51 protein-coding genes (2 of these 51 only partly in view) are annotated in these 57,671 nt (G+C 67.3%); 20 read left to right on the top strand and 31 right to left on the bottom strand.

Translation table 11 applies throughout. The annotated features are described in order from the left end of the window. Nucleotides 1-526 carry the beginning of an 8-amino-7-oxononanoate synthase gene (locus AU185_RS03185; RefSeq protein ID WP_059100052.1) on the bottom strand. Its footprint begins 623 nt before the window's first position, so 526 of the gene's 1,149 nt are visible here — the first part of the coding sequence; its start codon is at nt 524-526; its stop codon lies off the left edge, out of view. 167 nt (nt 527-693) lie between these two features. Further along, nucleotides 694-1,989 (bottom strand): adenosylmethionine--8-amino-7-oxononanoate transaminase, encoded by a 1,296-nt coding sequence (locus tag AU185_RS03180; RefSeq protein WP_172800205.1) that lies wholly within the window; start codon nt 1,987-1,989, stop codon nt 694-696. Between the two features lie 32 nt (nt 1,990-2,021). Between AU185_RS03180 and sucT the strand changes: the two genes are divergently transcribed. Genes sucT through treZ form a run of 4 tightly spaced genes read left to right on the top strand, consistent with a single transcriptional unit; the run spans nt 2,022 to nt 10,480 of the window. Next, nucleotides 2,022-4,199 carry an acetyltransferase SucT gene (sucT, locus tag AU185_RS03175; protein WP_059100050.1) on the top strand — a complete coding sequence of 726 codons (2,178 nt, stop codon included), beginning with the start codon at nt 2,022-2,024 and terminating at the stop codon, nt 4,197-4,199. Then, nucleotides 4,199-6,376: a glycogen debranching protein GlgX gene (glgX, locus tag AU185_RS03170; RefSeq protein ID WP_059100182.1), complete on the top strand. Its 2,178-nt coding sequence runs from the start codon at nt 4,199-4,201 to the stop codon at nt 6,374-6,376. Before sucT ends, glgX begins: the two co-directional genes overlap by 1 nt. Before the next feature lie 11 nt (nt 6,377-6,387). Then, complete coding sequence (gene treY / locus AU185_RS03165; RefSeq protein ID WP_059100049.1) at nt 6,388-8,709, top strand: malto-oligosyltrehalose synthase; 2,322 nt, start codon at nt 6,388-6,390, stop codon at nt 8,707-8,709. Then, nucleotides 8,702-10,480: a malto-oligosyltrehalose trehalohydrolase gene (gene treZ, locus AU185_RS03160; protein WP_059100048.1), complete on the top strand. Its 1,779-nt coding sequence runs from the start codon at nt 8,702-8,704 to the stop codon at nt 10,478-10,480. The genes treY and treZ overlap by 8 nt, the downstream gene beginning before the upstream one ends. Here treZ and ilvA read toward each other — a convergent pair. Beyond that, a complete protein-coding gene (gene ilvA, locus AU185_RS03155) occupies nt 10,468-11,748 on the bottom strand; it encodes a threonine ammonia-lyase IlvA (protein WP_059100047.1) in 1,281 nt (426 codons plus the stop codon). The genes treZ and ilvA overlap by 13 nt on opposite strands. A gap of 29 nt (nt 11,749-11,777) precedes the next feature. Beyond that, a complete protein-coding gene (locus tag AU185_RS03150) occupies nt 11,778-12,215 on the bottom strand; it encodes a nitroreductase family deazaflavin-dependent oxidoreductase (RefSeq protein WP_059100046.1) in 438 nt (145 codons plus the stop codon). Nucleotides 12,216-12,302: 87 nt separating this feature from the next. Between AU185_RS03150 and AU185_RS03145 the strand changes: the two genes are divergently transcribed. Beyond that, entirely contained in the window at nt 12,303-12,533 is a 231-nt protein-coding gene (locus tag AU185_RS03145) for a hypothetical protein (protein ID WP_059100045.1), read from the top strand. On the opposite strand, the gene AU185_RS03140 is transcribed toward AU185_RS03145, so the two are convergent. After that, nucleotides 12,530-12,943, bottom strand: coding sequence for an SRPBCC family protein (locus tag AU185_RS03140; protein WP_059100044.1), 414 nt, complete (start codon nt 12,941-12,943; stop codon nt 12,530-12,532). The genes AU185_RS03145 and AU185_RS03140 overlap by 4 nt on opposite strands. 590 nt (nt 12,944-13,533) lie before the next feature. Then, nucleotides 13,534-15,867 (bottom strand): SulP family inorganic anion transporter, encoded by a 2,334-nt coding sequence (locus AU185_RS03130; RefSeq protein ID WP_059100042.1) that lies wholly within the window; start codon nt 15,865-15,867, stop codon nt 13,534-13,536. A gap of 301 nt (nt 15,868-16,168) precedes the next feature. Between AU185_RS03130 and AU185_RS03125 the strand changes: the two genes are divergently transcribed. Genes AU185_RS03125 through AU185_RS03115 form a run of 3 tightly spaced genes read left to right on the top strand, consistent with a single transcriptional unit; the run spans nt 16,169 to nt 19,189 of the window. Further along, nucleotides 16,169-16,942 (top strand): response regulator transcription factor, encoded by a 774-nt coding sequence (locus tag AU185_RS03125; RefSeq protein ID WP_502687750.1) that lies wholly within the window; start codon nt 16,169-16,171, stop codon nt 16,940-16,942. Continuing rightward, nucleotides 16,939-18,477 carry a sensor histidine kinase gene (locus AU185_RS03120; RefSeq protein ID WP_059100040.1) on the top strand — a complete coding sequence of 513 codons (1,539 nt, stop codon included), beginning with the start codon at nt 16,939-16,941 and terminating at the stop codon, nt 18,475-18,477. The genes AU185_RS03125 and AU185_RS03120 overlap by 4 nt, the downstream gene beginning before the upstream one ends. 28 nt (nt 18,478-18,505) lie before the next feature. Then, nucleotides 18,506-19,189 (top strand): hypothetical protein, encoded by a 684-nt coding sequence (locus tag AU185_RS03115; RefSeq protein WP_231740331.1) that lies wholly within the window; start codon nt 18,506-18,508, stop codon nt 19,187-19,189. A gap of 3 nt (nt 19,190-19,192) precedes the next feature. Here the strand turns inward: AU185_RS03115 and dnaE are convergent, their stop codons facing one another. The 6 genes from dnaE to lspA all read right to left on the bottom strand — a co-directional run bounded on the left by dnaE (nt 19,193) and on the right by lspA (nt 26,242). Next, complete coding sequence (gene dnaE, locus AU185_RS03110; RefSeq protein WP_059100038.1) at nt 19,193-22,738, bottom strand: DNA polymerase III subunit alpha; 3,546 nt, start codon at nt 22,736-22,738, stop codon at nt 19,193-19,195. Between the two features lie 75 nt (nt 22,739-22,813). Continuing rightward, nucleotides 22,814-23,020: a hypothetical protein gene (locus AU185_RS03105; RefSeq protein ID WP_059100037.1), complete on the bottom strand. Its 207-nt coding sequence runs from the start codon at nt 23,018-23,020 to the stop codon at nt 22,814-22,816. A gap of 47 nt (nt 23,021-23,067) precedes the next feature. Continuing rightward, on the bottom strand, nt 23,068-23,700 hold the full coding sequence (locus tag AU185_RS03100) for a TetR/AcrR family transcriptional regulator (RefSeq protein ID WP_231740330.1): 633 nt from the start codon (nt 23,698-23,700) through the stop codon (nt 23,068-23,070). A 119-nt stretch (nt 23,701-23,819) separates the two neighbouring features. After that, nucleotides 23,820-24,725, bottom strand: coding sequence for an EamA family transporter RarD (gene rarD / locus AU185_RS03095; protein ID WP_059100036.1), 906 nt, complete (start codon nt 24,723-24,725; stop codon nt 23,820-23,822). After that, nucleotides 24,722-25,651 (bottom strand): RluA family pseudouridine synthase, encoded by a 930-nt coding sequence (locus AU185_RS03090; protein ID WP_059100035.1) that lies wholly within the window; start codon nt 25,649-25,651, stop codon nt 24,722-24,724. Before AU185_RS03090 ends, rarD begins: the two co-directional genes overlap by 4 nt. Further along, on the bottom strand, nt 25,652-26,242 hold the full coding sequence (lspA, locus tag AU185_RS03085) for a signal peptidase II (protein WP_059100180.1): 591 nt from the start codon (nt 26,240-26,242) through the stop codon (nt 25,652-25,654). Between the two features lie 42 nt (nt 26,243-26,284). Here lspA and AU185_RS03080 point away from each other — a divergent pair, with 42 nt between their 5' ends. Both AU185_RS03080 and AU185_RS03075 read left to right on the top strand, forming a co-directional pair. Beyond that, on the top strand, nt 26,285-27,214 hold the full coding sequence (locus AU185_RS03080; RefSeq protein WP_059100034.1) for an asparaginase: 930 nt from the start codon (nt 26,285-26,287) through the stop codon (nt 27,212-27,214). 21 nt (nt 27,215-27,235) lie between these two features. Continuing rightward, nucleotides 27,236-27,718: a hypothetical protein gene (locus AU185_RS03075; RefSeq protein ID WP_502687746.1), complete on the top strand. Its 483-nt coding sequence runs from the start codon at nt 27,236-27,238 to the stop codon at nt 27,716-27,718. On the opposite strand, the gene AU185_RS03070 is transcribed toward AU185_RS03075, so the two are convergent. After that, on the bottom strand, nt 27,700-29,067 hold the full coding sequence (locus tag AU185_RS03070) for a DNA polymerase IV (protein ID WP_082683716.1): 1,368 nt from the start codon (nt 29,065-29,067) through the stop codon (nt 27,700-27,702). The two genes, AU185_RS03075 and AU185_RS03070, sit on opposite strands and share 19 nt — an antisense overlap. A 33-nt stretch (nt 29,068-29,100) precedes the next feature. Between AU185_RS03070 and AU185_RS03065 the strand changes: the two genes are divergently transcribed. Then, entirely contained in the window at nt 29,101-29,331 is a 231-nt protein-coding gene (locus AU185_RS03065; protein WP_059100033.1) for an RNA-binding S4 domain-containing protein, read from the top strand. 33 nt (nt 29,332-29,364) lie between these two features. Here the strand turns inward: AU185_RS03065 and ileS are convergent, their stop codons facing one another. Beyond that, nucleotides 29,365-32,511: an isoleucine--tRNA ligase gene (gene ileS, locus AU185_RS03060; protein WP_059100032.1), complete on the bottom strand. Its 3,147-nt coding sequence runs from the start codon at nt 32,509-32,511 to the stop codon at nt 29,365-29,367. A gap of 298 nt (nt 32,512-32,809) precedes the next feature. Continuing rightward, nucleotides 32,810-33,451 (bottom strand): hypothetical protein, encoded by a 642-nt coding sequence (locus AU185_RS03055; protein ID WP_059100031.1) that lies wholly within the window; start codon nt 33,449-33,451, stop codon nt 32,810-32,812. 135 nt (nt 33,452-33,586) lie between these two features. On the opposite strand from AU185_RS03055, the gene AU185_RS03050 reads away from it, so the two are divergent. Together AU185_RS03050 and AU185_RS03045 are read left to right on the top strand one after the other, a co-directional pair. Then, on the top strand, nt 33,587-33,955 hold the full coding sequence (locus tag AU185_RS03050) for a hypothetical protein (protein ID WP_059100030.1): 369 nt from the start codon (nt 33,587-33,589) through the stop codon (nt 33,953-33,955). 44 nt (nt 33,956-33,999) lie between these two features. Next, nucleotides 34,000-34,746: a hypothetical protein gene (locus AU185_RS03045; protein ID WP_059100029.1), complete on the top strand. Its 747-nt coding sequence runs from the start codon at nt 34,000-34,002 to the stop codon at nt 34,744-34,746. Here AU185_RS03045 and lipL read toward each other — a convergent pair. From lipL to mutA, 4 genes are read right to left on the bottom strand one after another with little or no spacing between them, the layout of a single operon-like run. Next, nucleotides 34,743-36,017 carry an esterase/beta-lactamase LipL gene (gene lipL / locus AU185_RS03040; RefSeq protein ID WP_059100028.1) on the bottom strand — a complete coding sequence of 425 codons (1,275 nt, stop codon included), beginning with the start codon at nt 36,015-36,017 and terminating at the stop codon, nt 34,743-34,745. The two genes, AU185_RS03045 and lipL, sit on opposite strands and share 4 nt — an antisense overlap. Before the next feature lie 47 nt (nt 36,018-36,064). Further along, nucleotides 36,065-37,057, bottom strand: a complete 993-nt coding sequence (meaB, locus tag AU185_RS03035; protein WP_059100027.1) for a methylmalonyl Co-A mutase-associated GTPase MeaB — start codon at nt 37,055-37,057, stop codon at nt 36,065-36,067. Further along, nucleotides 37,058-39,325: a methylmalonyl-CoA mutase gene (scpA, locus tag AU185_RS03030; protein ID WP_059100026.1), complete on the bottom strand. Its 2,268-nt coding sequence runs from the start codon at nt 39,323-39,325 to the stop codon at nt 37,058-37,060. 1 nt (nt 39,326) lies between these two features. Then, a complete protein-coding gene (gene mutA, locus AU185_RS03025; protein WP_059100025.1) occupies nt 39,327-41,147 on the bottom strand; it encodes a methylmalonyl-CoA mutase small subunit in 1,821 nt (606 codons plus the stop codon). A 99-nt stretch (nt 41,148-41,246) separates the two neighbouring features. Between mutA and AU185_RS03020 the strand changes: the two genes are divergently transcribed. From AU185_RS03020 to AU185_RS03000, 5 genes are all read left to right on the top strand, one after another. Further along, entirely contained in the window at nt 41,247-41,987 is a 741-nt protein-coding gene (locus tag AU185_RS03020) for a TVP38/TMEM64 family protein (RefSeq protein ID WP_059100024.1), read from the top strand. A 61-nt stretch (nt 41,988-42,048) separates the two neighbouring features. Next, entirely contained in the window at nt 42,049-42,681 is a 633-nt protein-coding gene (locus AU185_RS03015) for a TetR/AcrR family transcriptional regulator (RefSeq protein WP_059100023.1), read from the top strand. A 19-nt stretch (nt 42,682-42,700) separates the two neighbouring features. Then, a complete protein-coding gene (locus AU185_RS03010) occupies nt 42,701-43,189 on the top strand; it encodes a nitroreductase family deazaflavin-dependent oxidoreductase (RefSeq protein WP_059100022.1) in 489 nt (162 codons plus the stop codon). After that, entirely contained in the window at nt 43,186-43,725 is a 540-nt protein-coding gene (locus AU185_RS03005; RefSeq protein ID WP_059100021.1) for a hypothetical protein, read from the top strand. Before AU185_RS03010 ends, AU185_RS03005 begins: the two co-directional genes overlap by 4 nt. Next, nucleotides 43,722-44,879 (top strand): FAD-dependent monooxygenase, encoded by a 1,158-nt coding sequence (locus tag AU185_RS03000; RefSeq protein WP_059100020.1) that lies wholly within the window; start codon nt 43,722-43,724, stop codon nt 44,877-44,879. The genes AU185_RS03005 and AU185_RS03000 overlap by 4 nt, the downstream gene beginning before the upstream one ends. A gap of 5 nt (nt 44,880-44,884) precedes the next feature. On the opposite strand, the gene AU185_RS02995 is transcribed toward AU185_RS03000, so the two are convergent. Together AU185_RS02995 and AU185_RS02990 are read right to left on the bottom strand one after the other, a co-directional pair. Next, nucleotides 44,885-46,066 (bottom strand): SPFH domain-containing protein, encoded by a 1,182-nt coding sequence (locus tag AU185_RS02995; protein ID WP_059100019.1) that lies wholly within the window; start codon nt 46,064-46,066, stop codon nt 44,885-44,887. A 41-nt stretch (nt 46,067-46,107) separates the two neighbouring features. Beyond that, the gene (locus tag AU185_RS02990; protein ID WP_059100018.1) at nt 46,108-46,539 is read right to left on the bottom strand and encodes an NfeD family protein; all 432 of its coding nucleotides are present in this window, start codon (nt 46,537-46,539) and stop codon (nt 46,108-46,110) included. 59 nt (nt 46,540-46,598) lie between these two features. On the opposite strand from AU185_RS02990, the gene AU185_RS02985 reads away from it, so the two are divergent. After that, nucleotides 46,599-47,450, top strand: a complete 852-nt coding sequence (locus tag AU185_RS02985) for an Rv1486c family protein (RefSeq protein WP_059100017.1) — start codon at nt 46,599-46,601, stop codon at nt 47,448-47,450. Here the strand turns inward: AU185_RS02985 and AU185_RS02980 are convergent. From AU185_RS02980 to AU185_RS02935, 10 genes are all read right to left on the bottom strand, one after another. Further along, complete coding sequence (locus tag AU185_RS02980; RefSeq protein ID WP_059100016.1) at nt 47,447-48,463, bottom strand: ferrochelatase; 1,017 nt, start codon at nt 48,461-48,463, stop codon at nt 47,447-47,449. The genes AU185_RS02985 and AU185_RS02980 overlap by 4 nt on opposite strands. A gap of 3 nt (nt 48,464-48,466) precedes the next feature. Beyond that, nucleotides 48,467-49,276 carry an NADH-dependent enoyl-ACP reductase InhA gene (inhA, locus tag AU185_RS02975; protein ID WP_059100015.1) on the bottom strand — a complete coding sequence of 270 codons (810 nt, stop codon included), beginning with the start codon at nt 49,274-49,276 and terminating at the stop codon, nt 48,467-48,469. A gap of 30 nt (nt 49,277-49,306) precedes the next feature. After that, the gene (gene fabG1, locus AU185_RS02970; RefSeq protein WP_059100014.1) at nt 49,307-50,074 is read right to left on the bottom strand and encodes a 3-oxoacyl-ACP reductase FabG1; all 768 of its coding nucleotides are present in this window, start codon (nt 50,072-50,074) and stop codon (nt 49,307-49,309) included. Nucleotides 50,075-50,131: 57 nt separating this feature from the next. Then, nucleotides 50,132-51,142 (bottom strand): VWA domain-containing protein, encoded by a 1,011-nt coding sequence (locus AU185_RS02965; RefSeq protein WP_059100013.1) that lies wholly within the window; start codon nt 51,140-51,142, stop codon nt 50,132-50,134. A 23-nt stretch (nt 51,143-51,165) separates the two neighbouring features. Then, complete coding sequence (locus AU185_RS02960) at nt 51,166-52,173, bottom strand: VWA domain-containing protein (RefSeq protein ID WP_059100012.1); 1,008 nt, start codon at nt 52,171-52,173, stop codon at nt 51,166-51,168. Nucleotides 52,174-52,203: 30 nt separating this feature from the next. Continuing rightward, the gene (locus tag AU185_RS02955; RefSeq protein ID WP_059100011.1) at nt 52,204-53,151 is read right to left on the bottom strand and encodes a DUF58 domain-containing protein; all 948 of its coding nucleotides are present in this window, start codon (nt 53,149-53,151) and stop codon (nt 52,204-52,206) included. Continuing rightward, nucleotides 53,148-54,299 carry a chaperone MoxR1 gene (gene moxR1 / locus AU185_RS02950; protein ID WP_059100177.1) on the bottom strand — a complete coding sequence of 384 codons (1,152 nt, stop codon included), beginning with the start codon at nt 54,297-54,299 and terminating at the stop codon, nt 53,148-53,150. Before moxR1 ends, AU185_RS02955 begins: the two co-directional genes overlap by 4 nt. Before the next feature lie 180 nt (nt 54,300-54,479). After that, on the bottom strand, nt 54,480-55,187 hold the full coding sequence (gene ripB, locus AU185_RS02945) for an NlpC/P60 family peptidoglycan endopeptidase RipB (protein WP_082683715.1): 708 nt from the start codon (nt 55,185-55,187) through the stop codon (nt 54,480-54,482). Between the two features lie 54 nt (nt 55,188-55,241). After that, on the bottom strand, nt 55,242-56,657 hold the full coding sequence (gene ripA / locus AU185_RS02940; RefSeq protein WP_059100010.1) for an NlpC/P60 family peptidoglycan endopeptidase RipA: 1,416 nt from the start codon (nt 56,655-56,657) through the stop codon (nt 55,242-55,244). A 246-nt stretch (nt 56,658-56,903) separates the two neighbouring features. After that, the gene (locus AU185_RS02935) at nt 56,904-57,467 is read right to left on the bottom strand and encodes an Rv1476 family membrane protein (RefSeq protein ID WP_059100175.1); all 564 of its coding nucleotides are present in this window, start codon (nt 57,465-57,467) and stop codon (nt 56,904-56,906) included. Between the two features lie 160 nt (nt 57,468-57,627). Here AU185_RS02935 and acnA point away from each other — a divergent pair, with 160 nt between their 5' ends. Continuing rightward, nucleotides 57,628-57,671, top strand: the 5' portion of a protein-coding gene (gene acnA / locus AU185_RS02930) for an aconitate hydratase AcnA (protein WP_172800206.1). It continues 2,791 nt past the right edge of the window; only the first 44 of its 2,835 coding nucleotides appear in the window; its start codon is at nt 57,628-57,630; its stop codon lies off the right edge, out of view.

The following is a 57,671-nucleotide window of genomic DNA, read 5'->3' as shown; positions in this document are numbered from 1 at the left end:
CGGAGAACACCGAATCCGTCAGCACGACGGCGCGCTCCTCATCCCGGCCGGCCAGCGCCGCCTCCACCGCCGCGACGTCGCGGTGCGGGGTGACCGCGACGCGGCTCCGCGACAGCCGGCACGCGTCGACCAGTGAGGCGTGGGTGAGCGCGTCCGACACCAGCAGCGAGCCGGGGCCCGACAGCGCCACCACCGCGCCCAGGTTCGCGGTGTAGCCCGACGAGAACACCAGCGCCGACTCGGCGCCGACGAAGTCCGCCAACGCCAGCTCGAACCCCTCGTGAAGTTCGGTGTTGCCGGTGACCAGCCGACTTCCCGTCGACCCTGCACCCCAGGTGCGCAGTGCGTCGACACCGCCGGAAATGACTGCGGGGTGTTGCGACAGGCCCAGGTAGTCGTTGGACGCTAGGTCGAGTTCTGCGCCGACGGGTGGGCGGGCACGCAGGAACCGGCGCAGACCCGCCGTACGCCGCTGCTGTTCGACGTCGTCGAGCCACGCCAACGGCGAAAGACCTGCGCGCGTCACACCCGCCCTCCTCTTGACTTGAACGGTGTTCAGGTTAAGGGACCGACGCGTGACGGCACAATTTCGCGGCTCGTCTGTGCGTCATAGACCCGCGAGCGCTCAATCTCGTACGGTTTTCGGCCCAGAATCCGTACCAGAATGAGCCCTCGCGCACGTCCGCCATGCGATCAACCCGTCAAGGCCCGAGCGACCGCGACCATGCCTGAGCTGATCTGGCCGATCTCGTCGGGTGTGCAGATATACGGCGGCATCGCGTAGACGAGATTGCGGAACGGCCGCAGCCAGATGCCGTGCTCGAGCGCCGCGGGCGTGGCCACCGCCAGGTCCACCGGCCGCTCCATCTCGATCACCCCGATCGCGCCGAGCACCCGCACGTCGGCCACACCCGGCAGCGTCGCGGCGGCCGACAGCCCATCATGCAGACCTTGCGAGATGCCCCGCACCGACGACCGCCAGTCCTGCCCGAGCAGCACCTCGACCGAGGCCACACCGACCGCGCACGCCAGCGCGTTGGCCATGAACGTCGGCCCGTGCATCAGCGCGCCGGGCTCGTGGGTGCTGATGGTGTTCGCGATCTCGCGCGAGCACAGGGTCGCGGCCAGCGTGATATAGCCGCCGGTGAGCGCCTTGCCGACACACATGATGTCCGGGCTGACGGCTGCGTGGTCGGCGGCGAAGAGTTCGCCCGTGCGGCCGAAACCGGTCGCGATCTCGTCGAAGATCAGCAGCACCTCGTGGCGGGAGCAGATGTCCCGCAGATCGGCGAGATACCGCGGGTCGTGGAACCGCATCCCGCCCGCGCCCTGCACCACCGGCTCGACGATCACCGCGGCCAGTTCGTCGGCGTGATCGGCCAGCTGGCTCTCGAACACCGAAACGTAGGCGGCGTCGTAGTCGCGCGGCACCGGCGGCGCGAACACCTGGCGGGCCAGCACTGAGTTTTCGCCGGCCCACAGCTCGTGCATCCCGCCGTCCGGGTCGCACACGCTCATCGGGGTGAACGTGTCGCCGTGGTAGCCGCCGCGCCACGTCATCAGCCGGTGCTTGGCGCCCCGGCCCAGGCTGCGCCAGTACTGCAGCGCCATCTTGACGGCCACTTCCACCGAGACCGAGCCCGAATCGCTGAAGAACACGGTGTCCAGCCCCTCGGGGGTGATCTCGACGAGCAACTGCGCGAGCCGCGCGGCCGGTTCGTGCGTCAACCCGCCGAACATGACGTGATTCATGGTTTCGACTTGACTCGTGATCGCCGCGTCGAGCACCGGATGACCGTGCCCGTGTATAGCGGTCCACCACGACGCCATCGCGTCGAGAACCTGCAGCTCGCGACCGTCGTGGTGCAGTGTCAGCCATGCCCCGCGAGCACCCACCGCGACCACCGGAGCCAGCGCTCCGGCGCCGATCGTGCTGTAGGGATGCCAGACGTGGGCGGCGTCGACCGCGCTGATCTCGGCGGGCGTCATGGCTGGCACCTTCGGTAGATTATCCGTCGACCATGATGACCCTCGCCCCTCCCCGGCCGGCGCCCGTCGCTTACCCGGGCCCCTCGTCGCGTGCCGGGAAAACTTCGAGCGGTGCCCGCGCATCGTCGTCATACCGGCACGATCTCGACGGGCTGCGCGGCATCGCGATCGCGCTCGTCGCGGTCTTCCATGTGTGGTTCGGTCGCGTTTCCGGCGGGGTCGATGTGTTCCTTGCGCTGTCGGGCTTCTTCTTCGGGGGGCGACTGCTGCGCACCGCGATGACGCCGGGCGCCTCGCTGTGGCCCGTTCCGGAGGTGACCCGGCTGGTCCGCCGGCTGTTGCCCGCGCTGGTGGTGGTGCTGGCGGCTTCGGCGGTGCTGACCATCCTGATCCAGCCGCAGACCCGCTGGGAGACGTTCGCAGATCAGAGCCTGGCCAGCCTCGGCTACTTCCAGAACTGGGAGCTGGCGAACTCCGCATCGAATTACCTGCGAGCAGGTGAGGCGGTCAGCCCGCTGCAACACATCTGGTCGATGTCGGTGCAGGGCCAGTTCTACATCGCATTCCTCGCGGTGATCTTCTTGTCCGCCTTGCTGTTTCGGCGGGTCTTTCGTCGGCACATGCGGCCGGCATTCCTGACGTTGCTCGGCGTGCTGACCGTGGCGTCGTTCGTCTACGCGATCTTCGCGCACAACGCCGACCAGGCCACCGCGTACTACAACAGCTTCGCCAGAGCCTGGGAGCTACTGCTCGGCGCCCTGGTCGGCGCGCTCGTATCGCACCTGCGCTGGCCGATGTGGCTACGGACGACGGCCGCGGTCATCGCGCTGGCGGCGATCCTGGCGTGCGGCGCATTGATCGACGGCGTCAAGGAGTTCCCCGGCCCGTGGACGCTGGTTCCGGTCGGCGCCACCATGCTGTTCATCCTGTCCGCAGCGAACCGGGTGGCCGACCCGCACACCGCGGGGCGGATGCCGCTGCCCAACCGCCTGCTGGCGACGGCGCCGTTCGTGTCGCTGGGCGCGATGGCGTACTCGCTATACCTCTGGCACTGGCCGCTGCTGATCTTCTGGCTGTCCTACAGCGGACACAGCCGCGCGACCTTCGTCGAGGGCGCGGTGGTGCTGCTGGTTTCCGGAGCGTTGGCGTGGCTCACCACCAAGTACGTCGAGAACCCGCTGCGATACCGGTCCACGGGGGCTTCATCCGCTGTCGCGCAATCGAGGAGTCGGCGCCGCAGGCCGACGGTGGTGCTGGGCTCCGTGGTCGCGTTGTTGGGTGTGGCGCTGACCGTGACGTCGTTCGGCTGGCGCGAGCATGTACTCATCCAGCGCACGAATGGCGAAGAGCTCCTTGGCCTTTCATCGCAGGATTATCCGGGCGCCGCGGCGTTACTGGCGAAGGCGAAGGTGCCGAAACTGCCGATGCGCCCGACGGTGCTCGAGGCCAAGAACGACCTGCCGCAGACTACCGAAGACGGGTGCATCAGCGACTTCGACAACGTCGACGTGATCAACTGCGCATACGGCGATAAGAACGCCAGGCGCACCATCGCACTGGCGGGCGGTTCGCACGCCGAGCACTGGATCACCGCGCTGGACCTCCTGGGCAAGAGACACCACTTCAAGGTGGTCACCTACCTGAAGATGGGGTGCCCGCTGACGACGGAGAAGGTTCCGCTGGTGATGGGCGACAACCGCCCGTACCCGAAGTGCCATGAGTGGAACGAGCGCGTGATGGCCAAGCTGGTCGCCGACCGGCCGGACTACGTCTTCACCACCTCGACACGGCCGTGGAACATCAGAGCCGGCGATGTGATGCCCGGCACGTATATCGGCATCTGGCAGGAGTTGTCCGACAACAACATTCCGATCCTCGCCATGCGCGACACGCCATGGCTGGTTCGCAACGGGGAGCCGTTCTTCGCCGCCGACTGTCTTGCCGACGGCGGCGACGCCATCTCCTGCGGAACGAAACGTTCCGACGTACTGTCGGAATACAATCCCACACTCGATTTCGTCGAACGGTTCCCGTTGCTCAAGCCACTCGACATGAGTAACGCGGTGTGCCGCAAGGACATCTGCCGGGCGGTGGAGGGAAACGTGTTGCTATACCACGACGCTCACCACATCTCGAAGACGTATATGCGCACGATGGCCCCGGAGCTGGGCCGCCAGATCGCCGCCATCACCGGTTGGTGGGCCGGCTGATGACCTCCGGCGAGCCGGCGTCGCGCCGGCGAGGAAGACGAGGGGGCTCGGTGCCTACCGTCTGGCCGGGAACCTCCTATCCCCTCGGCGCCACCTACGACGGCGCGGGCACCAATTTCTCGCTGTTCTCCGAGGTCGCCGACCGGGTGGAGCTGTGCCTCATCGGTAAGGACGGCCGTGAGGAGCGGGTCAACCTCGAGGAGGTCGACGGCTACGTCTGGCACTGCTATCTGCCGACGGTCACGCCGGGCCAGCGCTACGGCTTTCGCGTGCACGGCCCGTGGCACCCGGCGGCCGGACACCGGTGCGATTCGAGCAAGCTGCTGCTCGACCCGTACGGCAAGTCATTCCACGGCGACTTCGATTTCTCCCAGGCGTTGTTCTCCTACGACCTGACCGCCGACGATCTCGCCACGGGCGGCACGCCGCCACGCATCGATTCGCTGGGCCACACCATGACCAGCGTCGTCATCAATCCGTACTTCGACTGGGCGTCCGACCGCCCGCCGCGTACGCCGTACCACGAGACGGTCATCTACGAGGCCCACGTCAAGGGAATGACACAGCGGCACCCGGGCATTCCCGAGGAGCTGCGGGGCACCTACGCGGGGCTCGGTCACCCGGCGATCATCGACCACCTCAAGTCGTTGAACGTGACGGCGATCGAGTTGATGCCCGTGCACCAGTTTCTGCACGATCACCGGCTGGTCGACCTCGGACTGCGAAACTACTGGGGCTACAACACTTTCGGCTTCTTCGCGCCGCACTACGAATACGCGGCCACCAAGAACGCGGGCGGCGCGGTCGCCGAGTTCAAGACCATGGTCAGGTCATTCCACGAGGCCGGCATCGAGGTCATCCTCGACGTGGTCTACAACCACACCGCCGAGGGCAACCACCTCGGCCCGACGCTGAATTTCCGCGGCATCGACAACGCCGCCTACTACCGACTGCTGGACGGCGACCTTCGCCTGTACAAGGACTTCACCGGCACCGGCAACAGCCTCAACGCCCGCCACCCGCACACCCTGCAACTCATCATGGACTCGCTGCGCTACTGGGTGACCGAGATGCACGTCGACGGGTTCCGCTTCGACCTGGCCGCCACGCTGGCCCGCGAGTTCTACGACGTCGACCGCTTGAGCGCGTTCTTCGACCTGGTGCAACAGGATCCGGTCGTCAGCCAGGTGAAGCTGATCGCCGAACCGTGGGACGTCGGCGAAGGCGGTTACCAGGTCGGCAACTTCCCAGGTTTGTGGACGGAGTGGAACGGGAAGTACCGCGACACTGTGCGTGACTACTGGCGGGGAGAGCCCGCAACCCTGGGCGAGTTCGCATCGCGGCTGACCGGTTCCTCCGACCTCTACGAAGCGACGGGTCGCCGGCCATCGGCGAGCATCAACTTCGTCACCTGCCACGACGGCTTCACGTTGAACGACCTGGTGTCCTACAACGAGAAGCACAACGAGGCCAACGGCGAGGACAACCGCGACGGCGAGAGCCACAACCGGTCGTGGAACTGCGGTGTCGAAGGGCCCACCGACGATCCGGACATCCTGGCGCTGCGCGGCACGCAGATGCGCAACATCATGGGCACCCTGATGGTGTCGCAAGGCACGCCGATGATCTCGCACGGCGACGAGATCGGCCGCACCCAGCGGGGGAACAACAACGTCTACTGCCAGGACTCCGAGATCTCCTGGGTGGACTGGTCGTTGTGTGAGACGAACGCCGACCTGCTCGAGTTCACCCGCAAGGTCACCAAGCTGCGCAGGGAACATCCGGTGTTCCGCAGGCGACGGTTCTTCGAGGGCAAACCGATCCGCAGCGGCGACCAGGTCCGCGACATTGCCTGGCTGACACCGGCCGGCGAGGAGATGACGCTCGAGGACTGGGGCACCGGTCTGGGCAAGTGCGTGGCGGTGTTCTTGAACGGCGACGCCATCTCGGCCCCGAACGAACGCGGTGAACGGGTCGTCGACGACTCGTTCCTGTTGTGCTTCAACGCCCACGACCAGCCGCAGGACTTCGTCACCCCGACGAGCAGCTACGCCAACGAGTGGACCGCGGCGCTGGACACCGCCGACGCCACCGGATTCACCGACTTGGTCGCGAAGGCCGGCGAGAAGATCGCGCTGCCTGCGCGCTCGCTGCTGGTGATGCGTAAGACGGCTTGAGTTTCTCGATCATGCCGGTTACGTCGACATACCGCCTCCAGATGCGCGGTGACGCCTTCACTTTCGCCGACGCCGAGAACTTGCTCGATTACTTTTCGGCGCTGGGAGTGTCGCACCTGTATCTATCGCCGATCCTCACCGCCGCGACCGGCTCCACGCACGGCTACGACGTCACCGACCCCACCACGGTGTCGGCCGAACTCGGGGGCGCCGAGGGGTTTTCGCGGTTGTCGCGAGCGGCTCGCAAACGGAACATTGGCTTGATTGTTGACATCGTGCCCAACCACGTGGGGGTGGAGAAACCGCGACAGAACCCGTGGTGGTGGGACGTGCTCAAGCACGGCCGGGATTCGTCGTTCTCCTCCTTTTTTGATATCGACTGGGATCTCGACGGTGGGCGCGTCGTGCTGCCGGTGCTGGGCTCCGACGACGACGCAAGCGATCTCGTGGTCGACGACAGCGGGGACGAACCGGTGCTGCGCCTCGGTGAACTCGTCTACCCGATCGCCCCGGGCACCGGTGACGGCACCGGCCCGCAGGTGCACGACCGCCAGCACTACCACCTGATCGGCTGGCGCGCCGGTGCGAGCGAAGCGACGGGGAGATTATCCGGGATCTGCGGCTACCGCCGGTTCTTCTCGATCACATCGCTGGCCGGCCTGCGCCAGGAGGACCGTGCCGTCTTCGACGCCACCCACGCCGAGGTGAAGCGCTGGTTCGACGAGGGGCTGGTCGACGGGATCCGCATCGACCACCCCGACGGGCTGTCGAACCCGGCCGGCTATCTCACGTGGCTGCGGGAGCTCACCGGGCCGGAAGCCTGGATCGTCATCGAGAAGATCCTCGCCGCCGACGAGCCGCTGGAACCGACCCTCCCCGTCGACGGCACCACCGGGTATGACGCGATGCGAGAGATCGGCGGGGTGTTTCTCGATTCCACGGGCGAGCAAGCCCTGACCGACCTGTTCGACTCCACCGGCGAGTCCTACGACGACATGCCCGCACTGGCGCGAAAGCTGAAGGCCCACGCGGTGACCGACACCCTACGCAGCGAACTGGCCCGGCTGCGCCGCACGATCGTCGCCGCCACCGGCACCGACCACGACGATCTGCCCGCCGCGATCGCGGCACTGCTCAGCCGCATCGCGGTCTACCGATCCGACTACCGGTCGCTGTCCGGTGTGCTGCCCAGTGCACTCGCCGAAACAGCCTCGGCCGAACCAGATCTGGCACGGCCGCTGTCGGTGATCGCGGCGGCACTGGCGGTGAGCACGGAAACCGAGGTGCGCTTGCAGCAGCTGTGCGGCGCGGCGACCGCGAAATCGATGGAGGACTGCCTGTTCTACCGTGACGCGCGGCTCGTCTCGCTCAACGAAGTCGGTGCCGAACCACACCACTTCGGCGTCAGCGTCGCGGAGTTCCACCAGCGAGCCGCGGTGCGCGACCAAATGTGGCCGACCGCCATGGTCGCGCTGACCACCCACGACACCAAGCGCGGTGAAGACGTGCGCGCGCGCATCGGGCTCCTTTCGCAGGTGCCGTCGCTGTGGGCGGAGCTCATCGGCAAGTGGACGTTGACCGCCCCGCCGCCGGATGCGGGCACCGGACTTTTCCTCTGGCAGAACCTTTTCGGCGTGTGGCCCGTCGACGGCGAGATCACCGACGAACTACGCCGGCGGATACATGCCTACGCCGAGAAGGCGATCCGCGAAGCCGCGGTGCACACCACCTGGAACGACCCGGACGACGACTTCGAGACAGCGGTGCATACATGGCTCGACGCCGTGCTCGACGGTCCCGTCGCCGCCGAGATGACGTCGCTGGTGGACCGGCTGGACCTGCATGCCCGCAGCGACGCGCTCGGCCAGAAGCTGCTGGCACTCACCGTGCCCGGCGTTCCCGACATCTACCAGGGCACCGAACTATGGGAGGACAGCCTCGTCGATCCGGACAACCGCAGGCCCGTCGACTACGCGGCGCGCCGTGATGCGCTGAGCGCGACGCGCCATCCGAAGCTGCGGGTCGTCGCGGCGGCGCTGGCGGTGCGACGGGACCGGCCGACCACCTTCTGCGGTGGCGGCTACACCCCGATGCTGGCCGACGGCGCCGCGGCCGAGCACCTCTTGGCCTTCCGGCGTGGCGACGAGGTGCTGACCGCGGTCACCCGGCATTCGGTTCGACTGTCCGAAACGGGTTGGGGCGACACCTCGTTGGCCTTGCCGCCGGGCGAGTGGACCGACCGGATCAGCGGCCGCCGGCACAGCGGCCGAGTGCAGGCCGCGGAGTTGTTCACTGAGCTGCCGGTCGCACTGCTGGAGCGCGCCGATGGCTGAGACCGGATCGTCGGCTCGGCCGACGGCGTTCAGTGTGTGGGCGCCGCTGCCGCAGCAGGTACGGCTGGACGTCGACGGCACACTGCACGACATGACCCGTTCCGGCGACGGGTGGTGGCGCGCAGCGGTCGAGGCCAGGCCCGACGCGCGCTACGGCTTCGTGCTCGACCAGCTTGATGTCCAGGACCCGACCGTGCTTCCCGATCCGCGCTCGCCGCGCCAGCCCGACGGCGTGCACGCCCGATCACAACTGTGGCAGCCGGCGCCCGACGCGTGGACCGACGAGGAGTGGCCGGGCCGCTCGATCGAGGGCCAGGTGATCTATGAACTGCACGTCGGTACCTTCACGCGCGAGGGGACGTTCGACTCCGCGATCGAAAAGCTGGACTACCTGGTGGATCTCGGCGTCGACTTCGTCGAGTTGATGCCGGTGAACGCGTTCGGCGGCACCCACGGCTGGGGCTATGACGGTGTGCTCTGGTACGCGGTGCACGAACCCTACGGCGGGCCGGACGCCCTGGTACGGCTGGTCAACGCCTGCCATCGGCGCGGGCTTGGCGTGCTGATCGACGCGGTGTTCAACCACCTGGGCCCATCGGGTAACTATCTGCCGCGGTTCGGGCCGTACCTGTCCTCGGGCAGCAATCCGTGGGGCGAGTCGATCAACATCGCCGACGCCGGCGCCGACGAGGTGCGTCGTTACATCATCGACTGCGCGTTACGTTGGATGCGCGACTTCCACGCAGACGGCCTGCGCTTGGATGCGGTGCACGCGCTGGTGGACACGACGGCGATCCACATCCTCGAAGAGCTGTCGGCCGAAACCGATGCTCTCGCAGGAAGGTTGGGTCGGCCACTGTCGCTGATCGCCGAGAGCGACCTCAATGATCCGCGGCTCATCACGCCGCGCGATCGAGGGGGCCTCGGGATGACCGCGCAGTGGGACGACGACATCCACCACGCGATCCATTCCGCGGTGTCGGGTGAACGGCAGGGCTACTACCACGATTTCGGTACGCTGGAGGCGCTGGCCACCACGCTGAAACACGGCTACTACCACGCGGGCACGTACTCCTCGTTCCGCCACCGCAGGCACGGCCGGCCGTTGGACACCGCCACGATTCCGGCCACCCGCCTGCTGGCTTACACCCTCACCCACGACCAGGTGGGCAACCGCGCGACGGGCGACCGCCCGTCACAGAACCTGACGTCCGGCCAATTGGCCGTCAAGGCGGCGTTGGCCGTCGGATCTCCCTATACAGCAATGCTTTTCATGGGTGAGGAGTGGGGCTCGTCGTCGCCGTTCCAGTTCTTCAGCTCGCATCCGGAGCCGGAACTGGCGCGGGCCACCGCCGAAGGACGCAAGCGCGAGTTCGCCGAGCACGGCTGGGATGCCGACGAGATCCCCGACCCCCAAGACCCCGAAACCTTTCTTCGCTCAAAGCTGAACTGGGATGAGATCGACGACGATGATCACGCTCGACTGCTGCGGGTGTACCGCGGGCTGATCGCGTTGCGGCACAGAGAAGTTGATTTCGCCGATCCGTGGTTGGCGAACCTGCGGATCGACTACGACGAAGGCGCACGCTGGATCGTGATGCACCGCGGCGCATATGCCATTGCCTGCAACCTGGGTGGCGATTCCGTCGAGGTGCCGGTCACCGGCGAGGTGGTTTTGGCCTGGGGCGATCCCGCGGTCGAGGCCGAAAGCACACGGCTCGAGGGGCATTCGTTCGCCGTCGTCAAGTCCTCGCCCACTCAGAGCAGGTAGCGGTAGGCCGGCGAGTCCGGCTCCAGCGCCTCGACGTGGATCTCCGAGGCGTGCATCCGCTCGAGCAGACCTTCGAGGTCCGGTGCCGACCCGAGCTCGATACCGACCAGCGCCTCTCCGGTCTCGCGGTTGTTTCGCTTGACGTACTCGAACAACGTGATGTCGTCGTTCGGGCCGAGAACCTGATCCAGGAAGCGGCGCAGCGCCCCGGGCTCCTGCGGGAAGTCCACGAGGAAGTAGTGCTTGAGCCCGAGGTGCACCAGCGCGCGCTCGAGCACCTCGCCGTACCGCGAAACGTCGTTGTTGCCGCCCGAGATCACGCACACCACAGTCGAATCCGGCTCGATGTCGGTCTCCATCAATGCGGCCACCGACAACGCGCCCGCGGGCTCGGCGATGATGCCCTCGTTCTGGTACAGGTCGAGCATTGCGGTGCACACCGCGCCCTCGTCAACCGTGGTCATCGAGACCATGTCGCCCGCCGCCGCCAGCACCGCGTACGGCAACGCTCCGGCGCGGTTCACCGCCGCCCCGTCGACGAACTGGTCGACATGGTCCAAGGTGACCGGTTCGCCGGCGGCCAGCGCCGCGATCATCGCCGCCGCGCCCGCCGGTTCCACGCCGAGCACGGAGGTGCGACTCGTCCGCTCGCCCAGGTACGTGGTGATACCCGAGATGCATCCGCCGCCGCCGACCGGAACGACCACCAGATCCGGTTCCTCGTCGAGTTGGTCGAGGATCTCGGCGGCGATCGTGCCCTGGCCGGCCATCGTGCGCAGGTCGTCGTAGGGCGGCACCAGCGTCGCACCGGTGCGGGCGACATCCGCCAACGCGGCGGCCGCGGCCTCGTCGTACGTCCTGCCGACGACGATCAACTCGATGAACTCGCGGCCGTGGAACCGAATGCGGTCGAGCTTCTGCTTGGGCGTCTTGCGGGGCACGTACACGCGGCCGCGGACCGCCATGGACCGGCAGGCCATCGCGAAGCCCTGCGCGTGGTTGCCTGCCGACGAGCACACCACACCGGCGGCCAGTTCATCGGCGGACAACTGCATCAGCAGGTTGTGCGCGCCGCGCAACTTGTACGACCGCACCGGCTGCAGGTCCTCGCGCTTGAGATACACGGTCGCGCCGGTGGCGTCCGAGAGCCGGTCGCTGGTCTGCAGTGGGCTGCGCAGCACCACGCCCGAAATTCGCTGAGCAGCCTCATCGACGTCGGCCGCGGTCAGCGGCGACATTCTCCGGCTCTGGCTCAGTTCAGCGGACACCGGTCAATGGTGCCACCAACCTGCGGTTTTCAGTTAATCGGGGTCAGCACGAACAACGGGATCTGGCGTTCGGTCTTCTGCTGATACTCGGCGTAGTCGGGCCAGGCGTCGACGGCACGCTTCCACCAGAGGGCCTTCTCGTCACCGGTGACCTCGCGCGCTTCGTATTCCCTGGTCACCGCGCCGTCCTGCAACTCCACCCGAGGATGAGCCTTGATGTTGTGGTACCAGACGGGGTTCTTCGGAGCACCACCCAGCGACGCCACCACCGCGTACTGGCCGTCGTGCTCGACACGCATCAACGGCGTCTTGCGGATCTTGCCCGTTTTAGCCCCGATCGTGGTCAGCAGGATGATGGGTTTGCCCTTCATCTCTACGCCGTCGGTGCTGCCGGACTCCATGATCGTGTCGGCGTGGTCGCGCACCCAATCCCACGGGCTCGGTTCATAATCTCCGGAAAGTGGCATCTCACCAGCTTAGACCGGCCGAAAATCCGGTGACCTGATCCGGTGTTTCGGCTGGCCGAAACATTGATTACGAGCTATCGTGGTTCTATGACAACTGCCGGTGACTTCCGCTCCACGGCCGCCCGCGCCGCGTGCGAGGTGAACGTTGCCGGAGTGCCGTGGCCGGCATACAAGCTCATCGCCCTCGCGCTGGGCGCGGTGGTGGCGCTGGTGGTCGGCGTGGCGACCGCTACCGCGGCCACCGCAGTGCTCGCCGGTGCGGCGGTCGGCACGGTCACCTGGATGGTGTTCAGCGCGCTCTGCTCCACACGCCTCTAGTCTTCGATCAACTTCCTCAGCGTCGCCAGATCGGCGGCTACCGCCGAGACGTCGGCGTCGAATTCCTCGTCGGTCATGCCCGGCCGGCGGCGCACGGTGAACACCACCTCGCAGCGGGATTCGTCAGAGTCCGTCGGGACACCGCCGGGTTGCACACGCATCGGGTTGTAGACCGCTTCCCCGGTCGGCAGGCGAACGACGTGGTCGAGCACGCCGAACTCATTCGGCGGGGCGAACTCCACGGTCACCTCACCCATCGGTGAGTCGGCCACCCAGCCCTCCGCCGTCTGGCGAAGGCCACCCGCTGCGAGTCCCGCAGCCCACCGCGGCCACGTCCGGGGGTCAGCGGCGAACTCGTAGACCGCTTCCGGCGTGCCGTTGATCCAAATGCTTACGTGTCGCGACTCTATATGTTCACGGTCAATTATGCGCCGAGTGTTGGATCAATGCACGCTTTTCTTCTTTAGGCGTGAAATAAGCTCACACTCGACGGCAAAAAAGAATGCGGTCAGCTGCACTTGACCCCGACATGCACAGTGGGCGGGTGCTGTTGAAAGGGGTTGCCGATCTGGGGGTTGCCCCCCATTGTCCTGCCGCGGGGCGCCGGTGGCGCAGGGGTGCGCACCGTCTGGACAGAGGTGACGGAGCAATCTTGCCCGGCGCCAACCTTGTTGACGACGACCCTGTTGCCCTCGGCTTGCAGCCTGGCGATGGTTTCATTCGCCGACGGTCCGGTTGGCGCGGCGACGGCCGGCCCGCTCCCGACGGTCAGTGCCGCTGCCATCGCGGCGGCCGTGACAGCCGACGCAATCGCTACCCGCTTGATGTTCACTTCAGCCCTCCGACTTAATCAAGAATTCACCGATAATTAAAGTCTAGGGGCGGTATGCAAGAATGGCCATGGATTCATTTGTCGCACATATATGAGCGCACATATATGAATTCTCATATATGTGCGCTCATATTATTGGCAGGAAAAGCGGCGGCAGGCCGCTCGGGCTCAGGCGCTTGGCTCGAAAGCCAACGTCTCGACCTCGGTGGCCGAGACCCTCAGTACGGTTGCGGATGCGATGTCATAGAACAGGCCGAAGACCTGCAAGCCGGCTTCGCGGCAAGCCTTCTCGACAATCGGATGCTGGCGCAGCGTCTCGACTTGGACCGCCACGTTGACCATGCTCAGTTGATCGACTGCGGAGAACCCGGCAGCAGCCGCTGACCAAGCAACCGGGTGGTCGCCGCCGCGGAACGCGTTGACGGTGTGTCGACCGTGTCTCAGCCACGAACTCAGTGGATCGTCGCCGCCCTTGTGCACCGATCCGTTCGTGGGTGCCGACAACAACGCCGTCATCGCTCCACAGCTGGAGTGCCCACACACCACGATCGACGAGACGGCGAGGTGCTCGACTGCGAACGTGATCGCCGCCTCTGCCGAGGCGTCGCTGCGATCCGCGGGCACCAGGTTGCCGACGTTTCGGAAGGTGAACAGATCGCCCGGGCCACTCGACGTGATCACGTTCGGTACCACGCGCGAGTCGGCGCAGGTGATGAAGAGTGTCTCGGGTCGCTGAGCGTGGGCCAGCTCTCGTAGGTGCGGCCGAATCACCGGCGCGGTGCGCCGCTGGTATTCGGCCAGCCCGTCGAGAATCAACGGCGGCGCTCCGTCGGTTCCGTGGCCGTTGACGGTGCCTCCCCTGGCCCTGGACCCGTTCGCTGCGTCACCGTTGACGTTCGCAGCGCCGTCTCGCTGCCATGAACTCCACGGCAGCACGCCGGCCAGGTGGTCGGACGGCGACCTGAGTGCACGTTCCGGGGGACCGTGCAGGGCGCTGTTCATGTCCACGGGTCCTAGCTCGTGGATGTGCACGGTGCCTCCCCCGGCCTCGTGTTGGCGCTGCCAGTGGGCAATCGACTCCTGGCACGGATGGTCGAGGAAGTCCACGAACAGCTCGAGAGTCACCGTGGCACTCGAGGGGATGGCCGCCAGCTTCCGCGTCAGTTGCGGCAGGGAAAGGAACGTAAGCGAGCCCGTGACGACGACGCGCCAGTGGTCGTCACCCGTGTGGTCGACGCGGATCCGCGTTCGCACCACCCGCCACAGCACCAGCAAGACAGCCAGGGCGAGCCCGATCAGCACGCCGGCGAGCAGGTTGACGAACACCACAGTCAAGATGGTGACCAGGTAGATCGCCAAGTCGCCGGTGCGGTGGGCCGTCTTGATCTCCGGCCACTTGACGAGTTTGAGGCCGATCACGATCAGCAGGCCAGCCAGTGCCGCGGACGGTATCTGCTGAACGAGGCCGGCGAAGGGCAGCGCGAACAACAGCAACCACACACCGTGCAAGATCGCCGACGCTCGGGTGCGGGCACCGGCGGCGACATTGGTCGAACTACGCACGATCACGCCCGTGACCGGCAGTCCGCCGATCGCGCCCGACGCGATGTTGGCGCTGCCTTGGCCGAGCATTTCCCGGTCGAAGTTCGTTCGCGTCCCGCCATGCAGTCGGTCCACCGACACCGCCGACAGCAGACTCTCCACGCTGGCGATCAGTGCCACGGTGAGCACGCCGACGGCGAAGGCGCCCCAGTTTCCGTCGGGCAGGTCAGGCAATTGCAGCGCGTCCAGGAGCGAGCCGTCGATCGCGATCCGCGGGGCGTCGAGCGGAAGTACCACCGAAGCCAGGGTCACGCTGACTATCGCGACCAGCGGTCCAGGCACCTTGCCGACGGGCCCGGGAACGCGCGGCCACAACACGAGCACGGCGATGACAGCGAGGCCAAGAGCCAGACCCGCACCTTCGACGTTCAACAACTGCGCTGGAAGCTCGGTGATGCTGGTCAGCGCCGAACTCTTCGATTCGCCGCCGAGCAGCACGTGTACCTGCTGCAAGGCGATGGTGACGCCGATCCCGGCCAGCATCGCGTAGACCACAACCGGTGAGATGGCCAGCGCCGCGCGCGCCACGCGGCTCAGCCCGAACAGCACCTGGAGCACGCCGGCGCAGACCGTGATCGCGCATGTCACTGCCCATCCGAATTGCCCGATCAGCCCGGCGACGATAACCGTCAGCCCCGCGGCAGGCCCGCTGACCTGCAGCGGCGATCCGCCGAGGGCCCCGGCCACGATTCCGCCGACGATCGCAGCGATCAACCCGGCGAGCACCGGCGCATCCGAGGCCACCGCGATACCGAGCGACAACGGCAGAGCGACCAGGAACACCACCAGCGACGCCGGCACGTCGTAGCGCAACACGGACCGCCAGCGGTTCGCCTCCGGCGGCGCGGGCGCATCGCCGACCGGTCGGTCCACGACATCCACCTGCTGGCCATTACTCATCGGCAATCCCCGTCCATTTCCAAAGTCGTTTCAGTGAGCGCCCCATCAGCCAGCCGCGGCGAAACGAATCTCCATGGGCCAAAGGCGATATGCGAAGTTCAAATGGGTAGACGCCGTCGTCCACCAAGAGCCACGCTAGAAACGTGCCCGGTGCACGGCAAGCAGATCGTCGTCCTTCATACCGAACGCATATATGTTGGGGGCTAAACCAACTCGGCGTTGCGATGCGATGAATTTCCGTTTATATGCGCGGGATATGAATTTGTTGCCACCCTCGTATGCCGTCTGTATCAAGGGAAGTATCACCATGACATCGCAACCGACCCGGCCGCCTCCACACCGCCAAGCGATCTTGGGGAAACTGCCGCGGATCTATCGCGCCGATGGTTCGGTCATCCGAGTGCTCCTGGTCGACGATGAACTGGCGCTGACGAACCTGGTCAAGATGGCCCTGCATTACGAGGGCTGGCAGGTCGACATCGCCCACAACGGCGAAGATGCCGTTGCCAAGTTCAACGCGTCCGCGCCGGATGTGCTGATCTTGGACATCATGCTGCCCGACCTCGACGGTATGCAGATTCTGCAGCGGGTGCGTGAATCGGAGTCTTACACCCCGATACTGTTTCTCACCGCCCGTGATTCGGTGGCCGATCGGGTCGCGGGGTTGACGGCGGGCGCAGACGACTACATGACCAAGCCGTTCAGCCTCGAGGAGCTTGTGGCGCGCATCCGCGGTCTGCTGCGGCGTGCCCAGTACACCGCCACTGCCCCGCAGGACGAGATCACGGTCGGCGAGCTGACGCTCGACGGCGCCAGCCGCACCGTCACCCGCGACGGAACCGCAATCGATTTGACCGCAACAGAATTCGAACTGCTGCGCTACCTGATGCGCAATCCAGGTCGTGCCATCGGCCGCACGGAGATCCTCGACCAGGTGTGGAACTACGGCTTCGACGGCAGAACCAGCATTGTCGATCTCTACATCTCGTATCTACGCAAGAAGATCGACAGCGGCCGGGAGCCGATGATTCACACCGTGCGCGGCATCGGGTACATGCTCCGACCTCCGTCGTGACACCGACCAGGCGAGCGCGATGGTGGATCCCGCGGACCCTGCGGCGGCGGCTTGTTCTCGGCCTGTCCAGCGTCGTCGGCGTCGTCATGGTGGTCATGGGTGTGCTGCACCTGATCAGTCTGCGCGATTACGCCTACGACCTCACTGACGAGCGTCTGGCCAATTCGCTGGCGGCACTGAGGCATTCGTACACCAAGCTGTCCTACACCGAGACGCATCCGCAATTGTTCGGCGTGGAAGGCCCCCATGCGCTGATCCGCTTCACCGGTCAACCGGTGGGTTCGTTGATTGCGGTCGTTCGAAACGGAAAGGTCGCCGGCTCCGCGATCTTCACCGACGACGAGCCAGAACCTGCACCGCCCGACGCGATCTCTGCCATCGAAAGCATCGACTGGTACCACGACGGCTCGCCGTTCGACGCGCAGCTCGGCGAACTCGGCCGCTACCGGCTGCAGGGCATGGCCATCGACAGCACCGATTGGTTGGTGGCTGCGGTGAGCTTGCGTCCCACCGACCAGGCGGTCGCTCGGGGAATCGTCAGCACTGTCCTCCTGGTCCTCGCCGCGCTGCTGGTCATCGCGGTAGGCACCCTGCTGACCGTCCGCTACGCCCTGGGTCCGTTGCGCCGGGTCGCGGCGACCGCGGCGAGCGTGGCGAAGTTGCCGCTGGCGAGTCCGGAGAACCGCATCGACATCCGGGTCGACGACGCCTACACCGACCCGGACAGCGAAGTCGGCATAGTCGGCCGCGCCCTGAACCGGTTGCTGGCCAATGTCGACTCCGCGCTGGCCAAACGCGCCGAGTCCGACCGGAACATGCGCCGGTTCCTCGCCGACGTCAGCCACGAGTTGCGTACCCCGCTGTCCGCAATCCGCGGTTATGCCGAGCTGACTCGGCAGGACAGCGCCCAGCTGCCCGAGACCACGGAGTATGCGCTCGCGCGAATCGAAGCCGAGTCCAACCGGATGTCCGCGCTGGTCGCCGACCTACTGCTGTTATCCCGCCTCGATGAACGGCAGGATCTACTGACCGAGGACGTCGACCTCAGTGACCTGGCCACCAACGCCGTCAGCGACATCACGGTCTCGTCACCCGATCACAACTGGCATCTGGTGCTGCCCGACGATCCGATCTGGGTTCTCGCCGACCGCGCGAGGCTGCACCAGCTGCTCAGCAACTTATTGACCAATGCGGTCGACCACACCCCGGCCGGCACCACGGTGACGACGACCGTCGCACGTCGTGTCGATGACACCGGCTCGGCCCGGGTGGAGCTGGTGGTGCACGACGACGGTCCCGGCATTCCCAGTGAACTGCTGCCGCACCTGTTCGACCGATTCGTCCGCGCCGACAAGTCCCGCTCCCGCGAGTTCGGCAACCTTGGCCTGGGCCTTGCCATCGTCGCGTCAATCGCCCAGGCGCACAACGGCTCCGTATCGGTACAGTCCGCGCCCGGCTCGACCACATTCACCGTAGTGCTGCCCGGTGTCGTTGCGCCTCGCGCGACCGACCCGGAGCGTGTCGCGACTCCGTAGTTTCATGGCGGCGCACCACAATTGTGTGGTGAACTCGCCACCGGAACAGCACCGCTTGCCTGCGTGGCTGCGGCGCGGCGATCCGGAAAGCACCATGCCCGTGGTGCTCGCCGTGGTGGCCGCCATGGCGCTGCAGGTCGCCATCCCGAAGAGCTATACCCTCGTCCCCCGCTGGCCCTTGCTGACCTTGGAGGCGCTGCTGCTGCTCGCGCTGCTGGCGATCAACCCTCTGCTGATGTCGCGCCGAACGCGGTTCGGCAGGTATGCGACCTGGGCACTGCTGGCGGCGATCACCGTCGACAACACCGTCTCGGCGGTCCTGCTCGACATCAGCATCCTGACCGGAGCCGTCCGAAACGATGCGGCCGTACTGCTCGGCAGCGGCGCGGCGATCTTCATCACGAACGTCATCGTGTTCGGTATCTGGTACTGGGAACTGGACCGGGGCGGGCCGTTCGCGCGGCACGCCGGCGAGTGCCCGTATCCCGACTTCCTCTTTCCGCAGATGACCAATCCCGAAGTGACGAGGCCGGATTGGCGTCCGACGTTCCTGGACTACCTCTACGTCAGCGTGACCAACGTGATGGCGTTCTCCCCGACCGACACAATGCCGCTGGCGCGGTGGGCGAAGATGATGATGACGGTGCAAGCCATGGTGGCGCTGTCGACGGCTGGACTGGTGATCGCCAGGGCGGTGAACGTTTTGGGGTGACTGTCAGCCGCCGAGGCAGCCGGGCCCGAGCAGCGCCTTGAGGTCGCCCATCAACGCCGACGACGGCGTCACGCGCAGCGACACATCCAATTCCAGCGTGGTGATCCGCTCACCGCTGATCAACCGCAGGTGCACCTGGGACGTGCCGGGATGGCGGGCCAGCACCTGTTTGAGCGCGGTGACCTTGTCCACGGTGCACTGCCGCGTCGGCAGGCTGACCGCCAGCGGACGGTTCAGCTGGGCGCTGGAGAAGTCCGGCGCCACAAGGTCGTTGGCGATCAATGAGATCCGGTCGTCGCGGATCGCCACCTTCGCGCCGATCAGCACCACCGCATCGTCGGCGATCTCACCGCCGAACGTCGAGTATGTCTGCGGGAAGAACAACACTTCGATGCCGCCGGTCAGGTCCTCCAATTGCGCTGAGGCCCAAGGCAACCCGTTCTTGTTGACCCGTCGGTTCACCGAGGCCAGGATTCCGCCGACCCGCACCTGCGTGTCGTTGGGAATGTCGCCGTCGAGAATGGCCGGAATCGCGGTGTCGACTTGGGTGGCGAGCAGGTGGGCGATGCCGTTGAGCGGATGGCCGGACACGTAGAGGCCGAGCATCTCGCGTTCGAGCGCGAGTTTGTGCTTGTCCTCCCATTCCTCGTCGGGCACCTTGATGGTGAACACCGCGTCGGTGGCGGTGTCGGCGCCGCCGAACAGGTCGAACTGCCCCATCGCCTCGGCCTTCTTGGTGCCGAGCACGGAATCGACGGCGTCGGTGTGGATCAGGAACAGGCCCTTGCGCGGGTGTCCCAACGAGTCGAACGCGCCCGCCTTGATCAGCGACTCGGTGACCTTCTTGTTGCAGGCACCGATCTCGATCTTGTTCAGGTAGTCGGAGAAGTCGATGTACTTCCCCTTCTCGGTACGTGTGTTGATAAGCGAGGCAACGACATTGGCGCCGACATTGCGAACCGCCCCGAGGCCGTAGCGGATGTCCTCGCCCACCGAGGCGAAGTTCAGCCCCGACTCGTTGACGTCCGGCGGTAGCACCGTGATGCCCAGCTTGCGGCAGTCGGCCAGGTACACCGCGGCCTTGTCCTTGTCGTCACCGACCGAGGTGAGCAACCCGGCCATGTATTCGGCGGGGAAGTTCGCCTTCAGATACGCGGTCCAGTACGACACCAGGCCGTACCCCGCGGCGTGCGACTTGTTGAACGCATAGTCGGCGAACGGCAGCACCGTGTCCCACAGCGCCTTGATGGCACCGGAGGAGAAGCCGTTGGATTTCATTCCGTCGGAGAAACCCTCGAACTCCTTCTCCAGGACTTCACGTTTCTTCTTGCCCATGGCCTTACGCAGAATGTCTGCTCGGGCCAGCGAGTAGCCGGCGACCTTCTGCGCAATCCGCATGATCTGCTCTTGGTAGACGATCAGCCCGTAGGTCTCTGCGAGGATCTCGCGAAGCGGCTCCTCGAGTTCGGGGTGGATCGGCTTGATCGCCTGCCGGTTGTTCTTGCGGTCGGCGTAGTCGTTGTGGGCGTTCATCCCCATCGGGCCGGGGCGGTACAGCGCGATCACCGCGACGACGTCCTCGAACCCGGTCGGCTGCATGCGCCGCAGCAGGTCGCGCATCGGCCCGCCGTCGAGCTGGAACACCCCGAGCGTGTCGCCACGGCCCAGCAGATCGTAGGTGGCCTTGTCGTCCAGCGGAACCGACTCGAGATCGAGCTCGATGCCCCGGTTCGCTTTGATGTTCTCCAGCGCATCGCCGATGATCGTCAGGTTGCGCAGGCCGAGGAAGTCCATCTTCAGCAGGCCGATGGCCTCGCACGACGGATAGTCCCATCCGGTGATCACCGCGCCGTCCTGCGGGCGCCTCCACAGTGGAATCGCGTCGATCAGCGGCTCGGAGCTCATGATCACCGCGCAGGCGTGCACACCCGCGTTGCGCACCAGGCCCTCCAGCCCGCGCGCGGTCTCGTAGATGGTGCGAACGTCGGGGTCCGTATCGATCAGCCCGCGGACCTCGGCGGCTTCCTTGTACCGCTCGTGATCCGGGTCGGTGATGCCCGAGAGCGGGATGTCCTTGGCCATGATCGGCGGCGGCAGCGCCTTGGTGATCCGGTCGGCGATCGCGAAGCCAGGTTGGCCGTAGTGCACGCGAGCCGAATCCTTCAGCGCCGCCTTTGTTTTGATGGTGCCGAACGTGATGACCTGAGCGACCCGGTCGCTACCCCACTTGTTGGCGGCGTAACGCAGCATCTCGCCGCGGCGGCGGTCGTCGAAGTCGATGTCGATGTCGGGCATCGACACCCGCTCGGGGTTGAGGAACCGCTCGAACAGCAGCCCGTACGGGATCGGGTCGATGTTGGTGATGCCGAGCGCGTAGGCGACCAGCGACCCCGCCGCCGACCCGCGCCCCGGCCCGACCCGGATGTCCACCGAGCGCGCGTAGTTGATGAGGTCGGCGACGATGAGGAAGTAGGACGGATACCCCTTGTCGCAGATGACCTTGATCTCGTAGTCGGCGCGGTCGGTGTACTCCTGCGGTACCTGCGATGACGGAAACCGGCCGGCCAACCCGGCGGCGACCTCGTGGCGCAGCCAGGACTCCTGGGTGTGGCCCTCGGGCACCGGGAACACCGGCATCCGGTCACGCGTCGTCCACACGTCCTCGTAGGACGACACCCGCTCGGCGATCAACAGCGTGGAATCGCAGGCGCCGGGCACCTGGTCGTCCCACAGCGCGCGCATCTCCGCGGCCGTTTTGACGAAATAGCCGTCGCCGTCGAACTTGAACCTGTTCGGGTCTGAGAGCGTCTTGCCGGTCTGCACGCACAGCAGCGCCTCGTGATTGCGCGCGGCGTCGCGCGTGACGTAGTGGCAGTCGTTGGTGGCCAGCGGCGGAATGTCGAGCTTGCGCCCGATCTCGAGCAGCCCCTCACGGACCCGGCGCTCGATGTCGAGCCCGTGGTCCATCAGCTCGAGGAAGAAGTTCTGCGGCCCGAATATCTCGCGCCACTTCGCGGCGGCTTCGAGCGCCTCGCGGTCGTGGCCGAGCCGCAGCCGGGTCTGAACCTCCCCGGACGGGCAACCGGTGGTGGCGATGATGCCCGCGGCGTGCTCGGCGATCAGCTCGGCGTCCATGCGCGACCACTTGCCCAGCTGACCCTCGAACGATGCCAGCGACGACAGCTTGAACAGGTTGCGCAGTCCGGTCGCGTTCTCGGCGACCATCGTCATGTGGGTGTAGGCGCCGCTGCCGGAGACGTCGTCGCCCTTCTGGCCCGGGTCACCCCACAGGATGCGCTTGGTATCGAATCGAGAACCGGGCGCGATATAGGCCTCCACGCCGATGATGGGCTTGATCCCCACCTCGGTGGCGGCGTTGTAGAACTCGCTGGCGCCGAACATGTTTCCGTGGTCGGTCATGCCGATCGCGGGCATCTCCAGGCGCTGAGCCTCGGCGAGCAACGGCTTGACCTTCGCGGCACCGTCCAGCATCGAGTACTCGGTGTGGTTATGCAGGTGCACGAACGACCGCGAATCCGAAGGGCTCATAGGGAGGCCAGTCTATGACCGCGCCCCGACAGTCCTCGGCGTGTCGGGATGCGTGTCTTCACCGGTGCTGCGCGGCTACAAGGGCTTCGGCAGGTCGGGTGCCTCGACCACTCTTCGCGTGGCGACCCGCCCACCGAACGGACGGGCGTTTTCGATGCGTGACCGCACGCGCTCCAGGCCTCGCCTGGCTTCCGCAGTCGTCGGCAGCTGCCAGCCAAGTTGGGTGAGGACGCCCGCCGTGACGAGGCCCGCAACCATGACCGCGAACCAAAAGCCATCCATGCCTCGAACGTTATTGCCCGGACGCCCGGGAGGAATCGGGTGTTTCCCTATATCGCGAGGCCGTTCGCCGACACGCCGACCGGCGCCGGCGACTGCTTGAGCAAACCTTGGCTCAACAGCCTGTTCAGTTGCTTGGCAATGCCCGACACGCCGTCGGAACCGCCCAGGAAGCCGCCGAAAAGTTCCACACCCCAGAACAATGCCGACAGCATGTTGGCCACCGCCGGGCCGTCCACGTCCTCACCGATCTCGCCCCGGCGGATGGCATCGTCGACCATCCACACGAAGAACCCCGTCACCGCCTCGGCGACCGTCGCTCCGCTGCGCCGTAGCCCGGGGTGGCGGTGCTGTTCCAACAGCGAGGTGATGAGGAACTGCATCGTCGAGCCGTATGGGCAATCCAGTTCGCGCGCAGCGGCTGTGAAGGCCGCCAGCTGTTTCATCAGCGTTTCCTCGAGCCTCGCGGCCGCGATGGCTCCCGAGACGACCGAGTACGCCTCGCGGTGGAGGCGGTCATAGATCTCTTCCTTGGTCGCGAAGTAGTAGTGCATGGTCGGCCGGCTGATCCCGGCGCGCATCGCGATCGCCTGAAACGTCGCCGCTTCGTAACCACGTTCGTTGATCACCGCGCGGGCCGCCCGCAGGATGGCCGCCCGGGTCACCGCCGAGTCGGCGCCCACCGGGCGTCCCCGACCTCGTCCGCCCCGAGGTGACTGCGTGATGCCTACCACGAGCAAACGTTAAGTCATTGCTAACAGGTGGTCAACCATCGGTTTTGCTTCACTCCGCAAAGGTTCTGTCACAGATGGGACGGCTCGGTCGGCCGCCGATCGGCCCGGGCCCGTCGCGTCGCGTCGACACTGAAGACCAGCAGCGCGAGCCAGATCAGCGCGAACCCGAGCCAGCGGGCGGGGGGCATCGGCTCACGGCCGACGAGCACACCCCAGGTCAGCTGCATGACCGGCGTCAGATAGAACAGCAGGCCCAACGTCACCAACGGCAGCCGCTGCGCGGCGGCGGCGAACAACAGCAGCGGCACCGCCGTCAGCACACCGGACAGGATCATCAAGATGACATGGCCGCCGCCGTGCCCGGTGAACGTGCCGTGTCCGGTGATCTGCAGCACGACGATGTAGGCCGCCGCGAACGGGGTGGCCAACCCGGCTTCCACGCCGACGCTGACCCGCGGATCGGTCGTCGTCACCACCTTCTTGACCGCGCCGTAGAGGCCGAACGAACACGCCAACCCGAGCCCGATGTAGGGCGGCGCGCCGACATCGACCGTCAACACCACCACCCCGAGCACCGCGGTGGCCAGCGCGCAGAACTGCGCGCGGTTCAGCCGCTCCCCGAAGACGACGAGCCCCAACGCGACCGTCACCAGCGGGTTGATGAAATACCCGAGGGCGGCGTCCACCACGTGCCCGTTGTTGACGGCGTAGACGTAGATGCCCCAGTTGATCGAGATCAGCGCCGAAGCAGCGGTCAGCAACACCCACGTGCGGCCGGTGATTTCCTTGAGGTCCCCGATTCTGCGGACGACCGCGACGACGATGACCATCAGCAGGAAGTTCCACACGATCCGGTGTGCCAGCACCTCCACGGCGGACGCGGGCTTCAGCAGCGGGAAGAACGCGGGGAACGTGCCCCAACACACGTAGGCGCCGACACCGAGCAGCAATCCGGGGCTGCGGGCGCCGCTCACAGTTCGTGGTTGCGCAGGGCGTCGAGGGCGTGTTGCAGATCGGCCGGATAGGGGCTGGTGATCTCCACGCGTCGCCCGTCGGCGGGGTGCACGAAGGCCAGTGACCGCGCGTGCAGCCATTGCCGCTCCAGCCCGAGCCGCTTCGCCAGCGTCGGGTCGGCCCCGTAGGTGAGATCACCGACGCAGGGATGGTGCAGGGCGGCGAAATGCACCCGAATCTGATGCGTGCGACCGGTTTCCAGCTCGATATCGAGCAGGCTGGCGGCCCGGTGCGCCTCGAGGGTGTCGTAGTGGGTGATGCTGTGCCTGCCGTTCTCGGTGACCGCGAATTTCCAGTCGTGCCCACGGTGACGTCCGATGGGTGCGTCGATCGTCCCGCTCGACGGATCCGGATGTCCTTGCACCAACGCGTGATAGCGCTTGTCGACGGTGCGCTGCTTGAACGCCCTCTTGAGCACCGTGTACGCGCGCTCGGACAATGCCACCACCATGACACCCGACGTGCCGACGTCGAGGCGGTGCACGATGCCCTGGCGCTCGTGAATACCCGAGGTGCTGATCCGAAAGCCCGCCGCGGCCAGGCCGCCCAACACCGTCGGGCCGTGCCAGCCGACCGTGGCATGCGCGGCGACGCCGGGCGGCTTGTCGACGGCGACGATGTCGTCGTCGGAGTACAGGATCGCCATGCCCTCGATCGCGACCGGCGTATTCTCCACGGGCGCAGGCGCTTCCGGCAACCGCACCTCCAGCCACGCGCCCGCGGTGAGCTTGTCGGACTTGCCCGCAGGCGCCCCGTCGATGTCGACCCCACCCTCTTCGGCCAGCGCGGCGGCCGCGGTGCGCGACAGCCCGAGCAGCCGCGCGATGCCCGCGTCGACCCGCATCCCCGCCAGCCCCTCCGGGACCGCAAGCGACCGATCGGCCATCTACTCGTCCCCGTCGCCCTGCTGGCGCCGTCCGACGGTGTCTGAATCGTCGCCCGGCCGGCGCCGTCCGACGGTGTCGAAGTCGAAGCCGAACAGCGACAGCGCGACCAGCAGGATCGCCCCGCCCACCACACACGGATCGGCCACGTTGAACACCGGCCACCAGCCGATCGACAGGAAGTCGACGACATGGCCCTGCAGCGGACCCGGTGACCGGAAGAACCGGTCGACGAGGTTCCCGAGGGCGCCGCCGAGGATCATGCCGAGCCCGACCGCCCACCACGGCGACACCAGGCGACGGCCCATCCAGAAGATCCCGATCACCACGCCGGTGGCGATCAGCGTGAGCACCCAGGTGTAGCCGGTGGCCATCGAGAACGCGGCACCGGAGTTGCGCACGAGGGTCCAGGTCACCGTGTCGCCGATGATCGACACCGGCTGGCCGGGGGTGAGGAGCTTGACCGCGAGGACCTTGGTGACGATGTCGGTAACCAGCACCACCCCCGCGATGACGAGCAGCAGCCGTAGCCGGCGCCTCGGCGGCACGGTCTGCTCGGTCCTCTGTTCGGCCACTCCCGGGTCGTCAGTCACTTCCCCATCATCCCAAAACGGGAATGCGGGAGAATTCCCGCCATGGGTCGCCTCGTCGTCGTCGCCACCGGCGGCACGATCGCCACGAGCACCGACGACGACGGTGTCAAGCGTCCGGCGCACACCGGCGCCGACCTGACGTCAGGACTGCCGGTCGACGTCGTCGACCTCATGGCCGTCGACAGCTCGCAACTGACCCCCGCCGACTGGGACCGCATCGGCGCAGAGATCTCGCAGACCGCCGCGACGAACGCGCTCGGCATCGTCGTCACGCACGGCACCGACACCATGGAGGAGACGGCGCTCTGGCTGGACCTCACCTACCGCGGCACCACCCCGGTGGTGTTGACCGGAGCCCAGCGCAGCGCCGACGCCCCCGACGCCGACGGCCCGGCGAATCTTCGTGACGCACTGACGGTCGCTGCCAGTCCGGCCGCACGAGACCTCGGGGTGGTGGTCAGCTTCGCCGGGGTGGTCTGGCAGCCGCTGGGCCTGCAGAAGGTCGCGACGGCCGACCTGCGCGGGTTCGACGGAACGGCGATCGGCGCCGTATCGGACGCCGGGTTCGTCGCGCACGCGGCGAAGGACCGGCCGTACTTCGGCGCGCTGTCTGCGATCGAGGCGCCCCGGGTCGACATCGTCGCCGCCTATCCGGGCGCCGACGCCGCGGCGATGGACGCCTGTGTGGCCGCGGGCGCGCGCGGCATCGTGTTGGAGGCGATGGGCGCCGGCAACGCCGGGACGGCGGTGATCGACGGGGTGCAGCGACTCTGCAGCGCAGGGATAACGGTCGCGGTGTCCACCCGGGTGACCGGGGGCCGTGTCAGCCCCGCATACGGGCCCGGCCACGACATGGTCGCCGCCGGCGCGGTGCCGGTGCCGCGGTTGCGGCCAGCCCAGGCCCGTGTGCTGCTGATGGCGACGTTGGCGAGCCGATCATCTGTCGCCGACGTGATGGCCCGCTGGGGTTGACGGGCGTGACAGCGTGGACGTGTGCAGTTCGGGAACGTGATCCGACTCGGCGCCACGACGATCGCGGCGTTCTCGCTGGTCCTCGCCACGGGGGCGGTGGCCCATGCCGAACCGCCGCCCGGCTCGGATGCGATCGACGCCTACCCGATCGCCGTTGGCGAGTACCGACCCGGCCCACCACCCAACTACCACGTGTTCTTCCGCACCCCGGACGGATTGTTCTGTGGCATCGGGCCCAACGGCGGTCCGATCGGTTGTGACGGGGTGCCCCTGGACGCCCCGCCGGGAACCAACCAGACGTTTCTGACCAGCGGCGCACCCGCCGAGTACCGTCATTCCGCGGCACCGTCGTTCACGCGTGAGGGCGTCGACGTCCTGCCCGCCGGCTACCGGCTGGAGAACTGGGGCGCGAGTTGCGGTGTCGGACATCAGGGCACGGTGACCTGCAAGACGTACGGCGGTCACGGATTCACGATCTCCAGCGTCTACGGGGTGCTCTGGTAGCGCGCCAACTCGGCGACGTACTCCGGCCAGTCGAGGGAGTCGACGGGGTTCGCGCGGTCGATGCCGGGCGTGTCATCGGGAAAGGTCCGCGCCTGACCCGGTCCGGTGGCGCGGGTCTCGAACCGGACGGTCATCACCCCGTGCCCGGCCCCCTGAATCCAACCGTGCCCGAAGTCCGGATGGGTGACGTCGTCGCCGATGCGCCAGGCGGGTGCGGTCGCGGTCAGGTCCGTGACGGTCGGCGGCAGCCCGGTGTGCGCGACGTCCTCGGAGGCCATCAGCTCCAGATCCGGGAACAACGACTCCTGGCGGACGTCGGAGAGCCCCGAAAAGCCAACGCCCAGAAGGCGAATCGGCCCCACTTCGACGGGGTCGAGAAGCAGCCGGCGCGCGGTGGCGATCAGGGTGCCCGCGTCGGTGGTGGCGTACGGCAGCGTCGCCGACCGAGTGAGGATGTTCATATCGGACTTCTTCATCTTCACGGTGACGGTGCGGGCGCCGCGGCCGTCTTTCTCGAGACGCCGGTGGGCGTGCTCGCCGATCGGTCCCATCGCTTCACGCAGCTGGTCGAGGGTGGTCAGGTCCTCGGGAAACGTGGACTCCGCGCTGATCTGTTTGGCGGGTGCGTTCTCGGCGACCGGCCGGTCGTCGATGCCGCGAGCCAGCCGGTGCAGTGCCGGGCCGACGCTGCCGCCGAGGATGTCGGCGGCCTCGGCTTCGCTCAGCGCGGCGAAGGCGCCGATGGTCTCGATGCCGAGCCGGTGCAGCTTCTCCCCGGCGACGGGCCCGATACCCCACAGCCGCCGCACTGGCAGGCCGTCGAGCAACGTGCGTTCCTCATCGCGGTCCACGACCCGCATGCCGTCGGGCTTCGCCAGCCCCGAAGCGATCTTGGCGAGCTGTTTCCCCGACCCCGCTCCGATGGACGCGACCAGCCCGGTCTGCTCGAGGACGCGCGACCGCAGTATTCGGCAGAAGTCCTCGACATCGGCAGCCGACGCGCCCGCCAGTTCGGGGGGCTCGCCGAAGGCCTCATCGTAGGAAAGCTGCTCGAGGACCGGGACCATCTGGCGGACGGTTTCGAACACGCGGCGGCTGGCGACGCCGTAGACGACTCCCCGCGGCGGAAGCACCACCGCTGCGGCGCCGACCAACCGGCGGGCCTGGTGCATCGGCATCGCCGACTTGGCGCCGTACACCCGGGACTCGTAGCTGGCGCCCGCGACCACGCCGCGGCCGCCGAGCCCGCCGACCAGCACCGGGCGGCCGCGCAGCGTCGGACGGGTGAGCTGCTCGACCGACGCGAAGAATGCGTCCATGTCGAGGTGCAGCACCCAACGAGCGTTCACAGCTGCCGATGCTAGGACGCTAGCCTGACCTGCATGGCAGACCCGAGCGCCGGACCTCTCGACGTCCCGATCCGGGATGCCTCGATCCGGCTCGGTCAGTTCCTCAAGTTGGCCGGCCTCATCGATTCCGGTGCCGACGCCAAGGCGGTGATCGCCGACGGGTTGGTCACCGTCAACGGCGAGGTCGAACGCCGACGAGGCAGGCAGCTACGCCCCGCCGATGTCGTGGTGTTCGCCGGCCGTGGGGCGCGGGTCGTCACCTGACTCGCCGCAGCGCCGTGTCGAGTGCGGGGCTCGTCACACCTTCGCGATCGCCACCCGCACACCGTCACCGATCTCCGTGCCGTCGACAGGCTCACCGAATTCGAAACTCGTGGCGAGGATCTCGCGGGCGATCAGCTCGCGGTGCGTGCGGGCCCACACCTCCCGCACCCGTGGTACCGAGATCACCACCGAGATCCGATCGGACACGTCGAGACCCGTGGACTTGCGCAGATCCTGAAGCTCTCGAATCAGATCGCGCGCCCAGCCCTCGGCTTCCAGCTCCTCGGTCACCGTGCCGTCGAGCACCACGAGGCCGGCCCCGTCGGGCAGCGCCGCCGTCCACTCGGGATCGGCGGCCACCAGCCGCGAGCTGTACTCCTCGGGTTGCAGAACCGCGGGGCCCGCGGTCAATGTGCCGTCGGCGTTGACGACGGCCTCCCCCGATTTGACGGCCTTGATCGCGGCCTGCACGTCCTTGCCGAGCCGCGGGCCCGCCACCTTGGCGTTGACGGTCAGCTCGAAGCGGCCGTAGGCGGCGATATCGTCGGTAAGCTCGACCGCCCTGACGTTGAGCTCGTCGGCGATCAGGTCGCGGTACGGATCGAGCCGCAGTGGACTGTCCACGGCCACAGTCAGTTTCGGCAGCGGCAGCCGCACCCGCAGCTTCTTGGCCTTGCGCAGCGACGAGCCCGTCGACGCGACCTCGCGCACCAGGTCCATGTCGGCCACTAACTCGGCGTCCTTCGGCAGCAGGTCGGCTTCGGGCCAGTCCGTCAGATGCACCGACCGCTCCCCCGTCACGCCGCGCCAGATCACCTCGGTGATCAACGGCAACAGCGGTGCGGCCAGCCTGCCCGTCACCTCCAGCACCGTGTGCAAGGTGTCGATCGCGTCGGGATCCTCCTCCCAGAACCGCGAACGGGACCGTCGCACATACCAATTGGTCAACGCCTCGGTGAACTGCCGCAGCTGGTCGCATGCGCCGGCGATGTCGCACACGTCGAGCGACGCGGTCAGGTCGTCGCGCAGCGCGGCCAGCTTCGCCAAGATGTAGCGGTCCAGCACATGCGTCGAATCCGTGCGCCAGGTGCCCTTCTTCGGCGCGTAGAGCGCCAGGAAGGTGTAGGCGTTCCAGAGCGGCAGCAGCACCTGCCGCACCCCTTCGCGGATGCCCTGCTCGGTGACGATCAGGTTGCCGCCGCGCAAGATCGGCGAGGCCATCAGAAACCAGCGCATCGCATCCGAGCCGTCGCGGTCGAACACCTCGGTGACGTCCGGATAGTTTCGAAGCGACTTGCTCATCTTCTGACCGTCGTTGCCGAGCACGATTCCATGCGCCACACAGGTTTTGAACGCCGGCTTGTCGAACAGCGCGGTGGCCAGGATGTGCAGCGTGTAGAACCAGCCGCGGGTCTGACCGATGTATTCCACGATGAAGTCGCCGGGGAAGTGCGCCTCTTCGCCGGTCTCGCTTCCACTGCCGCTCACCCCGTCGAACCACTTCTGGTTCTCAAACGGGTAGTGCACCTGCGCGTACGGCATGGAACCGGAGTCGAACCACACGTCGAGCACGTCCTCGATGCGCCGCATCGTCGACTTTCCGGTTGGGTCGTCGGGGTTGGGCCGGGTCAGCTCGTCGATGTAGGGCCGGTGCAGATTCGTCGGCCGAACCCCGAAGTCGCGTTCCAGCTCGTCGAGGCTGCCGTACACGTCGATGCGGGGATACGCCGGGTCGTCGGACTTCCATACCGGAATCGGGGTGCCCCAGTATCGGTTTCGGGAGATCGACCAGTCCCGGGCGCCGGCCAGCCACTTGCCGAACTGGCCGTCCTTCACGTGCTCCGGGTACCAGGTGATCTGCTGGTTGAGCTCGACCATGCGGTCGCGGAACTCGGTCACCTTGATGAACCACGACGACACCGCCCGATAGATCAGCGGATTGCGGCACCGCCAGCAGTGCGGATACGAGTGCTCGTAAGTCTCGTGGCGGAGCAGCACCGCGCCGTTGAGGGCCGCGGGGCCGGCGCCGTTCTTGAGGTCGCGGATGATCTGCGGATTGGCGTCGAAGACGTGATGTCCCGCGTAGTCGGGCACCGTCGCGTCGAACCGGCCCTTCGAGTCGACCGGCGTGACGGCCTCGATGCCCGCGGCCTGAGCGGTGAGCATGTCGTCCTCGCCGTACGCGGGCGACATGTGCACGATGCCGGTGCCGTCCTCGGTGCTGACGAAGTCGGCGGGGAGCACGCGAAATGAGTTGGGAGCGTCCATGAAATACGGGAACGGCGGAAGATACCGCGTCTCGAGCAGGTCGCGTCCCGAGTAGGTGCCGAGCACCTCCGGCTCCTCGCCGAGCTCGCGCGCGTAGGCGGGCACCCGCGCCTCGGCGAGCACATAGCGCCGCCCGTCAGGCGCCCGCACCTGGACATAGGTGACGTCGGGATTGACCGCGACCGCCTGGTTCGACGGCAACGTCCACGGCGTCGTGGTCCAGATGAGCAGGTGCGCGCCGTCGAGCGCACCGCCGGCGACCGTGAAGCCCACGGTGATCGCGGGGTCCTGCCGGCTCTGGTAGACGTCGTCGTCCATCCGCAACTCATGGCTGGACAGCGGCGTCTCGTCGTTCCAGCAGTACGGCAACACCCGGTTGCCCTCGTAGGCCAGCCCCTTGTCCCAGAGCTGCTTGAACGCCCAGATCACCGACTCCATGTAGCCGAGATCCAATGTCTTGTAGTCGTTTTCGAAGTCGACCCAGCGGGCTTGGCGGGTCACATAGGCCTGCCACTCGTTGGTGTACCTGAGCACCGAGGCGCGGCAGGCATCGTTGAACTTCTCGATGCCCATCTCCTCGATCTGCGCCTTGTCGGTGATGCCGAGCTGGCGCTGCACCTCGAGTTCGGCGGGCAGGCCGTGGGTGTCCCAGCCGAACCGGCGCTCCACCTTGTAGCCGCGCATGGTGCGGTACCGCGGCACGATGTCCTTGACGTAGCCGGTGAGCAGATGCCCGTAGTGCGGCAGGCCGTTGGCGAACGGCGGCCCGTCGTAGAACACGTACTCCGGGGCATCGTCGCGGCGCGCGATGCTGGCGTGGAAGGTGTCATCGGCGTCCCAGTACTGCAAGACCTCGAGCTCGAGTGCGGGGAACTTGGGTGCGCCGGCCGCCGGTCTGGGATAAGCGGTCACTGATGGTCTCCCTGTGCCAAATTGAGGCCTCCGGCCTCGGAAGCCAATCCTCACGGCACGGGGACGACGTCGCGCTGCTGCGCGGGCGCCGCGGTACCACCCCGCTTGCGCACGCCATCACGGGGAGGACATGCGCCGCTCTACTTCGGGCGATGACGGGCCCACCCGTTCGGGTCTACTGAGCATCGACGGGTCAGGTCGAGCGGTTCTTCCGAAGGCTCCCCGGTGATTGCCGGATCGGTGCCGTTGAGATCGATCGTACCGAGGGCCGCAAACGAGGGCGCCGACGGCGGGTTGCTTACTGCGGCGGGAGTGCGTCCGAGGTCATCTCGATGAGCGCGAGGCGGAACTGCTCGCTGAGCTCCTCGACCGTGTAGGCCTCGAAGCGGGTCGTGTCGTACCACCAGTCGATGTGCACGTCACCGTCGGCCCGGTACACCCGCACCTCGAGCGCATGGCCGAGAGCGGGCGGGGTTTCTTGAACCGGGGCCTGCTCGGACGCCTGGCCGATGTAGTTGAAGTACACGTCGGACGGCTCGGCGGTGACATGCTCCGAGGCGGCGGCCAGCGTGCGGTGCACGGTTGCGAGCATCTCGTTGGCGCTGGCCTGCTGCGGAGTCGCGCACACCATGGGCACCGCGTCGAGCAGGGCGCCGCGCTCGCTGGCGATGTCGACGGGCACCACGCCATCGCCGAGTGTGCGCGCCACCGTCCTGGTCAGGGCCGCCAGCAGGATCTCGTCGGCCGGCAGGTCGAGCCATTCGCCGGCGCCGTCGAGTTCCGCGGTCAACTCAGCACTGGGCGGAGTCGACAGTTTCGCCATGGTCGCCGATCGGGTCGTATCGGCGAGGTGGTCCGTCACGCGAACCGGTGCATGAGCAAATACGCCGAACGGGTGCAGAACCTCAGATGTCGGCGCAGCCGGATAGGGGGCAACCATGAAACCCAAGATAGCTCAGCTGTCCCAAATTTGGGAGACACATCCCAAAACCGTGACGCCAGTGTCAATAAAGGCACCCCTGGCCGATTTGCGGGTGCCATCGCTCATTTCGGGAACTTACGTTAGAGTAAGTGGATGCCACGGACCGACGAGAACGGCAGGCAGCTGAAAGCACTGCTGGACTATCTCCTCGACGGCGATGTCGAGGCGAAGGACATCTACGACGCTCTCGGCACGTCGAGCAGCACCTACTACCGTCGGATCAAAGAAGCCGACTACCCCGATGCAGAGGAATTGCGCCGGGTGGCCGATCGGTTCGGCCTCAGCTATCCCGACCTCCAGGTCCGGTTCGGGCTGATGACGAGGCAGGAAGTCATGCGCTACGTCGAATCCCTGTCGGCGTCGGGCAGTTCGCCGACCGCGCTGCGGGAGGCGATCCGGACGCGCACCCGCGCACCGAAGCTCTCGGAGCTGCGGCCGCGCAGTGACGCTCCGCCCCTATAGCCGTACAATTTGCCGAGTACCACAGCGGCCCGAAGGCAACCTCCATGGCTTTGGCGACACTCATCGCGATAACGCTTTGCTGTATCGCGTGGAGTCTGTGGATCCGCCGTGTCACCTGGTCATCTCGCTGGGAGGTCGCGGCTACCCTCAACATCGCTTTGCAAGGCATGGCGGTGCTGCTCATGTCTCCCTGGGCGTCGGAGACGCTCGGTGTCGCCCTGCACGCGCTGACGGGGAAATGGAACGTCGAAGACTTCATCGGGCACGACTGCTACATCGTCGCCGCGTCCGCCGTCGTCTACAACGCGCTGGGTCGGCTGCAGGACGACCATTTGTTGCAGCGGTCGTTCCGACAGTACGTCGAGTTGCCAGCCACACTCTGCATCCCGGTGCTGCTGGCGACCTTCTCCCTCGGTAACGGCGCGCGGATCTACAAGCCGGACTTCTTCCAGGTGCCCACCGACTTCTGGCTCAACATGTACTGGTTGGTCCTGTGCGGCATCCTCATCTATCTCCTGGGTTACGGCAGCCGGGCCCTGCTGGTGCTGCGCAGGGACCCGCGGTCGCGCAAGATCGCCAACGTCTATCTGATCTCGTCGGCCGCGGGCATCGCCGCCTGCGTCGTCCGGTTGCTCACCGCCTACATTCCCGCACTGCAGCAACTCGACGGAGGAACGACCCTGGTGTGGGTGTTCGCGTGCATGTGCGGCGCCGGCTTCGCGCTGACCTCGGCGGAGTCCTGGCGCCAGAAGACCAGGTGGTTCAGTAGCGCTCCGCTGACCGACCGCTAACCGGCGACCGAGCGCGACACCCCGCAGAACGGCGCCCCCAGGTCGGGCACCGTCTGGTAGCCGCGCCTGCGCGCCCGTGCCGCATCGCGCCGGATCAACGCCTGCAAGCCGGCGAACGACGCCTGGTCGAGCACCATTCGTGTCAGCAGCCGGTTGTGGACGAAACCGAACGACAACCCGCTCGTGGGATCGGCCCAGCCGACCGACCCGGCCAAGCCGGCATGGCCGAAGCCGGGCATGAATCCCGGCGGGACCGGCAGCGAATGGTAGCCGAGATGAAAACTCAACGGCACGAAGATGTTTCGGTCCGGCCAATAGCTCGGCCTGCCGGTGAGCGCCGCAACGCGCTCTTCGGACAGGAACTGCTTGCCCTCGATCCGGCCGCCATTGGCGATTGCGCCGTACATCTTGGCCAGGCTGCGTGCGGTCGCGACCCCGTTGGCCGCCGGAATCTCGGCATCCAGGAACGGGGTGTCGCCCTGGACGACGGCCTTCATCCCGGGAAAGTACATCGACCCGAACATCCCGGAAACGCCGAGCGCTGCCACCCGCGGGGCGATGAAGTTGAAAACCGGATTGGCCAACGTGCCCTGCGGCGCGAGGATCTGCGCCGCGCGGGTCGGCGCGTCGACGGGTGGGCGGCCGAGGTGCAGTCCGTCGGTGTCGAGCGGTTCGGCGAGTTCCTCGCGGATCAGGTCGCGCATGCCTTTGCCGGTCACCGCGCGGCCGAGGCCGGACATCAGCCAGCCGTAGGTGAGCGCGTGGTAGGCCTGATGGCCGAACAGGAGTTTGTTGACCGGCGCGGACGCCACTCGGTGCTCCATCACGCGGTGGTCGAGCAACTCGGCCTTCGTGCAACCGTTGAGATGAGACAGCCCGGCCCGGTGCTGCATCATGTCTCGCACCGTGATCCGGCTCTTGCCCTTGACGCCGAACTCGGGCCAGTACTCGGCGACCGGGGTGTCGTAGTCGATCAGGCCGCGGTCGGCCAGGCGGTGTATGACGGTCGACGCCAGGCCCTTGGTGACCGAGAAAACCATCGCGCCGGTGTCGGCGTTCCAGTACTGGGTCCCGCGGCGATCCGAGTAGCCGGTCCACACGTCGACGACGGGTTCCCCGTGCAGGTATATCGACAGCGCGCCGCCGCCGTAGCGGCGGCCGGGAAACAGCCGGGCGAAGCCCCGCACGGTGCACCCGAAGTTCGAATCGGCTGCGCCCTGGACACCGTGCGGAAGCGCTGCGCTGAGCTCCCTGCTCTTGACACCCGTCACAATGTATTGAATTTACTCGTAACCCCGGCTAATAAACCTTGTGTTACCTATTCGTTAGGTTCGCCCATGTCAGAGGCGTCGAGCAGGTGTTGTGCAGCAAGCGCGGGGGTCAGTTCGCCGTCGCGGACCTGCCGTTCGATCTCGGCGCGGACCTCCTTGACCTTCGGGTTGGACAGCACCCGGTCGAGGACCGCGTCGCGCACCATCGACCATGTCCACTCGACCTGCTGGGTACGGCGGCGACTTTCGAACTCCCCTGCCTCGGTCAGCACATCGCGATGCTTGAGCACGGTCGCCCACAACTCCTCCAGGCCTGCCCCTTCCAACGCGCTCATCGTGAGAACCGGTGGGCGCCATAGGGTTTCGCGGGGATAGATGAGACGGATGGCGCCGGCGAGCTCGCGGGCGGCCCTCTTGGCCTCCATCGCGTGCTCACCGTCGGCTTTGTTGACCACCACGATGTCGGCGAGTTCGAGCACGCCCTTCTTGATTCCCTGCAACTGGTCGCCGGTGCGCGCCAGCGTGAGGAACACGAAGGTGTCGACCATGTTGGCCACCGTGACCTCGGATTGTCCGACGCCGACGGTTTCGACCAGAACCACGTCGAAACCCGCGGCTTCGAGCAGCACGATCGTCTCCCGGGTGGCCTTGGCGACGCCGCCCAACGTGCCCGAGGTCGGTGACGGTCGGATGTAGGCGTCCGGATGCACCGCCAGTCGGGCCATCCGGGTCTTGTCACCGAGGATCGAGCCGCGGGTGCGGGTCGAGGACGGATCGACCGCCAGCACCGCGACCCGGTGCCCCTGTTCGATCAGGTACATGCCCAGCGCCTCGATCGTCGTCGACTTTCCCACGCCCGGCACCCCGGTGATCCCGACGTGCATCGCCTTGCCCGCATGGGCGGTCAGTTTCAGCAGCAGTTCCTGTGCCTGCTCGCGGTGGTCGACGCGGGTCGACTCGACCAGCGTGATGGCCCTCGCCAGGGCGGCGCGGTCACCGTCCGCCACGGCGGTCGCGAGATCGGCGATCGGCTCAGCCATCTATTCGAGGCGGTAACCGAGTCGCTCGGCCAGCTTGTGCAGCAGGCCGATTGCGGCTTCGGCGATCACCGTGCCGGGCGGGAAGATCGCGGTCGCGCCCGCCGCGTAGAGCTCGTCGAAGTCACCCGGCGGGATGACGCCGCCGACCACGATCATGACGTCGGGTCTGCCGACCTCGGCGAGCGCGTCGCGCAGCGCGGGCACCAGGGTCAGGTGCCCGGCCGCAAGCGACGAGACACCGACGACATGGACGTCGTTGTCGGCCGCCTGCCGCGCGACCTCATCCGGCGTGGAGAACAGCGAGCCGACGTCGACGTCGAAGCCGATATCGGCGAACGCGGTCGCGATCACCTTCTGCCCGCGGTCGTGACCGTCCTGGCCCATCTTCGCGATGAGGATCCGGGGCTGGCGGCCGTCGGCCTCGGCGAACTTCTGCACGAGGTCGGTCGCTTGAGTGATGTTGCTGACCCCTCTGCCCCCCATCTCGTCGCGGTAGACGCCGGCGATCGTACGGATCTCCGCGACGTGGCGCCCGTAAACCCGCTCCAGCGCATCGGAGATCTCGCCGACGGTGGCCTTGGCCCGCGCGGCATTGATGGCCAGCGCCAGCAGGTTGTTGCCGAGCCCGTCCGGACCGGCGGGCTCGCGGGTGCCCGCGGCCCGGCTCAGGTCGGCGAGCGCCGCGTCGACAGCGGCCTGATCGCGGTCGGCGCGCAGCTGTTCGAGTTTGGCGAGCTGTTCGGCGCGCACCCGGCTGTTCTCGACCTTGAGCACCTCGATCTCGTGGTCCTCGTCCACCTGGTACTTGTTGACGCCGATCACCGTCTGTTGCCCCGAGTCGATACGGGCCTGCGTGCGCGCCGCCGCCTCCTCGATGCGCAGCTTCGGGATGCCGTCGGAAATCGCCTGGGCCATACCGCCGTGCTCGACGACCTCGCCGATGTGCATGCGCGCCGCGGTCGCCAGTTGGTGGGTCAGCCATTCGACGTAGTACGAGCCACCCCACGGGTCGATCGGCCGCGTGGTGCCCGACTCCTGCTGCAGCACCAACTGGGTGTTGCGCGCGATCCGCGCCGAGAAGTCGGTCGGCAGCGCCAGCGCCTCGTCGAGCGCGTTGGTGTGCAGTGACTGCGTGTGCCCCTGCGTCGCGGCCATCGCCTCGATGCAGGTGCGCGCGACGTTGTTGAACGGGTCCTGCGCAGTCAGCGACCAACCCGACGTCTGCGAATGGGTGCGCAACGACAGGGATTTGGAGCCCTTCGGATTGAATTCGGCGACCAACTCGCTCCACAGCAGCCGGCCGGCGCGCAACTTGGCGACCTCCATGAAGAAATTCATGCCGATGCCCCAGAAGAACGACAGCCGCGGCGCGAACTTGTCGACGTCGAGCCCGGCGTCCAGGCCTGCCTTGATGTACTCGACACCGTCGGCGAGCGTGTAGGCCAGCTCGAGATCGGCTGTGGCACCGGCTTCCTGGATGTGGTAGCCGGAGATCGAAATGGAGTTGAACTTCGGCATCTTTGCGCTGGTGTAGCCGAAGATGTCGGAGATGACCCGCATCGACGCCTGCGGCGGGTAGATGTAGGTGTTGCGGACCATGAACTCTTTGAGGATGTCGTTCTGGATGGTTCCGGCCAGCTTCTCCGGCGGCACCCCCTGCTCCTCGGCCGCGACCACATACAGTGCCAGGATCGGCAGCACCGCACCGTTCATCGTCATCGAAACCGACACCGTCGACAGGTCTATCCCGTCGAACAGCTGACGCATGTCGAGGATGGAATCGATTGCCACCCCGGCCATTCCGACGTCACCCTGGACCCGCGGGTGGTCGGAGTCGTAGCCGCGGTGGGTGGCCAGGTCGAACGCCACCGAGAGGCCCTTCTGGCCGGCGGCGAGGTTGCGCCGGTAAAAGGCGTTGGACTCGGCGGCGGTGGAGAAGCCCGCGTACTGCCGGATGGTCCACGGTTGGTTGACGTACATCGTCGGGTACGGCCCCCGCACGAACGGCGGTTCGCCCGGGAACGTGTCGAGCGGGTAGCCGGCCGCGACCGCCGCGTCCCGGTCGGCGCCGATGTAGACCGGCTTGACGTCGATGCCCTCCGGCGTCACCCAGTCCACCTGGTCGACGCTGTATCCGTGTGCGGCGGCCGCCGCTTCGACATGAGCGGCGACGGCGGTCTCGGTCGGCGCCCCGACGGTGCGCTCTCCGTTCAACGGGACGTCGGCGAAGCTGCCGATGTCCTTTCCGATCCCCGCGGTGGCGGTCACCTCAGGCCCCCAATCTGGTGAGCAGGTCCGACAATGTTCCGACCGCATCGATTTTTGCGGTCAGATAGCCGTCCGGTTTCGAATCCGCTTGTGCTACAGCCTTTTCCGGCCCGGCAAGCAGAACATGCGAGGCGCCGGCCGCACGGGCGGAGTCGACGGCCGCGGAGGCCTCCGTCGCGTAGCGCGCGTCAGTGCCGCAGATCACCGCGATCGCGGGCATGCCGTTGGTCGTCTCGGTCACCGCCTCGATGCCTCCCGACGCGAGCAGGTTCGTCGCGAACGTGGTGCGGATGTTGTGCTCGGCGAGCGGACCGAGCGGCAGCAGCAGCACCTTCGGCCTCGCGCCCGTCTTTTCGAGGAAGGCGTCCGACCGGTCCCGCAGCGCCTCGAAACCGGCCGCATAGCGCTGCACCCCCGACAGCGAATCACCTTGCGGAAGCGCAGGTTCGGCGATATCGGGGAACTCGTTCACGCCCGTGAGCGAGGTGCGCCGGTGGGCGATGTCGTCGGCTCTGCTGGCCGCGACGTCGGCGATCTGGCCGGCGACGTAGTCGGCGGCGTCACCGAAACCGCCGCGGGACTCGATGTCCTGGAAGTGCTTCCAGGCCTGCGCGGCGAGCTGCTCGGTGAGGTCTTCGACATACCAGGAACCCGCCGCGGGGTCGAGTACGCGGCCCAGATGTGACTCCTCGAGCAGCAGCAGCTGGGTGTTGCGGGCGATCCGACGGGCGAAGCTCGGGGCGGTTCCGGGGAAGCCACCGGCGATCGCGACGTCGAACGGGTGCACCTGGACGGTGTCCGCGCCGCCGATGCCCGCCGAGAAGGCGGCCAGCGTGGTGCGCAGCATGTTCACCCAGGGATCGCGCTTGGTCATCATCGGCAGCGAGGTCACTGCGTGCAGGGTGGCGGCCCCCTGCTCCGGCGCCCCGACCACCTCGGCCACGCGGGCCCACAGCCGGCGCGCGGCGCGCAGCTTCGCGATCGTCATGAACTGGTCGTCATCAGCGGCGACGCGGAAGCTGAGCTGGCGCAGGGCATCCGGAACCGCCATACCGCTTTGGCCCAGCAGCCGCAGGTAGCTCACCCCGGCGGCGACCATGCCCGCCAGCTCCCAGGACGCGTTGGCGCCGAGATTGTGGAATGCGGGACCGTCGACGGTGATGGCGCGAACGTGCCCGCCGTAGGCGTCCAGCTTTGCCGCGGTTGCCACCACGTCGCCGACGTCCGTCGCCTGCCGCCCGCTCAACGGGGCGGTCAGCGGGTCGGCACCGAAGTCGACCGAAAGCCGGGACCGCTGGTCGGCGTCGAGGTCGCTCAGCAAGCCGAGCACCGCATCGGCCGCGGAAACGTAATCCGGCCCGGCGATCTCGAAGAGAACCGGAACGAGATCGAGGTAGACGCCGTCGAACAGCCGGTCCAGTTCGGTCGCCGGCACACCCGCGGGAGCGCCGACGCGGATGACGAGCGCGCTGACGCCTTCGGTCAGACCGAGCAATATGGCGCCGTTGTGTTCGGTCAGGCTGCCGGAACCGTTCGCCGGGAACGCCTCTGCCACCTTCCACCCCGTTTTGACGTCACGCAGCGCGTCACCGCCGCGCACGAACGGCCACTGGCCGGGCAGCGGCGGTTCGGGCAGCGCGTCCAGGCTGGTGTAGAGGGGCCGGATCGCGAAGCCGTCGTAGGTCGGCGAATCCAGTAGGCGTTCGGGTTCGGCGGGCAGATCGGCGGGATCGCGTCGGGTGCTTTTTGCCAGCACCCCGGCAACCGCTGAGCGCCAACGCTCTCGATCGGCCTCGACCGCAGTGGGTTTCTGCACGATCATCAGGCTAAATGATCGCCATCACACCGGCGTTGGCCGGGCAGCCGACTCAGGCGCTCGCCGACAGGTGTCTGTGGCCGTCGTTCCGTAGTCTTAGTAGGCGTGAACACCGTCGTCAGCACCCTGCGCGCGGTCCGCGGCGCGGTGGTCGCGACGCTTTCGGGCGTCTCGCGCGTGCGTCTGGCAGGCTCTCTGGCGGGCATTGTGATTCTCGTCGCAGTTGCGTTGCTGGTTCCGCTGCCGACCGCCGTGGAGCTCCGCGACTGGGCGACGTCGGTCGGGCCGTGGTTCCCGTTGGCGTTCCTGGCCGCCCACATCGTGGTGACGGTGTTCCCGTTCCCGCGCACCGCCTTCACGCTCGCCGCGGGCCTGTTGTTCGGACCGGTGCTCGGCATCCCGCTCGCCGTGACGTCCGCGACGGTCAGCGCGGTGCTGGCCTTGCTGCTGGTGCGCGCCGTCGGCCTGCACCTGAACCGGTTGGTGCGCCACCCGCGGGTCCAGTCGCTGGACGCGCGGCTGCGTGAACGCGGCTGGCCGACCGTGCTTTCGATGCGGCTGATTCCCGCCGTGCCGTTCTCCGTGCTCAACTACGCGGCGGGCGCGTCGTCGGTGCGTGTGCTGCCGTACTCGCTGGCCACCCTCGCGGGGCTGCTGCCCGGCACCGCGGCGGTCGTCATCCTCGGCGACGCGCTCACCGGCAACGTCAGCCCGCTGCTGGTGCTGATTTCGCTGTGCACCGCCAGTCTGGGCGTCGCGGGCCTGGTCTACGAAATCCGCGTGCACCGGCGTCATCACCGCGACCGGATCGCGGAAGCCGATCAGCCCGTGCGGGTGACGAGGTAGCCCGGCGTCGCGACTGCGTTGCCCTCTTGCGTCGACTAAACATTTGTTTACAATAGTAAACATGCATTCACCTCCTTCCGATGATCGGACCGCGCGGGCGCGAATCCGTGACGAGGCGCTGCGGCTGTTCAGCCAGCGCGGTCCAGACGCGGTCACGATGCGTGACATCGCCACGGCGGCGGATGTGTCCCCGGCGCTGTTGGTACGCCACTACGGATCCAAGGACGGCCTGATCGATGCCGTCGACGACCACGTGGTCGGCACCCTCGAGGCGCTGCTCACCGCGGTCACGGCGAGAACCGCCGAAGTGGGCATGGGCCCGGCCGCAGTGCCGACGATGCTCGACGGACTCGCGACCCACCTGCCGCCCGACTCCCCGATCCCCGGGTATCTGAGCCGCCTGCTCCTCGACGGCGGACCGGTTGGGGCTGCGCTCTTCGAGCGACTGCACCAGATCAGCATCGGCGTGCTCGATTCGATGGTGGCCGCTGGCACCGCAAGCCCTGGCGAGGATCCCGCTGTGCGGGCTGCGTTCTTGCTGGCCAACGATCTGGCGGTGCTGACGCTTCGCAACCGGCTCACCGAGGCGCTCGGCGTGGACCCGCTCTCCGACGCCGGCATGAAGCGTTGGGCCGCCGAAGTTTTCACGATCTACCGGGGCGGGCTGGGCGGACAAGCCGAGCGCCTCGGGTGAGGAATCAGGAGAGGAAACGATGTCAGCATCCAACGTGTTCGCCAATGCAGGCGCCAGCATCCTGCGCAACCGTCGCCTCATGCGCGCCCCGATCTGGCTCTACAAGGCCCGCCTCGGGGCGATGTTCGGTCAGCGGATGCTGATGCTCGAACACATCGGCCGCAAATCCGGACAGCGCCGCGACGTCGTGCTCGAGGTCGTCGACCATCCCACGCCCGAAACATTCGTCGTCGCTTCGGGGTTCGGCACGCGGGCCCAGTGGTTCCGCAACATCGAGGCCAACCCTGCCGTGCGCGTGTACGTCGGCAGCCGTCCGCCCGCGCCGGCCACCGCCCGAATCCTCGACCAACGCGAACGCGACCGGGTGATGGCCGCTTACCGCAGCGAGCGACCGAAGGCATGGGCACAGTTCAAGCCGGTTCTGGAACAGACGCTCGGCGAACCGATCACCGACACGAACACCCCGCTGCCATTGGTTGAACTTCGGTTGGACACGGCGCGCGCATGAGCGTGTTCGACCGGGTCGTCGCCCCGGGCGCGACCCGAGACGAGATCGCGCTCAGTGTGGCCGGCGCCGCGGCCGGCGCGATCCTGGCCGCGGCGTTGGCGTGGCATGCCGGATGGTCGCCGCTCGCCGTGGTGGTGGTCATGGTCGTCGCCGCCGACGGCTTCGGTGGCGTCGTCGTCAACGCGACCGCCTCCAACACACGCTGGTTTCACAGGCCGAAACGCACTCGGGCACTCCGGATCTCCTACGTTGCCGCGCACGTGCATCCCTTCGTGCTGGCGTTGTTCGTGCCCGGCTTCAGCTGGACAGCGGCGTTCGTCATCTACGCAGTCGTGCTGACCGCCGCCCTGGCGATCACTGTGTCACCACCGACACAACGCCCACCCGTGGCCTTCCTGTGCGCTGCGCTGTGCCTGGCGACCGCGAGCGTGCTCACGATCCCGACCGCCGTGTCGTGGTTTGCCCCCGTCCTGATAGTCCAGCTGCTGTTGTCCCACCAGCTTTCCTTCGCCGCGCCGAGCCGGTCCACGACATGAGAATCCTCATCAGCGGCGGCGGCATCGCCGGTATGACGTTGGCGTATTGGCTGCACCAGAACGGACACTGTCCGATCGTGGTCGAGCGTGGCTCGTCGGCCCGCTCCGGTGGATACGGCATCGACTTCGGCGGCACGGGATATGACGTCGCGGCCCGGATGGGAATCGCAGCGAGCCTGGCATCACGCCAGCTACCGGTCAGCGCGGCCGAGTTCACCGACGCGGACGGCCATGTGTTCGCCTCGCTGAGCCGGGCCTTGGTGGACCGGATCTCGCGGAGTCCACACCTGGGCGTGATGCACGGGACGCTGGAGGAGGCCCTGGCCGAGGCGATGGCACCCAACGTCGAGATCCGTTATGGCCACTGGATTGTCGCGATAGATCAGCGACCCGCCGGCGTGGACGTCACCTTCGCCGACGGACAGCGCGACACATTCGATCTGGTAGTGGGCGCAGACGGTGTCCATTCCCGTACCCGGGAACTCGTCTTCGGATACGAGCCTGCGTTCCTACGCCATCTGGGCTACCTGGTTGCCATCCACCCGATCGCTGATCGCTTCGGGCTGGGTGACGTTCGCACGCACTACACCGAACCCGGACGACAACTGGTGCTCTACCCCACCGGCGCGCCCGGCGAACTGATCGCGTTGTACCTGTTCCGCTCGGACATCACCACGCGTGTCGATCCCCGACACCGTGCGCAACTGCTGCGCGACGTCTACGGCGGAATGCGTTGGCACACCGCGTCAGTGCTCGATCAGCTACCCGACTCCATCTTCATGGACACGCTCACTCAGATCACCATTCCCCGCTGGTATGACGGCCGCGTGGTCCTGGTCGGCGACGCCTGCGGCGCAACCACGCCGGCCTCGGCACAGGGCGCGTCCATGGCCATGGCCGGCGGGTATCTGCTTGCCGACGCTCTACGGGCGCATCCGAACGACCACGAGGCCGCCTTCGCCGAGTACCAGCGAAGACTGCGGCCCGAGGTCCGTCATCGACAGCGCACCGCCCGACGGTTCGCCCGTGGCCTGGTGCCGGCGACGAAGCCGGGTCTGGCGGCGCAGCGGGTCGTCATGCGCTGTGTCATGCGCGACGCCTTCGCCGGTCTTTTGCGCCGGCAGTTCGGTGCCGACACCATCCTGTCGAGCTGATCGCCCTACAGCGAGTGCGCGCCACCTTCGGTCCGGGCGGATCCCAGCGACTGAGGGGGCGGCGCCGGGTTCAGGCCCGGCCCGGTCACCGGAGTCCGTGCGTCGGCCTCCGCCTTCGCGACCGCCTGGGCGATCGCCGGATCCGTCTCGGTGCTGAACCAGTCGGCGACCTCGTCCTCGTCGTCGGTCTTCGGCGGCGTGTCGTCTACCGGCGACGGTGTATAGCGGAACACCCCGTCCTCGCCGGGCGCGCCGAGCAGCTTGGTGAATCCCTGCAGCGCAGAACCGAAGTCGCTGGGCACCAGCCACACCTTGTTCGCCTCGCCCTTGGCCATCTGCGGCAAGGTCTGCAGGTACTGGTAGGCCAGCATCTCCGGGGTCGGCCTGCCGGCCTTGATCGCCGCGAACGTCTTCTCGATGGCCTTGGCCTGCCCCTGCGCCTGCAGGTAGGCGGCGGCGCGTTCGCCTTGCGCACGCAGCATGCGCGACTGCCGGTCGGCCTCAGCGGCCAGGATCGCCGCCTGCTTGGCGCCCTCGGCGGCCAGGATCTGCGCCTGCTTCTGGCCTTCGGCCTGTTTGATCGCCGCTTCGCGCGAGCCCTCGGCGGTGAGGATCATCGCGCGCTTCTCGCGGTCGGCGCGCATCTGCTTTTCCATCGAGTCCTGGATCGACGGCGGCGGGTCGATGCTGCGCAGTTCAACGCGCGCCACGCGCAGACCCCACCGGCCGGTGGCCTCGTCGAGCACGCCGCGCAGCTGGCCGTTGATCTGGTCGCGTGACGTCAGCGTCTGCTCCAACGTCATACCGCCGACGACGTTGCGCAGCGTGGTCGTGGCCAGCTGTTCGACGCCGACGATGTAGTTGCTGATCTGATAGACAGCCGCTTGCGGATTGGTGACCTGGAAGTAGACGACGGTGTCGATGTTGACGGTCAGGTTGTCCTCGGTGATCACCGGCTGCGGCGGGAACGACACCACCCGCTCCCGCAGGTCGACGCGCGCGCGGATCCTGTCGACGAACGGCAGCAGCAGCGTCAGCTGACCCGACACGGTCTTGCTGTAGCGGCCGAGCCGCTCGATGACCGCCGCCTCTGCCTGGGGTATCAGCGCTATCGACTTCGCGACGATGATGGCGGCGAACACCACCAGCACGCCGACGAGGACCAGACCTGCGACGGCACCTTCCATGACGGGTTCCTTCCCTTCGTCCGGGTTGCCCAGCGAATCCTCTAGACGACTTTCTGCACGACGGCGGTGGCGCCGTCGATGTGGACGACGGTCACGTGGTCGCCGGGTTCGTAGACATCGTTCTCGTTGTAGGGCCGCGCGGTCCAGATCTCGCCGTCGAGCTTGACCTGTCCTTCGTGGCGGGCGACCCGATCGAGCACCAGCGCGCTCTTGCCCTCCAGCGCCTTCGCCGGATCGGGCAGGCCGGTGCCGGCCTGGAAGTGCCTGCGCAGCGCTGGGCGCACCAGCACCAGCAGCAGGACGGACACCACCGCGAAGACGGCGCCGTGGACCCACAGGTCGTCGAAGATCAGGCTCGATCCGGCCGCTGCCAGCGCCCCGCCGCCGAGCATGAGCAGAAACAGGTCGCCGGTCAGGGCTTCGGCCCCGGCGAGCGCCAGCGCGGCAATCAACCAGATCAGCGCAGCAGGCATGACGTCACCCTATCGCGTGAGCGGCCTGATACGGGCCTAACAACTACACTGCGAACATCATGTGGTGTCCCAGTGTTTCGTTGTCGGTGTGGGCCAATGCCTGGCTTGCGGGCGCGGCCGCTCCCGACGATGTCCTCGACGCGCTATCGCTATGGGCGCCAAAGCATTCGGTCACGGCGTACGACTCCGTCGCCGCCGGCGCGACCGGGCTGCCGTGGCCCGATCTGCTCGACGCAGGTGCGATGTCGCTCCTGCAGACGCTGCGCACCGCAGCGGGTCCCGGCGCGACGGCGCCGGCCGTCAGGTTGGCGCTGCCGGTTCCCGGCGACGTGCGCGGCCTGCCTGCGGGGACCCAGTTCCAGCGCGATGCGGTGACGGCTGGTGAGGCAATCCTCGTCTCGGGCGCGGGGTCGATCGGGCTGGTACCGGATTTCGAGTACGACGAACTCGACGTCGACGACGAATTCGACCGCGAGCCGTGTGGACTGTCGTGGACCGTGTACTCGGTACCGGCCGACGCGGCCACGGCGCCGGAGTATTTGGACCTCGGCGAGGCGGAGTACGCCCTGCGTTCGGCGGTTCGGTCGGCGGCCGAGGCGCTGGGGACGTTGCGGGCGGGCGCGGCGGACATCGACGTCGAGGATCCGCGCGGGCTCGTCGAGCAGGTGCTGGAATCCACGCGGGTGCACCGGTTTCCCGACCATGCGCCGAGCCGGGCCCTGCGGGTGCTGGAGAACGCCGCGCACGTCGATGCGATCATCTCGGTCAGCTCCGGGTTGATCCCGATCGGGCTGCACAGCTCCGCCGAGGTGCAGATCGCCAGCGACGCGCTGCGGCCGCTGTCGACGGTGGTGCGCTCCGCGCGGATCGCCGCCGTCGACGCCATCCTGCGCTCGCCCTGGCGAAGCTAGCCGGTGCAGGCCGGCGTGCACACCACCCCGTCCACCGAGTAACCCTGCAGGGGTGGCGGATCGGCGCCCGGCACTCTTGCCGGGGCTCGGCCGTCCCGTAACTCGGCGAGCAGATCGGCGGCCACCACCGCGAGGTCGGCGTTGGGTGTCGCGGCCCGGGCGAACGCGACGCCGGCTTGCTGGGCCTGCAGGCGCAGTTCATGATCGAGGTCCCAGACCACCTCGATGTGGTCTGCGACGAACCCGATCGGGCAGATGACGACGGCCGTGGTCCCGCCCGCGGCGAGCGCCGACAGATGGTCGGCCACATCGGGTTCCAGCCACGGGACCTGCGGCGGACCCGAACGTGACTGCCACACCTGGTCGTATTCCCGGTAGCCGGCCGCAGCGGCGACGCACTTCGACGCGTATGCCACCTGTCGCTCGTAAAGGTCTGTGCCACAACGGGACCGGGCCGCGAGCGGAATCGAGTGGGCGGTGAACACCAGGCGGGCGCCGTCGGGCACCGTCTGCGCGGCCGCGGTGACCGCATCGGCGAACATCTGTACGAACAGCGGATGGTCGAAGTACTGACGCAGTTTGATCAGCTCGGGCGCCGAGTCACCCGCCGCCCGGCGTCCCCTCGCGATGTCCTCGACGTACTGTGTGCAGCTCGAGTAGCCGCCCCACGCCGAGGTGGCGAATACCGCCGCGCGGCGCACCCCGTCGTCGCGCATGGCGATGACGGCGTCCTCGACGTAAGGCGCCCAGTTGCGGTTACCGAAGTACACCGGCACGTCGGTGTAGGCGCGCAACCGCTCGATCACCGCCCGGTTGATGCCGTTGATCGGCGACACGCCGCCGAAGTGCAGGTAGTGCTCGGCCACGGCGGCCAACCGCTCCCGCGGGATCCCCCGCCCGCGGGTGACGTTCTCCAGGAACGGGATCACGTCCTCGGGACGCTCCGGACCGCCGAACGACAGCAGCAGCACGGCATCGAAAGCCGAGTCGCCCGGGCCGGCGGAACGCTCCATTCCCTATAACAGCTGCGTGCTGGCGCCGCCGTCGGCGTAGACGACGGTGCCGGTGGTGGCCGGCAGCCATTCCGAGATCAGCGCCAGCACGGTCTTGGCCACCGGCGTCGGGTCCTTCATGTTCCAGCCCAGCGGTGCGCGCTGATCCCAGCCCTCCTCGAGCAGCTTGATCTGATCGCCGGCGTCGTCGCCGAGCGCCCCGCCCACGATCGCGCTCATCGCGAGTGTCCGAATCGGTCCTGCGGCAACCAGATTCGAGCGCACCCCGTACGGGCCGGCCTCCCTGGCAACGAACCGGTTGACCGACTCCAGCGCGCTCTTGGCGACGGTCATCCAGTTGTAGGCCGGCATCGCCCTGGTCGGGTCGAAGTCCATGCCGACGATCCCGCCGCCGCGATTCATGATCGGCAGCAGCGCCTTGGCCAGCGAAGCGTACGAGTAGGCCGAGATGTGAATGCCCTTCGACACATCCTCGTAGGGCGCGTCGAAGAACGGGTTGATGCCCATCCCCGACTGCGGCATGTAACCGATCGAGTGCACCACGCCGTCGAGCTTGTTGCCCTCGCCGATGACCTCGGTCACCCGGTCGGCCAGCGTGTCGAGGTGCTCGGGGTTCTGCACGTCGAGTTCCAGCAGTGGAGCCGGGTTCGGGAGCCGGTCGGCGATCCGCTGGATCAGCTTCAGCCGGTCGAACCCCGTCAGCACCAGCTCGGCGCCCTCCTCCTGCGCCACCCGCGCGATGTGGAACGCGATCGAGGAGTCGGTGATGATCCCCGTGACGAGGATGCGCTTGCCTTCCAGAAAGCCTGCCATGTCTTTGTCTGTCTCCTCTAGCCGTGTCTTCTAATGGCCCATGCCCATGCCGCCGTCGACCGGGATGACGGCACCGGCGATGTAGTTCGCGTCCTCGGACGCCAGGAAGCTCACCGCCCCGGCGACATCCTCGGCGGTGCCGACCCGCTTCGCGGGGATGAACTCCAACGCCCCCTGCTGAATCCGCTCATCGAGCGCCCGGGTCATCTCGGTGTCGATGTAGCCGGGAGCCACCACGTTGGCGGTGACGTTGGCCTTGGACAGCTCCCGGGAGATCGAGCGGGCCATGCCGATCAAGCCCGCCTTGGCGGCCGCATAGTTGGCCTGGTTGCCGATCCCCCACATACCCGACACGGAGCCGATGAAGATGATCCGGCCGAAGCGCTTGCGCTGCATGCTGCGCGAGGCCCGCTGGGCCACCCGGAACGCTCCGGTGAGGTTGGCGTTGATGACCTCGGTGAACCGCTCCTCGGTCATCCGCATGAGAAACGCATCCTTGGAGATCCCGGCATTGGACACCAGCACCTCGACGGCGCCCTGATGCTCTTCGACCTCTTTGAACGCGCGGTCGACGGCGTCGTTGTCGGTGACGTCGCACACCACCCCGAACAGGCCCTCCGGGGCTCCGGAACCGCGGTGGGTGACGGCGACCTTGTGGCCGTCGGCGGCGAGCCGCTGAGCAATGGCCAGACCGATGCCTCGGTTGCCACCGGTCACCAGCACCGAGCGCGAGACGAAAGGCGGACGGCCACCAGCCGTTTGGCCGGCGGTGTCGGCCGAATCATCGGTCACTGTCATGCCCGCCAACCTATCGTCTGGACGTCATTTCTAAGAAATCGCCTTAGTTCGACGTCTTCAGAGCGGCAACCGACGGTTGATCAGCAGGCTCGCCACCGCCGCGGCCGCAGCGACCAGAGCGCCGAGCCGCAGCCAGCCGCTGGTGGCCTCGCCGCGCACGGTCTCGTAGCCGATCTGGTCCTGGAGGGTTTCGTACACCTTGTTCAGCTCGTCGAGGTTGGAGGCGGTGTAGGCGTCGCCACCGGAAAGCTCGGCGATCTTCTTCATGCCCTCGTCGTCGACCGGCACCGGGACCCGCTCGTTGTTGACCTCGACCGACCCGTTGGGAGTGCCGAAGGAGATCGTGGAGATCGGCACACCCTGGTCCTTGGCGGCCCGCGCCGCGGTGAAGGCGCCCTTCGGATTGTCCGGATTCGACGGGACGGTCTCCTTGCCGTCGGAGAACAGCACGATGCGCGCGGGCGGCGGTTCGTCGCCGCCACCGATCACCGCCCCGACGGTGGAGATCGACGAGAGCGCGGTGAAGATGGCCTCACCGGTGGCGGTGCGGTCGGCCACCTGCAGATTGTCGATGGCGCGCCGGCTCGCGTCGCGGTTGGTGGTCGGCGACACCAACACCGTGGCGGTGCCGGCATAGGCGATCACTCCCAGGTTGATGCCCGGGGTGAGCTCGTCGACGAACTTCTTCGACGCCTCCTGCGCGGCGGCCAGCCGGCTGGGCTCGACGTCGGTGGCGCGCATGGATTGCGACACGTCGATCGCCAGCATCACCACCGCACGGTTGCGCGGCAGCCGTTGGTCGTGGGTGGGCCCGGCCAACGCAATCGTGCACAGCAGCAACGCGATTGCCAGCAGCGCCGCGGGAACGTGCCGCCACGGGCTGGGGCGCTTCGGCGCCACACTGTCCAGCGACTCGGTGTTGGCGAACTGCTGCAGTCGCCGGCGCCGAGCGAATTGGGCCGCGACGTACAACCCGACCAGCGCCAGCAGGATGACCAGGAACAGCAGAAACCACCAGATGTGCTGAAATCCCGTCAGCGATACCGGCCCGAGCAGCGGAAGCGTCATGTCAGCTGGTCATCCCTTGCGAGTCAGTTCGGCAGCCGGCGGTTGATGAACAGCGCCGCCAGCGTCGCCAGCGCGAGCGCCAACGCTCCGAGCCGCAGCCAGCCGACACTCGCGTCGCCCCTGATCGTCTCGTAGCCGATCTGCTGCTGCAGGTTGGCGTAGACCTCCCGCAGCTGTTCGAGGCTGGACGCGGTGTACGCCTCACCGCCGGACAGATCGGCGATCTTCTTGAGCATTTCGTCGTCGACGGGCACCGGCTGCCGTTGGTCGTTGATCTCCACGTAGCCGTAGGGGGTGCCGAACGAGATCGTCGAGATCGGCACGCCCTGATCCTTCGCGGTGCGGGCGGCGGTGTAGGCGCCCTTGGGGTTGTCGGGGTTCGACGGCACGGTCTCCTTGCCGTCGGAGAACAACACGATGCGTGCCGGCGGCGGTTCGTCGCCGCCGCCGATCACCGCACCGACCGTGGCGATCGCCTGCAGCGCAGTGAAAATGCCCTCACCGGTGGCCGTGCGGTCGGCGAACTGCAGTTTGTCGATCGCGGCCTTGGTGGCCTCACGTCCGGTGGTCGGCGACACCAGCACGGTCGCCGTGCCGGCGTACGAGATCAGCCCGAGGTTGATACCCGGGGTGAGCTCGTCGGCGAACTGTTTGGACGCCTCCTGGGCCGCGGCCATGCGGTTCGGTGCGACGTCGGTGGCCCGCATCGACTGCGACACGTCCATGACGAGCATCACCACCGCGCGGTTACGCGGTATGCGCACGTCGTGCGTCGGACCGGCCATCGCCACCGTGAGGAACACCAGAGCGATCACGAGCAGGATCGCGGGCACATGCCGCCAGCGCGTAGCGCGTTTGGGCGCAACGCTTTCCAGCAATGCCATGTTGGCGAACCGCAACATCCGCCGGTGCCGGGCCAGCTGGACGACGATGTAGAGCCCGACGATCCCGAGTACCGCGAGCAGGAACAGGAAGAACCAGGCGTTTTCGAAGCCCGACAGCGTCATCGGTCCGAGCAACGGCAAAGTCATGTGCGCCTAATCATTTCGCGACGATCCGATCTAGACACGGCCTGCCAGGGCGCCACGCCTGCGGTTGGCGACGAACCGGACGACGTCGGCGATCCAGTCACGGTCGGTGCGCAACGTCAACAGCGGGGCGTCGCATCGCCGCAGCGTCCTCGCCACCTCTGCGCGGTGGGCGGCCGCGGCCCGTTCGAAGTCGTCGCGCAACTGTTCGTCGATGGTGAACTCGCGGGTGGCGCCGGTCTCGGCGTCCTGCAGGACGACGTCGCCGACCGGTGGCAGCTCGACGTCGCGCGGATCGAGGATCTCGATGCCGAGCACCTCGTGGCGACCGGCGATCGCCCGCAGCGGCCGCATCCAGTTGATCGGGCCGAGGAAGTCGCTGATGATCACCGCCATGCCGCGACGACGCTCAGGCCGGCGCAGGGCGTCGATCGCGGCGGCCAGGTCGCCGCGAACGCCCGTCGGCGCCTTGGGCATCGTCGCGATCGCGCGCAGCATCTCCTGCTCGTGCATCCGGCCCGACAATGCCGGCACCCGCCGCACGGTGTCGCCGTTGGCGATGATCGCGCCGATCCGGTTGCCTCCGCCGCTGTTGAGGAACGTGATCGCCGCCGCGGCGGCCACCGCGAGGTCACGCTTCTCGCAACCGGTCGTGCCGAAATCGAGGCTGGCCGACATGTCGACCACCAACCATGTTTCGAGCTCGCGGTCGGCGATCATCTGTCGCACATGCGGATGGGTGGTGCGGGCCGTGACCGACCAGTCCATCCTGCGCACGTCGTCACCGGGCTGATAGAGCCGCGACTCCCCCGGCTCCGAACCGGGACCCGGAAGCAGGCCGAGGTGGTCGCCGTGCAGGACGCCGTCGAGCTTGCGCCGCACCGTCAACTCGAGCTTGCGAAGCGCCGCCGTCAGCGCAGGGTCACGGATCTCCCCCCGCTTGAGCGACGGCAGATCGACGTTGCGGCCGGAAGTGGTCACCGATTGCTGGCCGCACCTGCGGCGGCGGGCACGACGGGCGGCACCGAATGACCTTGCTGCGGAATCGCATTCACCTGCGGCAGGGCCACGGTCTGCAGGATCCGGGTGATCACCGTCTCGGCGGAGATCTCGTCGGCCAACGCGTCGTAGGTCAGCACCAGCCGATGCCGCAGCACGTCGGGGATGACCTCGACGACGTCCTGCGGGATCACGTAGTCACGCCCGCGCACCAGCGCCAGCGCCCGGGCCGCCGCGATGATGCCGAGCGATGCGCGCGGTGACGCGCCGTAGGCGATCCAGGCCTTGGCGTCGGGCATTCCGAACTTCTCCGGCTGCCGGGTCGCGGTCACCACCCGGACGACGTAATCGACGAGAGCATGGTGCACGAAGTTGTTGGCCGCCACCTCCTGCAGTCTCAGCAGGTCACCCGGCGCCAGAATCTGCTTGGGCTCCGGCGGCTTGACCCCCATCCGGTAGATGATCTCGCGCTCTTCCTCGGGCGAGGGGTAGTCGATGTTGAGTTTGAACAGGAAGCGGTCGCGCTGAGCTTCGGGCAGTGCGTACACGCCCTCCTGCTCGATCGGGTTCTGGGTGGCCATCACCAGGAACGGCTGGGGCAGCGGGAAGGTCTTGCCGCCGATCGAGATCTTGCGCTCGGCCATGACCTCCAGCAGCGCCGACTGCACCTTCGCCGGGGCGCGGTTGATCTCGTCGGCGAGCAGGAAGTTGACCACCACGGGGCCGAGCTCGATGTCGAACTCCTCCTTGCCCACCCGGTAGATACGGGTACCGATGATGTCGGTGGGTACCAGGTCGGGCGTGAACTGGATGCGCGCGAACGTGCCACCCACCACCTTGGCGAAGGTCTCGACGGCCAGCGTCTTGGCGACGCCGGGCACACCCTCGAGAAGCACATGGCCCTTGGCGAGCAGGCCGACCAGCATGCGCTCGACCAGTTGGTCCTGACCGACGATGATCCGCTTGACCTCGAAGACGGCCCGCTCCAGCGTGTGGACCTCCTGCTGCAGACCGCCGTTATTGGAGGCCGGGTTGGTCGCCGGCGCGGCATGCGAGCCCTGGTATCCCTGCGCCGGTGCCTGGCCGGGATAACCTGCAGCGCCCTGCGGCGGCCCACTCGGTGACGTCATCAACGTTCCTTCCACATAACTCGCTGGTCATAGCGGCGCTGGCCGGTCCGGGCCGCACGCTCGCCGTCAACTATTCCAGGCACCGCGAAATCCGTCGACGTTGCCCGACGATGAGCGCGTGCGCGAAAAGAATTCAACAAGCGCCCTCAGGTTCGGCTAAGGCTCCGCTCAGGTTCGGGCTCAGGACTCGATGATGCGCGCCACGTACGGCTGCAGGCCCGAGTGGCGCACCGGGCTCACCGTGACCTTCCCGGAGTTGCTCGAGGCCTCCAGCATCTGGCCACCGCCGAGGTAGAGGGCGACGTGCTGGCTGCCGCCGGGCCCCCAGAACAGCAGGTCCCCGCGCTTGGCCTGCGACGTCGGCACCTTGCGGCCGGTGTCGTACTGGTCGCCTGAGTACTTGGGGATCAGCACGCCCACACCCGCGAACGAGAACTGGGTGAAGCCCGAGCAGTCGAATCCGACGGTGTTGGCGCCCGAGTCGATACCGCGGCTGGGTCCGTTCGGCTTGCCACCGCCCCACGAGTACGGCACGCCCATCTGCGAGGCGCCCCGGCGGATCACATACTCGATGGCCTGCGGCCCGCGGACCCGTCCCGGCGCGACGCCGGCCGTCGCCGCCTCCGGGGGCGCGAGGCCCAGCGTGGACAGGAACTTGCGGCCCAGGTTCATCGTGACTTCGGTGGCCTGCGCGGTCGCGGCGAGCGATGCATTGGCGATCGCGAGCGGATCGCCCGGCGCGCCGGCGCTGAGCAGCTTGGGCAACGTGGGGTCCCACTGACCGTCGCCGGGCGCCGAGGCGGCGGGCGTGGCCAGTCCGACAGTCAGCGCAACCGCGGCGAGCAGGAGCGCGCAACCGCCGAGGAAGCGAGTCAGCTTGGAGCGCAAGGTATTCCTAATCTCTTTATCTCTTTCAAATCTCTTTCGAATCTCCTTGAGCCGTCACCATTCGATGAGACGAGTCGCGTACGGGGTCATGCCGCTGGTGCGCACCGGTGACACCTTCACCACCGATCCGGTGTAGGGCGCTTCGAGCATCTGTCCGTCGCCGAGATAGAGGGCCACATGCTGGCTGGCGTTGGGGCCCCAGAACAGCATGTCGCCACGCCGCATCTGCGACGACGGGACCTTACGTCCGGCGTTGTACTGCGAACCGGAGTAGTGGTCGAGCTTGATGCCGACACCGGCGAACGCGTAGAGCATCAGGCCCGAGCAGTCGAATCCGACTGTGCCCGCGCCGGAGTCGATGCCCCGGCTCGGGCCGGCGGCGTTGCCGCCGCCCCACGAGTACGGCACGCCGAGCTGCGACATGGCCCGCTTGATCACGTACTCGGTGGCCTGCCTGCCGTAGACCCGGGGAATCGCGCCGGGAGCGTTGGTGTAGCCGGTCGGAGTGGGCAGCAGTCCCAGCGACTGCAGGAACTTGCGGCCCATGTCCTGGGTCACCTGCGCCGACGTCGACGCGATTCCGAGCACCGCGTTGATGATCGCGATCGGATCACCGCTGACGAAGGCGCTGGGAATCGCGGGCAGCGTCGGGTCCCACGGCCCGGCCCAGTTGCCGGTGCCCGGATCCCGGCCCTGCGGTGCGCGGTCCCAGTTGTCGTTCGCCGGGGCCGCGGCCGCCGCCGGTGCCGCGGGGGCGTCCGCCGCCGGCGCGGACGCGGTGCGCGCCTGCGCGAGCTTCGCCTGCGCGGCGGCGCGCTCGGCGGTCAGCTTGTCGAGTTGGGCCTGTTGAGAGCGGAACGTCTCCTGCGCGTCGGTGAGTGCCGACACCGCCGAGCGCTGGCTGGCTTCGGCGTCGGCGACGGCCTTGTCGGCGTTCTGCTTGGCCAGTCGCACCGCGGAGTCGCGGTTGACCTGCTCGGTGCGGGCCCGCTGCAGATCGGCGATGACCTTCTGCGAGCTGAGCGTCAACGTCTGCCCGACCGCGGCGGTCTTGACGATCTCCGCGGGATCACTCGCGGTCAGGTACGAGTCGGAAGGGCCGTTGACGTATGTCGCGGCCGCGAACGAGTCGAACCGCTTCTGCGCCTGCTCGATTGCGATGTTGGCGTCTTGGACACGCTGTCTGCTCGCGTCGACCTCGCGCTGTGCGGCATCAGCGTTCTCCCGGGCGTTCTGCACGTCGAGGATCGCCTTGTTGACGCTCTCCTGCTGTTGCTGAATCGCGGCGCCGAGGTCCTGCAACTTCTGATCCGCTTCGGCGACGGCGGCGACGAGTGCGGCAAGGCTGTCGGGGCTGCTGGGTTGCGCCACGGCCAGGCCGGGGGTGGCTAGCAGCACGACCGCCGCGAGCAGAGCCGCGCAGAACCGTTCACACGGCCAAGTGGCCAATGCGCGAGTGATGGGTCTCATCCGACTCAGTTCTCCTATGGCTCTCAGGCGAACGTGCGGACACATTCGTCGGGTCACTGTGCGCATTAGTCACAAAATGCACATCTACAACACAGTTACCGATTGCACCGTACGTCACATCTGACGCCAAAGAAACTCAAGTCACAAATTACAAGTTTGTAATTGAATGTAGTGTTATCGAGCCGTGACTTCACTACCTACGGGGTCGCCGCGCTCCGGCGCCAAAACCGCTGTTGCGCTGCGTATTCAGGACTGCGCGCGGGTCTCGGTGCGCCTGCTGCGAATTTGCAAAAGTCGCGTACCGATAACGGCCGCAATGACTCCCAGAACCACCACAATGGTCAACGCCGTCCACGGAAAGTCCGGTGTCGTCAACTCGCTGAGAAAATTCTTCGAACCCTGAACCGCGCCACGGCCTTCGGCGACATCCTGACCGGCTTCCAGCGTGACCCGGTCGAAAGTGGTGCTGAACGAACCCGACTCGCTGGGGCTGAGCACCAGCACGGTCGACCCGGGAAACGCCTGTCCCACCTCGGTCGCGATATCGCGCAGTGGCGTGTCGACCGGCGGGTTCTGGTCGACGACGACGATCTTGAGGTCGATGCCCTGCTGCGCAGCCTCGTCGACCACCCCGGGCAGGCCTTCGTTCTCCGGCGTGGGCGAGGCGCTCACGCCGTCGTCGCGGACGTCATCGATGACGAGGTTCATGCACGTGTCGACGGGCGTGGTCGCGGGGTCTCGGCCGACCGGCCCACAGACGTCGGGCGGTATGTATGCCGGCAGAGACGGAAGCACATGCGGTCCGGTCACGAGAGAACCGTACGTGATGGGTACCCAGCGGGGTGACAGCACGCGCAGGCGAGGACAAGACTGAAGACCGACCCTGATTGTTTTGCAGGACAAGCGTACTGTTAGAGTTGGAACGCGGCCGACACAGCCCGTCGGCTGCGAGAACTAGCCGGGAGTTGATGTGAGCAAAGGTAATAACGCCCAATCGTCCTTGAACTCTTTTGA

It is taken from the genome of Mycobacterium sp. GA-0227b (assembly GCF_001499855.1).
Taxonomy (GTDB): domain Bacteria; phylum Actinomycetota; class Actinomycetes; order Mycobacteriales; family Mycobacteriaceae; genus Mycobacterium.
Note: the sequence above shows the minus strand (reverse complement) of the source record. Positions and strands in the feature narration are given on the sequence as shown.

What these genes read in the sequence shown, in the direction of transcription:
- AU185_RS03180 (WP_172800205.1), bottom strand. Translation starts at nt 1,989, where the DNA reads ATGACGCCCGCCGAGATCAGCGCGGTCGACGCCGCCCACGTCTGGCAT.
- sucT (WP_059100050.1), top strand. Translation starts at nt 2,022, where the DNA reads ATGATGACCCTCGCCCCTCCCCGGCCGGCGCCCGTCGCTTACCCGGGC.
- glgX (WP_059100182.1), top strand. Translation starts at nt 4,199, where the DNA reads ATGACCTCCGGCGAGCCGGCGTCGCGCCGGCGAGGAAGACGAGGGGGC.
- treY (WP_059100049.1), top strand. Translation starts at nt 6,388, where the DNA reads ATGCCGGTTACGTCGACATACCGCCTCCAGATGCGCGGTGACGCCTTC.
- treZ (WP_059100048.1), top strand. Translation starts at nt 8,702, where the DNA reads ATGGCTGAGACCGGATCGTCGGCTCGGCCGACGGCGTTCAGTGTGTGG.
- AU185_RS03150 (WP_059100046.1), bottom strand. Translation starts at nt 12,215, where the DNA reads ATGCCACTTTCCGGAGATTATGAACCGAGCCCGTGGGATTGGGTGCGC.
- AU185_RS03145 (WP_059100045.1), top strand. Translation starts at nt 12,303, where the DNA reads ATGACAACTGCCGGTGACTTCCGCTCCACGGCCGCCCGCGCCGCGTGC.
- AU185_RS03130 (WP_059100042.1), bottom strand. Translation starts at nt 15,867, where the DNA reads ATGAGTAATGGCCAGCAGGTGGATGTCGTGGACCGACCGGTCGGCGAT.
- dnaE (WP_059100038.1), bottom strand. Translation starts at nt 22,738, where the DNA reads ATGAGCCCTTCGGATTCGCGGTCGTTCGTGCACCTGCATAACCACACC.
- AU185_RS03105 (WP_059100037.1), bottom strand. Translation starts at nt 23,020, where the DNA reads ATGGATGGCTTTTGGTTCGCGGTCATGGTTGCGGGCCTCGTCACGGCG.
- AU185_RS03090 (WP_059100035.1), bottom strand. Translation starts at nt 25,651, where the DNA reads ATGGCCGATCGGTCGCTTGCGGTCCCGGAGGGGCTGGCGGGGATGCGG.
- AU185_RS03080 (WP_059100034.1), top strand. Translation starts at nt 26,285, where the DNA reads ATGGGTCGCCTCGTCGTCGTCGCCACCGGCGGCACGATCGCCACGAGC.
- AU185_RS03065 (WP_059100033.1), top strand. Translation starts at nt 29,101, where the DNA reads ATGGCAGACCCGAGCGCCGGACCTCTCGACGTCCCGATCCGGGATGCC.
- AU185_RS03055 (WP_059100031.1), bottom strand. Translation starts at nt 33,451, where the DNA reads ATGGTTGCCCCCTATCCGGCTGCGCCGACATCTGAGGTTCTGCACCCG.
- AU185_RS03050 (WP_059100030.1), top strand. Translation starts at nt 33,587, where the DNA reads ATGCCACGGACCGACGAGAACGGCAGGCAGCTGAAAGCACTGCTGGAC.
- AU185_RS03045 (WP_059100029.1), top strand. Translation starts at nt 34,000, where the DNA reads ATGGCTTTGGCGACACTCATCGCGATAACGCTTTGCTGTATCGCGTGG.
- meaB (WP_059100027.1), bottom strand. Translation starts at nt 37,057, where the DNA reads ATGGCTGAGCCGATCGCCGATCTCGCGACCGCCGTGGCGGACGGTGAC.
- mutA (WP_059100025.1), bottom strand. Translation starts at nt 41,147, where the DNA reads ATGATCGTGCAGAAACCCACTGCGGTCGAGGCCGATCGAGAGCGTTGG.
- AU185_RS03015 (WP_059100023.1), top strand. Translation starts at nt 42,049, where the DNA reads ATGCATTCACCTCCTTCCGATGATCGGACCGCGCGGGCGCGAATCCGT.
- AU185_RS03010 (WP_059100022.1), top strand. Translation starts at nt 42,701, where the DNA reads ATGTCAGCATCCAACGTGTTCGCCAATGCAGGCGCCAGCATCCTGCGC.
- AU185_RS03005 (WP_059100021.1), top strand. Translation starts at nt 43,186, where the DNA reads ATGAGCGTGTTCGACCGGGTCGTCGCCCCGGGCGCGACCCGAGACGAG.
- AU185_RS03000 (WP_059100020.1), top strand. Translation starts at nt 43,722, where the DNA reads ATGAGAATCCTCATCAGCGGCGGCGGCATCGCCGGTATGACGTTGGCG.
- AU185_RS02995 (WP_059100019.1), bottom strand. Translation starts at nt 46,066, where the DNA reads ATGGAAGGTGCCGTCGCAGGTCTGGTCCTCGTCGGCGTGCTGGTGGTG.
- AU185_RS02990 (WP_059100018.1), bottom strand. Translation starts at nt 46,539, where the DNA reads ATGCCTGCTGCGCTGATCTGGTTGATTGCCGCGCTGGCGCTCGCCGGG.
- AU185_RS02985 (WP_059100017.1), top strand. Translation starts at nt 46,599, where the DNA reads ATGTGGTGTCCCAGTGTTTCGTTGTCGGTGTGGGCCAATGCCTGGCTT.
- AU185_RS02980 (WP_059100016.1), bottom strand. Translation starts at nt 48,463, where the DNA reads ATGGAGCGTTCCGCCGGCCCGGGCGACTCGGCTTTCGATGCCGTGCTG.
- inhA (WP_059100015.1), bottom strand. Translation starts at nt 49,276, where the DNA reads ATGGCAGGCTTTCTGGAAGGCAAGCGCATCCTCGTCACGGGGATCATC.
- fabG1 (WP_059100014.1), bottom strand. Translation starts at nt 50,074, where the DNA reads ATGACAGTGACCGATGATTCGGCCGACACCGCCGGCCAAACGGCTGGT.
- AU185_RS02965 (WP_059100013.1), bottom strand. Translation starts at nt 51,142, where the DNA reads ATGACGCTTCCGCTGCTCGGGCCGGTATCGCTGACGGGATTTCAGCAC.
- AU185_RS02960 (WP_059100012.1), bottom strand. Translation starts at nt 52,173, where the DNA reads ATGACTTTGCCGTTGCTCGGACCGATGACGCTGTCGGGCTTCGAAAAC.
- moxR1 (WP_059100177.1), bottom strand. Translation starts at nt 54,299, where the DNA reads ATGACGTCACCGAGTGGGCCGCCGCAGGGCGCTGCAGGTTATCCCGGC.
- ripA (WP_059100010.1), bottom strand. Translation starts at nt 56,657, where the DNA reads ATGAGACCCATCACTCGCGCATTGGCCACTTGGCCGTGTGAACGGTTC.